At 66.6% G+C, this 57671-nt stretch carries 47 protein-coding genes, 1 tRNA gene and 1 pseudogene (2 of these 49 cut by a window edge); 27 read left to right on the top strand and 22 right to left on the bottom strand.

Annotated elements, in window-relative coordinates; all coding sequences use genetic code 11:
* Nucleotides 1-2540 carry the 5' portion of a TonB-dependent receptor domain-containing protein gene (locus tag SJY20_RS04940; protein WP_380785479.1) on the bottom strand. It extends 370 nt beyond the left edge of the window, so the window shows 2540 of its 2910 coding nt (coding positions 1-2540); the start codon lies at nucleotides 2538-2540; its stop codon lies off the left edge, out of view.
* Nucleotides 2541-3058: 518 nt separating this feature from the next.
* On the opposite strand from SJY20_RS04940, the pseudogene SJY20_RS04935 reads away from it, so the two are divergent.
* Nucleotides 3059-3816 (top strand): annotated as a pseudogene (locus SJY20_RS04935) (IS3 family transposase); the annotation flags it as partial.
* A gap of 39 nt (nucleotides 3817-3855) precedes the next feature.
* Nucleotides 3856-4128 (top strand): DUF3768 domain-containing protein, encoded by a 273-nt coding sequence (locus SJY20_RS04930; RefSeq protein WP_380788570.1) that lies wholly within the window; start codon nucleotides 3856-3858, stop codon nucleotides 4126-4128.
* Nucleotides 4129-4267: 139 nt separating this feature from the next.
* Here SJY20_RS04930 and SJY20_RS04925 read toward each other — a convergent pair.
* Nucleotides 4268-4344, bottom strand: a tRNA-Pro gene (locus SJY20_RS04925).
* A 185-nt stretch (nucleotides 4345-4529) separates the two neighbouring features.
* Here SJY20_RS04925 and yajC point away from each other — a divergent pair.
* The 4 genes from yajC to SJY20_RS04905 are packed head-to-tail and all read left to right on the top strand — an operon-like array spanning nucleotide 4530 to nucleotide 7846.
* Nucleotides 4530-4871, top strand: coding sequence for a preprotein translocase subunit YajC (gene yajC / locus SJY20_RS04920; protein ID WP_380785478.1), 342 nt, complete (start codon nucleotides 4530-4532; stop codon nucleotides 4869-4871).
* Nucleotides 4871-6475, top strand: coding sequence for a protein translocase subunit SecD (secD, locus tag SJY20_RS04915; protein WP_380785477.1), 1605 nt, complete (start codon nucleotides 4871-4873; stop codon nucleotides 6473-6475). Before yajC ends, secD begins: the two co-directional genes overlap by 1 nt.
* A gap of 14 nt (nucleotides 6476-6489) precedes the next feature.
* Entirely contained in the window at nucleotides 6490-7458 is a 969-nt protein-coding gene (secF, locus tag SJY20_RS04910; RefSeq protein ID WP_380785476.1) for a protein translocase subunit SecF, read from the top strand.
* 19 nt (nucleotides 7459-7477) lie between these two features.
* Nucleotides 7478-7846 carry an Mth938-like domain-containing protein gene (locus SJY20_RS04905; RefSeq protein WP_380788568.1) on the top strand — a complete coding sequence of 123 codons (369 nt, stop codon included), beginning with the start codon at nucleotides 7478-7480 and terminating at the stop codon, nucleotides 7844-7846.
* On the opposite strand, the gene SJY20_RS04900 is transcribed toward SJY20_RS04905, so the two are convergent.
* Entirely contained in the window at nucleotides 7793-8998 is a 1206-nt protein-coding gene (locus SJY20_RS04900; protein WP_380785475.1) for a glycosyltransferase, read from the bottom strand. The two genes, SJY20_RS04905 and SJY20_RS04900, sit on opposite strands and share 54 nt — an antisense overlap.
* 274 nt (nucleotides 8999-9272) lie before the next feature.
* Entirely contained in the window at nucleotides 9273-10097 is an 825-nt protein-coding gene (locus SJY20_RS04895; RefSeq protein ID WP_380785474.1) for a class I mannose-6-phosphate isomerase, read from the bottom strand.
* A 152-nt stretch (nucleotides 10098-10249) separates the two neighbouring features.
* Between SJY20_RS04895 and SJY20_RS04890 the strand changes: the two genes are divergently transcribed.
* Nucleotides 10250-11194: an outer membrane protein assembly factor BamD gene (locus SJY20_RS04890; protein ID WP_380785473.1), complete on the top strand. Its 945-nt coding sequence runs from the start codon at nucleotides 10250-10252 to the stop codon at nucleotides 11192-11194.
* 109 nt (nucleotides 11195-11303) lie between these two features.
* Entirely contained in the window at nucleotides 11304-12962 is a 1659-nt protein-coding gene (gene recN / locus SJY20_RS04885) for a DNA repair protein RecN (protein WP_380785472.1), read from the top strand.
* 225 nt (nucleotides 12963-13187) lie between these two features.
* Here recN and SJY20_RS04880 read toward each other — a convergent pair whose 3' ends face one another.
* Both SJY20_RS04880 and SJY20_RS04875 read right to left on the bottom strand, forming a co-directional pair.
* Nucleotides 13188-13967 carry a class II aldolase/adducin family protein gene (locus SJY20_RS04880; RefSeq protein ID WP_380785471.1) on the bottom strand — a complete coding sequence of 260 codons (780 nt, stop codon included), beginning with the start codon at nucleotides 13965-13967 and terminating at the stop codon, nucleotides 13188-13190.
* A 188-nt stretch (nucleotides 13968-14155) separates the two neighbouring features.
* On the bottom strand, nucleotides 14156-15130 hold the full coding sequence (locus SJY20_RS04875; protein WP_380785470.1) for an SDR family oxidoreductase: 975 nt from the start codon (nucleotides 15128-15130) through the stop codon (nucleotides 14156-14158).
* Between the two features lie 102 nt (nucleotides 15131-15232).
* On the opposite strand from SJY20_RS04875, the gene ligA reads away from it, so the two are divergent.
* Both ligA and SJY20_RS04865 read left to right on the top strand, forming a co-directional pair.
* Nucleotides 15233-17386: an NAD-dependent DNA ligase LigA gene (gene ligA, locus SJY20_RS04870; protein WP_380785469.1), complete on the top strand. Its 2154-nt coding sequence runs from the start codon at nucleotides 15233-15235 to the stop codon at nucleotides 17384-17386.
* A gap of 174 nt (nucleotides 17387-17560) precedes the next feature.
* A complete protein-coding gene (locus SJY20_RS04865) occupies nucleotides 17561-21007 on the top strand; it encodes a carboxypeptidase regulatory-like domain-containing protein (RefSeq protein ID WP_380785468.1) in 3447 nt (1148 codons plus the stop codon).
* Nucleotides 21008-21070: 63 nt separating this feature from the next.
* On the opposite strand, the gene SJY20_RS04860 is transcribed toward SJY20_RS04865, so the two are convergent.
* The 3 genes from SJY20_RS04860 to SJY20_RS04850 form a co-directional block, all read right to left on the bottom strand.
* Nucleotides 21071-22357: a PepSY-associated TM helix domain-containing protein gene (locus tag SJY20_RS04860; RefSeq protein WP_380785467.1), complete on the bottom strand. Its 1287-nt coding sequence runs from the start codon at nucleotides 22355-22357 to the stop codon at nucleotides 21071-21073.
* On the bottom strand, nucleotides 22345-24600 hold the full coding sequence (locus SJY20_RS04855) for a TonB-dependent receptor (protein WP_380785466.1): 2256 nt from the start codon (nucleotides 24598-24600) through the stop codon (nucleotides 22345-22347). Before SJY20_RS04855 ends, SJY20_RS04860 begins: the two co-directional genes overlap by 13 nt.
* 61 nt (nucleotides 24601-24661) lie before the next feature.
* Entirely contained in the window at nucleotides 24662-25105 is a 444-nt protein-coding gene (locus tag SJY20_RS04850) for a hypothetical protein (RefSeq protein WP_380785465.1), read from the bottom strand.
* A 146-nt stretch (nucleotides 25106-25251) separates the two neighbouring features.
* Here SJY20_RS04850 and SJY20_RS04845 point away from each other — a divergent pair, with 146 nt between their 5' ends.
* The 4 genes from SJY20_RS04845 to SJY20_RS04830 all read left to right on the top strand — a co-directional run bounded on the left by SJY20_RS04845 (nucleotide 25252) and on the right by SJY20_RS04830 (nucleotide 30414).
* Nucleotides 25252-26397: a sensor histidine kinase gene (locus SJY20_RS04845; protein ID WP_380785464.1), complete on the top strand. Its 1146-nt coding sequence runs from the start codon at nucleotides 25252-25254 to the stop codon at nucleotides 26395-26397.
* Nucleotides 26394-27194 carry a LytR/AlgR family response regulator transcription factor gene (locus SJY20_RS04840; protein WP_380785463.1) on the top strand — a complete coding sequence of 267 codons (801 nt, stop codon included), beginning with the start codon at nucleotides 26394-26396 and terminating at the stop codon, nucleotides 27192-27194. Before SJY20_RS04845 ends, SJY20_RS04840 begins: the two co-directional genes overlap by 4 nt.
* 208 nt (nucleotides 27195-27402) lie before the next feature.
* Nucleotides 27403-28350, top strand: coding sequence for a cell wall hydrolase (locus SJY20_RS04835; protein ID WP_380785462.1), 948 nt, complete (start codon nucleotides 27403-27405; stop codon nucleotides 28348-28350).
* Nucleotides 28351-28545: 195 nt separating this feature from the next.
* Complete coding sequence (locus tag SJY20_RS04830; protein ID WP_380785461.1) at nucleotides 28546-30414, top strand: ABC-F family ATP-binding cassette domain-containing protein; 1869 nt, start codon at nucleotides 28546-28548, stop codon at nucleotides 30412-30414.
* Nucleotides 30415-30700: 286 nt separating this feature from the next.
* Here SJY20_RS04830 and SJY20_RS04825 read toward each other — a convergent pair whose 3' ends face one another.
* The gene (locus SJY20_RS04825) at nucleotides 30701-31015 is read right to left on the bottom strand and encodes a DUF3297 family protein (RefSeq protein WP_380785460.1); all 315 of its coding nucleotides are present in this window, start codon (nucleotides 31013-31015) and stop codon (nucleotides 30701-30703) included.
* Nucleotides 31016-31095: 80 nt separating this feature from the next.
* Nucleotides 31096-31461, bottom strand: coding sequence for a hypothetical protein (locus SJY20_RS04820; protein WP_380785459.1), 366 nt, complete (start codon nucleotides 31459-31461; stop codon nucleotides 31096-31098).
* A 250-nt stretch (nucleotides 31462-31711) separates the two neighbouring features.
* Between SJY20_RS04820 and SJY20_RS04815 the strand changes: the two genes are divergently transcribed.
* A complete protein-coding gene (locus SJY20_RS04815) occupies nucleotides 31712-32413 on the top strand; it encodes a L,D-transpeptidase family protein (RefSeq protein WP_380785458.1) in 702 nt (233 codons plus the stop codon).
* A gap of 37 nt (nucleotides 32414-32450) precedes the next feature.
* Here the strand turns inward: SJY20_RS04815 and SJY20_RS04810 are convergent, their stop codons facing one another.
* Entirely contained in the window at nucleotides 32451-34022 is a 1572-nt protein-coding gene (locus SJY20_RS04810; protein ID WP_380785457.1) for an amidase, read from the bottom strand.
* Nucleotides 34023-34141: 119 nt separating this feature from the next.
* Between SJY20_RS04810 and uvrB the strand changes: the two genes are divergently transcribed.
* From uvrB to SJY20_RS04795, 3 genes are all read left to right on the top strand, one after another.
* Nucleotides 34142-36340, top strand: a complete 2199-nt coding sequence (gene uvrB / locus SJY20_RS04805; protein ID WP_380785456.1) for an excinuclease ABC subunit UvrB — start codon at nucleotides 34142-34144, stop codon at nucleotides 36338-36340.
* Between the two features lie 86 nt (nucleotides 36341-36426).
* Entirely contained in the window at nucleotides 36427-36708 is a 282-nt protein-coding gene (locus SJY20_RS04800) for a type II toxin-antitoxin system RelE/ParE family toxin (RefSeq protein ID WP_380785455.1), read from the top strand.
* A gap of 34 nt (nucleotides 36709-36742) precedes the next feature.
* Nucleotides 36743-37000 (top strand): HigA family addiction module antitoxin, encoded by a 258-nt coding sequence (locus SJY20_RS04795; RefSeq protein WP_380785454.1) that lies wholly within the window; start codon nucleotides 36743-36745, stop codon nucleotides 36998-37000.
* Here SJY20_RS04795 and SJY20_RS04790 read toward each other — a convergent pair.
* Nucleotides 36997-37311, bottom strand: coding sequence for a PRC-barrel domain-containing protein (locus tag SJY20_RS04790; RefSeq protein WP_380788566.1), 315 nt, complete (start codon nucleotides 37309-37311; stop codon nucleotides 36997-36999). The two genes, SJY20_RS04795 and SJY20_RS04790, sit on opposite strands and share 4 nt — an antisense overlap.
* Nucleotides 37312-37482: 171 nt before the next feature.
* Between SJY20_RS04790 and SJY20_RS04785 the strand changes: the two genes are divergently transcribed.
* Together SJY20_RS04785 and SJY20_RS04780 are read left to right on the top strand one after the other, a co-directional pair.
* Entirely contained in the window at nucleotides 37483-38004 is a 522-nt protein-coding gene (locus SJY20_RS04785; protein WP_380785453.1) for a hypothetical protein, read from the top strand.
* Nucleotides 38005-38416: 412 nt separating this feature from the next.
* A complete protein-coding gene (locus SJY20_RS04780) occupies nucleotides 38417-39247 on the top strand; it encodes an oxygenase MpaB family protein (RefSeq protein ID WP_380785452.1) in 831 nt (276 codons plus the stop codon).
* 158 nt (nucleotides 39248-39405) lie between these two features.
* Here SJY20_RS04780 and SJY20_RS04775 read toward each other — a convergent pair whose 3' ends face one another.
* A complete protein-coding gene (locus SJY20_RS04775) occupies nucleotides 39406-40923 on the bottom strand; it encodes a fumarate hydratase (RefSeq protein WP_380785451.1) in 1518 nt (505 codons plus the stop codon).
* Between the two features lie 152 nt (nucleotides 40924-41075).
* On the bottom strand, nucleotides 41076-41852 hold the full coding sequence (locus tag SJY20_RS04770; RefSeq protein WP_380785450.1) for a hypothetical protein: 777 nt from the start codon (nucleotides 41850-41852) through the stop codon (nucleotides 41076-41078).
* A 260-nt stretch (nucleotides 41853-42112) separates the two neighbouring features.
* On the opposite strand from SJY20_RS04770, the gene SJY20_RS04765 reads away from it, so the two are divergent.
* Nucleotides 42113-42778, top strand: coding sequence for a helix-turn-helix domain-containing protein (locus tag SJY20_RS04765; protein WP_380785449.1), 666 nt, complete (start codon nucleotides 42113-42115; stop codon nucleotides 42776-42778).
* Here SJY20_RS04765 and SJY20_RS04760 read toward each other — a convergent pair.
* Nucleotides 42728-43402: a class I SAM-dependent methyltransferase gene (locus SJY20_RS04760; protein ID WP_380785448.1), complete on the bottom strand. Its 675-nt coding sequence runs from the start codon at nucleotides 43400-43402 to the stop codon at nucleotides 42728-42730. The two genes, SJY20_RS04765 and SJY20_RS04760, sit on opposite strands and share 51 nt — an antisense overlap.
* Before the next feature lie 138 nt (nucleotides 43403-43540).
* Between SJY20_RS04760 and SJY20_RS04755 the strand changes: the two genes are divergently transcribed.
* On the top strand, nucleotides 43541-44272 hold the full coding sequence (locus SJY20_RS04755; RefSeq protein ID WP_380785447.1) for an NAD-dependent deacylase: 732 nt from the start codon (nucleotides 43541-43543) through the stop codon (nucleotides 44270-44272).
* A gap of 83 nt (nucleotides 44273-44355) precedes the next feature.
* Here SJY20_RS04755 and era read toward each other — a convergent pair whose 3' ends face one another.
* The 3 genes from era to lepB are packed head-to-tail and all read right to left on the bottom strand — an operon-like array spanning nucleotide 44356 to nucleotide 46771.
* Nucleotides 44356-45291, bottom strand: a complete 936-nt coding sequence (era, locus tag SJY20_RS04750) for a GTPase Era (RefSeq protein ID WP_380785446.1) — start codon at nucleotides 45289-45291, stop codon at nucleotides 44356-44358.
* A gap of 17 nt (nucleotides 45292-45308) precedes the next feature.
* A complete protein-coding gene (gene rnc, locus SJY20_RS04745) occupies nucleotides 45309-45941 on the bottom strand; it encodes a ribonuclease III (protein ID WP_380788564.1) in 633 nt (210 codons plus the stop codon).
* A 26-nt stretch (nucleotides 45942-45967) separates the two neighbouring features.
* Nucleotides 45968-46771, bottom strand: a complete 804-nt coding sequence (lepB, locus tag SJY20_RS04740) for a signal peptidase I (RefSeq protein ID WP_380785445.1) — start codon at nucleotides 46769-46771, stop codon at nucleotides 45968-45970.
* Between the two features lie 105 nt (nucleotides 46772-46876).
* On the opposite strand from lepB, the gene pgi reads away from it, so the two are divergent.
* The 5 genes from pgi to SJY20_RS04715 all read left to right on the top strand — a co-directional run bounded on the left by pgi (nucleotide 46877) and on the right by SJY20_RS04715 (nucleotide 55107).
* Nucleotides 46877-48364 carry a glucose-6-phosphate isomerase gene (gene pgi, locus SJY20_RS04735; RefSeq protein WP_380785444.1) on the top strand — a complete coding sequence of 496 codons (1488 nt, stop codon included), beginning with the start codon at nucleotides 46877-46879 and terminating at the stop codon, nucleotides 48362-48364.
* A 193-nt stretch (nucleotides 48365-48557) separates the two neighbouring features.
* Entirely contained in the window at nucleotides 48558-48932 is a 375-nt protein-coding gene (locus SJY20_RS04730) for a DUF4174 domain-containing protein (RefSeq protein WP_380785443.1), read from the top strand.
* An 87-nt stretch (nucleotides 48933-49019) separates the two neighbouring features.
* Entirely contained in the window at nucleotides 49020-50375 is a 1356-nt protein-coding gene (gene gorA, locus SJY20_RS04725; RefSeq protein WP_380785442.1) for a glutathione-disulfide reductase, read from the top strand.
* Nucleotides 50376-50649: 274 nt separating this feature from the next.
* Nucleotides 50650-53631, top strand: a complete 2982-nt coding sequence (locus tag SJY20_RS04720; protein WP_380785441.1) for a TonB-dependent receptor domain-containing protein — start codon at nucleotides 50650-50652, stop codon at nucleotides 53629-53631.
* A gap of 51 nt (nucleotides 53632-53682) precedes the next feature.
* Nucleotides 53683-55107 carry a glucoamylase family protein gene (locus SJY20_RS04715; protein WP_380785440.1) on the top strand — a complete coding sequence of 475 codons (1425 nt, stop codon included), beginning with the start codon at nucleotides 53683-53685 and terminating at the stop codon, nucleotides 55105-55107.
* A 35-nt stretch (nucleotides 55108-55142) separates the two neighbouring features.
* On the opposite strand, the gene SJY20_RS04710 is transcribed toward SJY20_RS04715, so the two are convergent.
* The 3 genes in view from SJY20_RS04710 to SJY20_RS04700 are tightly spaced (at most 59 nt apart) and all read right to left on the bottom strand, a layout consistent with a single transcriptional unit that may run on beyond the window.
* The gene (locus tag SJY20_RS04710) at nucleotides 55143-56525 is read right to left on the bottom strand and encodes a dihydrolipoamide acetyltransferase family protein (RefSeq protein WP_380785439.1); all 1383 of its coding nucleotides are present in this window, start codon (nucleotides 56523-56525) and stop codon (nucleotides 55143-55145) included.
* Nucleotides 56525-57532 carry an alpha-ketoacid dehydrogenase subunit beta gene (locus SJY20_RS04705; protein ID WP_380788562.1) on the bottom strand — a complete coding sequence of 336 codons (1008 nt, stop codon included), beginning with the start codon at nucleotides 57530-57532 and terminating at the stop codon, nucleotides 56525-56527. Before SJY20_RS04705 ends, SJY20_RS04710 begins: the two co-directional genes overlap by 1 nt.
* A gap of 59 nt (nucleotides 57533-57591) precedes the next feature.
* Nucleotides 57592-57671, bottom strand: partial view of a 3-methyl-2-oxobutanoate dehydrogenase (2-methylpropanoyl-transferring) subunit alpha gene (locus tag SJY20_RS04700; RefSeq protein ID WP_380785438.1) — the 3' portion only. Its footprint extends 1201 nt past the window's final position; the window shows 80 of its 1281 coding nt (coding positions 1202-1281); the start codon falls outside the window, past its right edge; the stop codon is at nucleotides 57592-57594.

Here is a 57671-nt window from a genome sequence, read left to right as displayed (position 1 = left end):
TTCGACGCCGACAGCACGTACTTCAGCAGCCGTGTCGCATTGAGCGAAACGCCGAAGCTGCCGATGCCCGTCTCGGGCGTACGGTAGTTCGCGGTAAGATCGATGCCGCGGGTGTGAATGCTGTCGAGGTTCTGCAGCGTACCGGTGATCTGGTTGATGAAGCCGTTCGCGGTCCGCACCACCAGTGCGCAGCTTGCCGCATCGCCCCTCAGCGCGCAGTTGTTGAGCGTCACGTTGGGGTCGAATGCAGCGATCGCCTGACGGACGCGGATGTCGTAGTAATTGGCCTCGACGTTGAACAGGCTCGCGAAGCCGCCGTTGCGCGCCCATTGCGGCGCATAGACGATCCCCGCGGTGATATTACGCGACTTTTCGGGACTGAGATTGCGGTTGCCCTGCGTCAGCACGGGCAGCTGGCCCGGATCCTCGGCATAGCTGCCATTGGCGGGGACGCCGTCCGCGACGCAGTTGGCGCGGACCGTCGCGTTGGTCTGGAACTGGCCGGTCGATGCGCTCGAACACGGATCGGTGACTGGCAGATCGAAACGCGACCGGCCGCCGAACAGCTCGCCCAGGCTCGGTGCGCGGAAACCGGTGGTGTACGACCCGCGGATCAAGAGATCCGCGACCGGCTTCCACAGGCCGGTGCCGGTATAGGTCGTGCTGCTGCCGCTCAGCGAATAGTTCGCATGCCGCACCGCGCCGTCGACCTCGAGCGAGGCGAAGAACGGAACGTCCTTCAACAGCGGGACGCGGAGTTCGGCATAGACTTCGTCCGAGTTGTAGCGACCACCGGCTGGCTGCGCGGGGATGTCCGCGCCAAGACCGGCGGAAACGATCGGATCGGGCGTGAAGCTCGCGCTCTGGATGCGATGTTCGTAACCGATTGCGACCGCGACCGCGCCACCGGGCAGGTCGAACAGCTCGCCGCTGACGTTGAGGGTATAGTCCCAGAGGTGCTGGTCGCTCTTGTCGCGTTCGGTGAAGCCGATGTAGTTGAGCATCGCGGGCGTGATCGAACCGGCCCCGCCGAACAGGTTCAATGGCACGCACCCGCCGGTGCAATTGGCTACCGGCCCGATCGCCAGCGCGACCAGATCGGCGCGCACGTTGCCGGTAAAGCTCTGGTGCGCATCATTGAGGCCCAGCGCTGCATTGGCATCCCAGTAGAATTTGCGGGCGCCGACGTTGAACGAACCGTCGAGCGTGGCAGTCCCCGCGAAGGTATCGACCTGCTGGTTGAAGGTCCGCTGCCCCGCCTCGACCAGACGGCGGGCGATGAAGGAATAGTTGGCGGTCCGGCCGTTGAGGGTGCCGTCCGAATTGACCCCGGACTCGAGCGTCACGCCGTAGGGGTTGAACGGATTGGTCCGGTCGATGCTGAGCGTGTCGAACAGGCTGCCCGCACCGTTCCCTGCATCGGGGCCGATGAACAGCGGTTCGAACGCGGCCTGGTTCTGCGAATTGCGTCGGTTGTACGAGGTCTTCACGCGCAGGTTGGTGCCGCCGCCAAGCTCCTGCCGGAAGCTCATCCACGCGCCGTAACGCTCGGATGGCGTGAGCAGGTAGTTGAACGGCGCGAAATTGAACCGGTCCGCGGCAGTGAACGGCCGCAGTTCGGCACGCGTTGGGGTCGCATCGGGCGGCCCACTGATCGTCTGGTTGCCAAAGCTCGTCAGGAAGCGGCCATTGACCGCGGCGCTGCTGCACCCGCCGACCGGGTCGGTACAAGCGGTCTGCCCCGGGTTGGGGAATTGCGAGATCTTGCGATCGCCCGAGCGCACGGCCTTCTGGTTAACATAGCTGGCGCCGAACACCACGCTGGTGCCGCTGCCCCGGCTCTGGATGCCATAGCTCGCATCGAGGTTGTAGGTATGGCCATCGCCCGCGCGGAACGTACCGAACTGGCCCGACAGTCGAAGCCCCTCCTGCCGCTGCTTGGTGATGACGTTGACCACGCCCGCGATGGCGTCCGACCCGTATAGCGGCGACGCGCCGGCCTGGAGCACCTCGATCCGGTCGATCATGCTGGCGGGGATGGTGTTGAGATCGACCGTCGAAGGGATGCCGCTGCCGCTCGTGCCGTTGACGTAGCGCAGGCCGTCGACCAGCACGAGCGTCCGCTTGGCGCTCAGGTAGCGCAGGTCGATCTCTGCCGCACCCGCGCCGACGCCACCGCCGTCGGGCGGGTTGCCGAGATTGCCCGAGTTGTTGACTTTGGTGTTGAGCCCGCCCGATGCGCTCGGCAGGCGTTGCAGGACATCAGCGACCGAAGTCAGGCCGGTCCGCTGGATCGCCGCGTCGTCGAGGGTGATCACCGGCGAAGTCTGTTCGAGCGGGTCGCGACGGATGCGCGATCCGGTGACCACGATCTCCTCGCCCGGCTCTCCGGGCTGGGTCGCCTGGGTCAACACCGCGCCGGTTTCCTGAACGCCACCGCCCTGCCCATTCGCGTCCTGCGCAAAGGCAGGTGCGCTCACCAAGGCGATGCTCATCGCCGCAACGGCGATCCCCGAATAGAGAAGCTTGGTCTCGCGCATCATATGTCCCCCTGAACATTTGGCCGCAGACCTGCGGCACGCATCACGACGTGAGACAATCAGTCAATTGGACCGCAAACAAGCCGTTCCAGAGTTGCAACCCGGTTATGGACTTATTTTCGTGTCACACTGTTGCAACACAGCGACAGCTACAATTGCGATAGGCGCCTCGACGGGCTTAACGCTGTCGCCGCCGAACTCGACCGTCCCCCAGCGCAGACCGCCTTGGCATAGGTGATGGCCCGTCCGGGCATTACTTCCACGCTAATAGGCACTTCCACGCTAATAGGCGCGACGCGGCAAAACCAGCTGGAGAGCAATATTGCAGCAGTGGGGATTTCGTTAAGCGGTGATAAGATGCCCCGTCTCGGTGACGCCAGCAAGCCTACACCGAATTTCAGCGCATCGCAGATCACGCCCCTGATCCGCCGGATGATCTTCGGCGGTCGGGACGTCATGGCTGAATAGCCCCTAGATTTCTGGACGCCTTCAATCCTAATTTTGACGACAGGGTGACGATGAGGAAGTCCAATTTCAGCGATGAGTTCAAGCGTGCCGCAGTGGTGCAGATCACGAAGTGGGGTTACCCGGTAGCGGAGGTTTCGCAGCGCCTCGGCGTCAGCCCGCACTCGCTGTATGCGTGGAAGCAGCAGTTTGCGAAGGTGGCGTCGGGCGATGCCAATTAGGACGCCGAGGTTCGCCAGTTGAAGCGCGAGTTGGCTCGGGTGACCGAGGAGCGAGCGATCTAAAAAAGCCACCGCGTATTTCGCCAGGGATGCCAAGTGAGATACGTCTTTGTCGCTGAGCATCAGAACCAGTTTGGCGTCCGCGCGATGTGCCGGTGCCTGACGATCCAGCCCAGCGGTTTCTATGCCTGGCGCAAAGCGCCGCTGAGCCGGCGAGCGCAAGAAGATGCTCGGCAGATTGCATTGATCCGGCAGGCCTGGAGCGACAGCGGCAAGGTCTATGGGTATCGAAAGTTGCACGACGATCTGCTCGATCAGGGCGAGACCTGTTGACGCAATCGCGTTGCCCGCCTGACCAACCTAGCAGGCATCAAGGCGCAGATCGGCTACAAGCGGCGCCCAGGCGGAAGGCCTTCGGCCGTTGTTGCCAACGCGTTGGATCGCCAGTTCGACGTGCCGCAAGCTGATCGCGCCCGGGTGACGGACATCACTTATATCCGTACGATGGAAGGCTTCGCTACCTGGCGGTCGTGCTTGACCTCTACTCCCGTCGCGTGGTGGGATTGTCGTTGCTATTCAGACCGACGTCGACGGGTACGCGAACTGAAAGATGGACTGCGGCGCTATGCATGCGCAAGCATCATCTGCGTCACCGCCGGCGTGCGAGCGATTGGTCAAGCTGGTGTAGAGCAGCGCTAACTGCGGTTCGGGATTTCAACTGCTTCAGCCCCGACAACGATCCTTTGAAGAGCATAAATTTCGGCGTCCAGATGGTCGCCGGTGAGCGCCTAATCGGGAAGATCGACCACTATGGCCGCAACCGTCGTCATGGTTCACCCCACGCTGCCGATCCCGCGGTCAAGACGTGGGTTCTCACGATCATGATGGCCTACGAGTACTAACCCGTGGGATCGAAACCCGCCGATGCCGCCTGCAGGCCCTGAACACGTAACTCGTCGCTCGTGCTTGCTAGCGGATCGGTGACGGCGGGTTGCTGGTACAACACGCTGTCCGAGCCCATTGAAAAGCCCGAATAATAGTTGGTCGGGGCGACAGGATTCGAACCTGCGACCCCCACACCCCCAGTGTGATGCGCTACCAGGCTGCGCTACGCCCCGACCGAGCCGCGCGCCCTACGCGGGTGTTGGCGGAGATGCAAGCGCTGGATGCGGGATTGGGGGCGGTTTGGGCTGCACGGAGGCCCGCGCACCCCGCTCCGGTTGCACGCGGCGTCGCGCGGTGATAGCGGGCGGCCCATGCGGGTGCGGGTCACCTGGATCCTTCCTTTCAGATACGGAACGCCATGTTCATTGCACCAGCCTTTGCCCAAGCCGCCGACGGCGCGTCCGCAGCCGGGGGCGGGATCGCGTCGTTCCTGAGCCTCGCGCCGCTGTTCCTCGTCTTCGTGGTGTTCTATTTCCTGATGATCCGTCCGCAGCAAAAGCGGATGAAGACGCTGCAGGCGTCGGTCGCGGCAGTGAAGAAGAACGACAGCGTCGTCACCGCCGGCGGCATCCTGGGCAAGGTCACCAAGGTCGAGGATAACGTCGTCGAGGTCGAGATCGCGCCGAACATCCGCGTGCGGGTCGTCAAGGCGACGTTGACCGACATCACCAGCCCGAACACGAAGCCGGCCAACGACTGATGCTGGATTTTCCGCGCTGGAAGGTGGCGTCGATCATCGGCCTGCTGGCCGTGCTCTGCGCGCTTGCGATCCCGAGCTTCTTCCCCGAATCGAGCACCAGCAAATGGGGCGCGATCCCGCATCCGCGGATCAACCTGGGGCTCGACCTGGCGGGCGGCAGCTATCTGCTGCTCGAGGCGGACACCGCCGACCTTGCGAATTCGCGCCTGGAAGTGATGCGCGACAGCGTTGCCGGCACGATGCGCAACGGCACGCCGCGGATCGACATCGGCGATATCTCGTCGCGGAACGGCCAGCTGTCGTTCCTGCTGCGTGACCCCTCGCAGGTCGACGCGGCACGCGAGCGGTTGCTGGCGATCACCGGCGGCGGCGCCGGGATGAGCGGCCAGCGCGAATGGGATATCGCGGTCGTCGACACCAGCCGGTTCGTACTCAAGCCGACCGAAGCGGGCCTGACGCAGGCGATCGACACCGCGATGAAGGACGCGACCGAGGTCGTGCGCCGGCGTATCGACGAACTCGGCACCAAGGAGCCGACGATCGTCCGCCAGGGCGCGACGCGGATCGTCGTCCAGGTGCCGGGCCTGCAGAACCCGCAGGCGCTGAAGGACCTGCTCGGCAAGACCGCCAAGCTCGAATTCAAGCTGGTCGACGAGACCGCGAACCCCGCCGACCTCGCCAAGGGCATCGCCCCGATCGGCAGCCAGGTGCTGCCCTATCCGGGCAACCCGCGCGGCGTCCCGTTCATCGCGGTCAAGCGATCGGTGATCATCTCGGGCGACCAGCTGGCGGACGCGCGCCAGGAGTTCGAGCAGCAGTCGAACGCACCGCAGGTGGCGATCACCTTCGACGCGGTCGGGGGGCGTCGCTTCGCCAAGGTCACCACCGAGAACACCAACAAGCCGTTCGCGATCATCCTCGACAATTCGGTGATCTCGGCGCCCAACATCAACGAACCGATCCTCGGCGGGCGTGCGTCCATCTCGGGCAACTTCACCGTCCAGTCGGCGAACGAACTCGCGATCGCACTGCGCTCGGGCAAGCTGCCGGTCGCGCTGAAGGTGATCGCCGAGAGTACCGTCAGCCCCGACCTCGGCAAGGATTCGATCCGCGCCGGCGTGCTCGCCAGCGTGATCGCCGCGGTGCTGGTGATCGTGTTCATGTTCGTCACCTATGGCCGGTTCGGGGTCTATGCGAACCTGGCCGTGGTCATCAACATCTTGGTGATCGTCGCGGTCATGGCGATGCTCAACGCGACGCTGACGCTGCCCGGCATCGCCGGCTTCGTGCTGACGATCGGGACCGCGGTGGATGCCAACGTGCTGATCAACGAGCGTATCCGCGAGGAACGCAGGCGGGGTCGCAGCGTAATCCAGTCGGTCGAGCTCGGCTACAAGGAAGCATCGCGGACGATCTTCGAGGCGAACGTGACCCACGGGATCACCGGCGTGATCATGCTGTTGCTCGGCTCGGGCCCGGTCAAGGGCTTCGCGGTCGTGCTGCTGATCGGGATCTGCACCTCGGTGTTCACCGCCGTGCTGTTCACCCGGATGATGGTCGCGTTGTGGTTGCGCAAGACCCGCCCGACCACGATCAATATTTGAGGCGGGAGATAACCATGCGCCTGCTGAAACTCGTACCCGACAACACCAACCTCAAGTTCGTATCGCTGCGCAACTGGGCGTTCGGCTTGACCCTGGCATTGTCGATCCTCGCGGTCGGGCTGGTCTTTACCCGCGGGCTCAACATGGGCGTCGATTTCGTCGGCGGCGTGCTGATCGAGGAGAAGTTCGCGATTCCGCCGTCGATCGACCAGGTCCGTACCGAGGTCGACCGGCTGGGCGTCGGCGAAGCGTCGATCCAGTCGTTCAGCGACCCCAAGACACTGTCGATCCGCCTGCCGATCCCCAACAGCACCGACGAAGGCGCGACCAACCGCCTGGTGAAGAAGGTTTCGGACGACCTCGCCGTTAAATTTCCCGGCGCGACCTTCTCGAAATACGACACGATTTCCGGGAAAGTTTCGGACGAGCTGATCAGCAAGGGGCTGCTCGCGGTCGGGCTCGCGATCCTCGGCATCGCGCTGTTCGCAGTGGTGCGGTTCGAGTGGCAGTTCGGCGTGTCGACGGTCGTCGCGATCGTCCACGATCTGTTGATGACGCTCGGCTTCTTCGCGCTGACGCAGTTCGAGTTCGACCTCAACATCGTCGCCGCGGTGCTGACGATTATCTCGTATTCGATCAACGACAAGATCGTGATCGACGATCGTATCCGCGAGAACATGCGCCGGTACCGGAAAATGGACATGCGCGAGATCATCGACCTTTCGGTGAACGAAACGCTGCCACGCACCGTGATGACGTCGGTGACGATCCTGCTCGCGCTGCTGGCGATGCTGGTGCTCGGTGGCCACGTGCTCCGCGGCTTCACCGCGGCGATGATCCTGGGCATCGTCGTCGGCACCTATTCGTCGATCTATGTGTCGTCGTCGCTGCTGATCACGCTGGGGCTGCGCGCCGATCCGGCACCGGGCAAGGCGACCGCCGCCGACGGTGCCGAACGCGTCGGTCCGCGGACTCCGCGTTGATGCGATCTGCCCGGTGAGGATGGACCGCGAGAAGACCGACGGGCCGATCATCTCGGCGTTCGGGCATGGCGGGTTCAAGGTCGACGACGGCTATTATGCGGCGCTGCTGATGACGCCGGAGCGTGCGGACGGATGGGTGCCGCCGGCGCTTTCCGCGCTAACTGAAGCCGATGTGGCCGCGCTGTTCGTGCTGGATCCTGCGCCCGAGTTCGTGCTGCTCGGCACCGGGGCGACGCTTCGGCACCCCCCGCTGGCATTCCGCAAGGCGATGGAAGCGCGCGGGATCGGGATCGAGGCGATGGACAGCCGCGCCGCGGCGCGCGCGTGGAGCGTGCTACGCGGCGAAGGGCGCTGGATCGCCGGCGCGCTCTACCCGTTCGCGGACTAATCCCGACAGATGCGCATAGAGCGCGGCGGTGTTTGCCTCCCAGGTGAAGCGGGCCGCGGTCGCGCGGGTTGCAGCCGTTGACGGCGGGGCCTGCAACAGGTCGCTGATCGCGGCGGCAAACGCAGCGGGCGTACGCGCGGCGATGCGGCCGGCATCCGGAGACGTTACCACTTCGCGCGCACCACCAGCATCAGTGATCACGATCGGCGTGCCGCTGGCGAGCGCCTCGACCCAGGCATTGGCGAGCCCCTCCGACGACGACGCCAGCGCCATCACGTCGGCGGCCGCGATCAGATCGGGGATGTCGGCGTGCGGGACGCTGCCGAGCAGGCGGATGCGGTCCGCGGCACCGGTATGCGCGACCAGCGCCTCGAGCCGGGCGAGATCGGGTCCGGCACCGGCGATCCGCAGCGACACGCCGGGCAGCGCCGCGACCGCCTCGATCACCACGTCATGCCCCTTGCGCGGGATCAGTGCTCCGACCGACACGATGAGGGGACCGCTGATCCCCAGCAGCGTCTTGGCGCGGTTGCGGTCGACGGGGGCGAAGCGGTCCTGGTCGACCCCGGTCGCGTGGACGCGGATGCGATCGGCGGGCATGCCGAGCGCGATCATGTCGTCGGCCATCGCGTCGCTGACCGCGAGGAGCCCATCGGCCCCCTGCCCTGCCGCGCGGACCTGTGCTGCGGTGGCGGGGTTGCGACCCCAATGGTGGATATCTGCACCGCGCGCCTTGATCGAGACCGGGACGCCGTAGCGCCGGCCGAGTGCGATAGCGGCGGGGCCGTCGGGGAAGAAGAACGAGGCGTCGATGACGTCGAACGCGAAGTCGGCGCGGATCGCGTCGAGAACGGGGATGAGCGCGCGTTCGAGGGCGCGGGCGTGGTGGCGGCCGGCGGTCATCGGCCAGGCGGTAAAGCGCGGGCGGTGGACCGGGATGCCTTTCCAGACTTCCTGGGCAGGGAGCGTGGTCAGGGCACTGCGGCCGGGGAGATAGCGTAGGGGTCCTGGAAGCAGTCCGATCGGGGCGACGGCCCGGAGGTCAACATCCGGGTGCGCGGCGAGGCCAAGGGTCTGGCGCTCGACGAAGACGCCGAAATTGCGGCGGGTGGCGTCGGGGAACAACGTGGACAAGGTCAGGACGCGGAGCATGCTGGGGATGTAGCTGGGAATGGTTAAGCTGGCGTGGTTTTCACCGCCCCCTTCACCACCCCGGCGAAGGCCGGGGCCCAATTGGGCGACCGCGGCAACCGGCGCTGCGCGTCGCCACTGGGACCTTCCCAATTGGGCCTCGGCCTTCGCCGGGGTGGTGCGGAACCCAAGCATATTGTTCCCCCGCGAAAGCGGGGGCCCAGGGTCGCGGGCGCCGTCGTTCGGAACCCTGGGCTCCCGCTTTCGCGGGAGAACGGGATAGGCGCGGCTGCCCTCAGATCCGCGCGGTCCCCGGATACGCGAACAGCACGTCCGCGTCCGCGCTCGTCTCCACCGATTCGCTGCCCGTCACGGTGACGCACTCGCCCGCCTTGAACGCGACGTCGGCGACCGAGCCCGAGCCGGTGATCGGGATCACCCAGCCGGTCTTGCCCTCGGGCAGGTTGACGACGTGCTCGCCGCCCTTCCAGCGTTCGAGGACGAATTTGGGGCCTTCGACCATGATCGTGCGGCCGGTCTCGACCTCGACCGGGGGGGCGACGGGGACGTACGGGGTCGGGTCGGCGACCGCGATGCCGTCGTCCAGATGCAGTTCGCGGTCGCTGCCGTAATCGTACAGCCGATAGGTGGTCTCGGAGTTCTGCTGGACCTCGATCACCGTCAGCCCGCCGCCGATCGCGTGGATGGTGTCGGAGGCGCAGTACATGAAGTCGCCCGGCTTTACCGGCTTCCAGTCGAGCTTGTCCTCGATCGTACCGTCGATCGCCGAGGCGCGCAGCTCGTCCTTCGAGATCGGCGCCTTGGTCCCGACCGCGATCGTCGAGGTCGGTTCGGCGGCGAGCACCGTCCAGCATTCGTCCTTGCCGCGCGGCAGGCCGCGGGCGTGCGCCTGGTTGTCGTCGGGATGGACCTGCACCGACAGCTTCTCGCTGGTGAACAGATATTTGATCAGCAGGTCGGGCTTGGTGTCGCCGGGAGCCTGGAACCAGACCTCGCCGATCGGCGGCGAACCGGGCGCGGGATCGTCGAAGCCGGGCCACAAGGTGCTGCGCCCCCAAGGCTTTTCGACGCGGTGCGTGTGGAGCAGGGTGGCGGGCATGGGAGTCCTTTTCGAAGCCTGACGTGACGCCGTCAACGCACCAGCTTTGCCGTGCGATCCGCCGCCTGTGAAGGCCCGCGAAAGGGATTGTTCGCGCGAGCCTGCATACGCTATGGACAGCTTCGATGCGTATCCCCCAGTCTCGTGCAAAGTTGCCTCGTGCGCTTGTCGTCACGCTCCTCGCCGCGCTTGCGCTCCCCGTTGCTGGTTGCGCGAGTTCGCGTACGAAGGGCGACCTTCCCTATGTCGCACGCGACGTCGGCACGCTGTATTCGACCGCGAAGAACCGGCTCGACCAGGGCCGCTACAAGGAAGCGGCGCAGCTGTTCGACGAGGTCGAGCGCCAGCATCCCTATTCGATCTGGGCACGCCGCGCGCAGATCATGAGCGCGTTCAGCTATTATCTGGGTCGCGATTATACCGCGTCGATCGCCTCGGCGCAGCGCTTCCTGGCGGTGCACCCGGGCAACCACGACGCTCCCTATGCCTATTACCTGATCGCGCTCGGCTATTACGAACAGATCACCGACGTGACGCGCGACCAGAAGATCACGCGCCAGGCGCTCGATTCGCTCGGCGAGTTGATGCGGCGCTACCCGAACACGCGCTATGCATCGGACGCGCGGCTGAAGGTCGACCTGGTCAACGACCATCTCGCGGGCAAGGAGATGGAGATCGGCCGCTTCTACGAGACGCGTCGCCAGTGGCTGGCGGCGTCGGGCCGGTATCGCACGGTGATCGACCAGTATCAGCAGACCACGCACACCCCCGAAGCGCTGATGCGCCTGACCGAGGCGTATCTGGCGCTCGGCGTGCCGGTCGAGGCCGAGAAGTCGGCCGCGGTGCTCGGCCGCAACTATCCGGGTACCGACTGGTACAAGCATGCCTACGATCTGCTGCAGAAGCATCCGATGACGCCGGTCGCGCCGCTGAAGCCGGGCGAGCAGCCGGTTCCGGTCGGCACCAAGGGGACGCCGTCGGTGTCGGTCGAGGTCGACCAACAACCGACATCGTCGTCTGCACCCGCGGGTCGCGAAGCACGGCCGAACCCGGTCGGGTCGGGCGGCCAGCCGTCGAACACGGGTCCGGGGATCTGATCTGGCGTTCTCCCGCGAAAGCGGGAGTGCGGCTTTCACCGGCGGCACCTTGTATGTTGGAACATAGGGGGATCACTTCCCCGATCGGTTCGTCTATGGCGGCATCACGATGCTGACCGAACTTTCCATTCGCGACGTGGTGTTGATCGAGGCGCTGGACCTGGGGTTCGGCGACGGGCTCGGCGTGCTGACCGGCGAGACCGGGGCGGGCAAGTCGATCCTGCTCGATGCGCTGGGGCTGGCCCTGGGCGGGCGTGGTGATTCGGGGCTGGTCCGGCACGGTGCGGCACAAGCGGTGGTGACCGCGACGTTCGATCCGCCCAGCGCCGACGCGCCTCTGACCGCGCTGCTCGACGACAACGGGATGGAGATCGAGCCCGGCGAACCGCTGATCATCCGCCGCATCGTCAAGGCCGATGGCGGCAGCCGCGGCTTCGTCAACAACCAGCCGGCCTCGGCGGGGCTGCTGCGCGAGATGGCGCCGCATCTGGTCGAGATCCACGGCCAGCATGACGAGCGCGGGCTGCTCAACCCGCGGGGCCACCGCGCGCTGCTCGATATCTTTGGACGGACCGAACCCGCGGCGGTTGCGCGAGCCTGGAGTGTCCTGCGTGCTGCCGAAGCCGAGCTGGCGACGGCGCGCGCGGAAATCGAGGCGGCAGCGCGGGATCGGGAATGGCTGGAGCATACCGTCGGCGAACTGACGACGCTCAGCCCGCAACCCGGCGAGGAGGAGACCCTCGCGGAGACGCGGCGGTCGATGCAGCGGTCGGAGAAGATCGCCGACGACCTGGCCGCTATCGACGAGTATCTTGAAGGATCGGATGGCGGGCTGGCCAAGCTGCGCCAGGCGGCGCGCGTGCTGGAGCGGATCGCGGGCGATCATGCCGCGCTCGGCGAGGCACTGGCGGCAGTCGACCGCGCGGTGATCGAGGGTGCGCTGGCGGAGGAGCATCTGCGCGATGCCCGCGCGCGGCTGTCGTTCGATCCGCGCGCGCTGGAGGACGACGAGGCGCGGCTGTTCGAACTGCGGGCGATGGCGCGCAAGCACCACGTGCAGCCCGACGACCTCGCGGCACTGGCCGACGAGATGCGCGCCAAGCTCGAGCGGCTCGATGCCGGCGAGGGCGGCGTGCTGGTGCTGGCGGCGGCGGTGAAGGCGGCGCAGGGCGAGTATGATGCGGCGACGGCGGCACTGACCACGCGGCGTCAGGCGGCGGCGGCGAAGCTGGATGTCGCGGTGGCGGGCGAGTTGGCGCCGCTGAAGCTGGATGCGGCGCGGTTCCGCACCGTGGTGGCGGAGACCGACGAATGGTCGGCGGCGGGCAAGGACCGCGTCGAGTTCGAGATCTCGACCAACCCCGGCGCGCCGTTCGCGGGGCTGACCAAGATCGCTAGCGGCGGCGAATTGTCGCGATTTATCCTGGCGCTGAAGGTGGCGCTGGCGGAGGAAGGCGGCGCGTCGACGATGGTGTTCGACGAAATCGATCGCGGCGTCGGCGGCGCGGTGGCGAGCGCGATCGGCGAACGCCTCGCGCGGCTGGCGCAGACCACGCAGCTGCTGGTGGTGACGCACAGCCCGCAGGTCGCCGCACGTGGCGCGAAGCACCTGCTGATCGCGAAGAGCAACGACGGGACCGTGACGCGGACCGGTGTGCGGGCGCTGAGCGAGGCGGAACGACGCGAGGAGATTGCGCGGATGCTGTCCGGCGCGTCGATCACTGACGAAGCGCGCGCGCAGGCGGAACGGTTGCTGGAGACGGCTTGAGGGATACGAGGGGGTTTGAAGGGGGGCGGCGCATTCGGCCGTGACCTCAGGACTGTCCCGCCGCTACTGAACTCCCCGTTATCCCACGCCCCCCGCCCGTCATCCCAGCGAAGGCTGGGATCTCCCTGGGGCGGGGCCGCGGCCCGAACGGGGAGACCCCAGCCTACGCTGGGGTGACGGTGTGAGGGGACGCGGACCTCAGCCTCCGCTGGGGTGACGACTGCGTCAGTCCCTATAGCCCGGGTTCACGCGGTCAAGTTTCCGCAACAGTGCCGGCCAGGCGAGACCTTCGGCGAGCATCCGGATTCCCGGGCCGCTCGACTGGCCCTCGACCTTTTCCGCAACGCCCTGGTTGGGATTGTTCAGCCCTGCCCGCCCGGCGCTGAGCATCAGCACCTGCGCCTCGCAGGCGCGTTCGAGGAAATACATCCGCAGGAACGCCTGCGGGACCGATTCGCCGACGGTCAGCGTGCCGTGGTTGCGCAGGATCATGCTGTTCCGGGTGCCGAGATCGGCGACCAGTCGCTCGCGTTCGTCGAGCTCGGTCGCGATGCCCTCGAAGTCGTGATACGCGACGTCGTGCCCGGCGATCATCGCGGTCTGGGTGTGCGGCAGCAACCCCTCCGCCATCGCCGACACCGCCTGGCCGTGCGGGGTGTGGAGGTGCAGCACCGCGACCGCGTCGTCGCGCCCGGCGTGGATCGCCGAATGGATCACGAACCCGGCGCGGTTGACCGGTGCCGGGGTGTCGGTGACCTTGTTGCCGTCGATGTCGATCTTGATCAGCGACGATGCGGTGATCTCCTCGAACATGTGGGTGTACGGGTTGATCAGGAAATGATGCTCGGGCCCCGCCACGCGTGCCGAAATGTGCGTGAAGATGAGGTCGTCCCAGCCGTACATCGCGACGAGGCGGTAGGCGGCGGCGAGATCGACGCGGAGCGCCCATTCCTCCGGCGATACCTGATCGCGGACGGTCGGGGTCGGCTTGAGCGCGGTTGCCATCATCCATCTCCTTATGTTTTTTGGAGACATAGCACGGCGCGGTTGGGCGTTGAAGCGGGAGCCGCGTGCCCTTCCCGCTTCGTCATCCTGGGCTTGACCCAGGACCCAGGGTTACAAGCGTTGGCGTTTGTAACCCTGGGTCCTGACTTTCGTCAGGATGACGGTAGGGCGAGTTTACGGGCGCGGCGTCAAAGTGCGCCGGTGCCGCCATTCGCGCCGAACGCGCTGCCGGTGGTGAAGCTCGACCCCGGATCGGCCAGCGTGACGTAGAGCGAGGCGAGTTCGGCGGGCTGGCCGGCGCGGCCGAGCGGGGTGTCCTGCCCGAACTCGGCCATCTTGCCCGGCAGCTGCCCGCCCGCGACCTGGAGCGGGGTCCAGATCGGGCCCGGCGCGACCATGTTGACGCGGATACCCTGCTTGCCGAGCTGTTTCGCCAGCGCCTTGGTGAAGATCAGGATCGCTCCCTTGGTCGAGGCGTAGTCGAGCAGCTCCTCCTCGGGCGCGACCGAATTGACCGACCCGGTGTTGATGATCGCGGCGCCGGGCTTGAGCAGCGGGATCGCGGTCTGGCAGATGTGGAACATCGCATAGACGTTGGTCCTCATCGTCCGATCGAACTGCTCGGGCGTGATCTCCGCGATCGACATCTTCGACTGCTGATACGCGGCGTTGTTGACGACGATGTCGAGCCCACCGAGCTCGCGGTGCGCACGCGGCGCGAGTTCGCGGCAGAATTTGGCGTCGGTCAGGTCGCCGGGGATCAGCACGATCTTCCGCCCCTCGGCGCGGAGCAGCTTGGCGACGTCCTGCGCGTCGGGTTCTTCGCTGGGGTAATAGTTGATCGCCACGTCGGCGCCCTCGCGCGCGAAGCCGATCACGGTGGCGCGGCCGATCCCCGAATCGCCGCCGGTGACGAGCGCCTTGCGCCCGGCGAGCCGGCCCGAACCGCGATAGCTGGTCTCGCCGCAATCGGGGACCGGGTGCATCTCGCGCTGGAGCGCGGGCCATTTCTGGCGCTGTTCGGGGAACGGCGTTTTCGTGAATTTGGTCTGCGGATCGACCAATGGCGCCGCGCCCTGCGCGAACGCGGGGGCGGCGGCAGCAGCGAGCCCCGCGACGGCGGCGCCCTTGAACAGATCGCGGCGGCTGGTGTCTTCGGTCATGGCAGGGCTCCGGGACAAAATACGATTATCCGCTAAACACTTAAGTCGCCCGGATGTTCAGTGCCCTTGTGGTTTGCCCTCGCTGTCCCCTACCCCGCCAGAATGACCGCGCTACCCGACCACGAGTCCCCCGAAACCGAGGCCCAGGCCGCCGCCGAACTGGCGACGCTCGCGGAACAGATCGCGTATCACAACGCCCGCTATCACACCGACGACGCACCCGAGATTTCGGATGCGGCCTATGATGCTCTGGTCCGCCGCAACGCCGCGATCGAAGCCGCCTTCCCGGCGCTGGTCCGTGCCGATTCGCCGAGCCGCACAGTCGGCGCGGCGCCCGCGGGGCATCTGGCCAAGGTCGCGCATGCCAAGGCGATGATGAGCCTCGACAACGCGTTTGCGGACGAGGAGGTCGAGGAATTCGTCGCGCGAGTGCGCCGGTTCCTGAAGCTGGCGGACGACGAGCCGGTGGCGCTGACCGCGGAACCGAAGATCGACGGGCTGTCCTGTTCGCTGCGCTACGAGGATGGGCGGCTGGTGCAGGCGCTAACCCGCGGCGACGGGCAGGTCGGCGAGGATGTGACCGCGAATGTACGGACCATCGGCGATATCCCGCAAACCCTGCTCACCCGCCAAGGCCAAGCGCCCGCGGTGTTCGAGGTTCGCGGCGAAGTCTATATGGCCAAGGCCGACTTCGCTGCCCTCAACGCCCGGCTGCTCGCGGAGGCCGAGGATACCGGCAAGGACGCTCGCCAGTTCGCCAATCCGCGCAATGCCGCGGCGGGATCGCTGCGGCAAAAGGATCCCGAGGTCACCGCGAGCCGGCCGCTGCGGTTCCTGGCGCATGGCTGGGGCGAGACGAGCGCGATGCCCGCCGATACGCAGGCCGGCGTCGTCGCGGCGCTCAAGGCATGGGGTTTCCCGATCGCCGATGCCTTTGCCCGGATCGAGGGGACCGCCGAGGCGCTCGTTACCTACCGCGCGATCGAGGCGGCGCGCGCCGACCTGCCGTTCGACATCGACGGCGTGGTCTACAAGGTCGACCGGCTCGACTGGCAGACGCGGCTGGGCCAGGTGGCGAAGGCACCGCGCTGGGCGATCGCGCACAAATTCCCCGCCGAGCGCGCCCAAACCATCCTCCGCGCGATCGATATCCAGGTCGGGCGGACCGGCGCGATGACCCCGGTCGCGCGGCTCGAGCCGGTGACGGTCGGCGGCGTCGTCGTCACCAACGCGACGCTGCACAATGCCGACGAGATCGAGCGGCTGGGCGTCGCGCCGGGCGACCGCGTGTTGGTCCAGCGTGCCGGCGACGTGATCCCGCAGATCGTCGAGAACCTGACCCCCGATCCGGACCGCGCGCCCTGGGTCTTCCCGCATACCTGCCCCGAATGCGGATCGGCCGCCGACCGCGAGGAGGGCGAGGTCGTGTATCGCTGCACCGGCGGGCTGATCTGCCCGGCGCAACGGGTCGAGCGGCTGATCCATTTCGCCTCGCGCCACGCCTTCGATATCGGCGGGCTGGGGCAGACGCTGATCGAGGCGTTCTTCCGCGACGGGCTGATCGAATCGCCGGCCGACATCTTTCGCCTGACCGAGGAGCAGCTGGCGGCGCGGAAAAAGGACGGGCGGGTGTGGGCGGCCAAGGTTATCGCGGCGATCGCGGACAAGCGCCGCATCCCGCTCGACCGCTTCCTGTTCTCGCTCGGCATCCGCCATGTCGGCGAGATTACAGCGCGGGATCTGGCGCGCCGTTATGTCTCGGCAAGGGCATTGGGCGCGATGCTGCGGCATGCGGTGTTCCTGCGATCGCAGGTCGTGCCGGCGATCGGAGAGGCTGACCGCAAGTTCGTGCTTCGCCGCGACAAGGTGCTGGTGGCGGCGATCGAGACCGCAGGGATCGGGCCGGAAGTCGCCGGCGCGCTGGTCGGCTTCTGCGCCGAACCGCACAACCGCCGCGTGGTTTTCGAGCTGTTGCGCGAGGTCGCGCCACAGGACGTCGTCCATGAAACGCGCGAGTCGGAGGTCAGCGGCTGGACCCTGGTGTTCACCGGCAGCCTCGAAACGCTCAGCCGCGACGAAGCCAAGGCGCAGGCCGAAGCATTGGGCGCGCGCGTTGCTGCGTCGGTGTCGGCGAAGACCAACATGGTGATCGCCGGACCCGGTGCGGGGTCGAAGCTGAAAAAGGCCGCAGACCTGGGAATCCGGGTGATCGATGAAGCGCAGTGGGCGCAGATCGTTGCGGACGCAGCGGGATAGGTCTCGCTAGTCGCAGATAAACCCGTGGTTTTTTTGCAACGCACCACGGCCAAACTCGGTTCCGCGGAATTGCGACTCGCGTATGTCACAGACGTGAAATATTCCCCGTGCAGGGGCGCGGTTGACGGCAAAGGGAAGCCGACATCGAGCATATGCTCAAAGGGGACTATTCAGATGCGTAACAACCTATTTCTGGGCGTGGCAGCGGTTGCGCTGATCGCGCCGATGGCCGCGAGCGCGCAGGAGACGACCTCGTCGATCCGCGGCACGGTTACGTCGAACGGCGCACCGGTCGCTGGCGCCACCGTCGTGGTGACGACGCCCGACACGGGTACCCGCTCGACCGCGACGACCAACGAATCGGGCACGTTCAACCTGAACGGCCTGCGCGCCGGCGGCCCCTACACCGTCTCGGTCAGCGCGCCCGGTTTCGGCAGCACGCAGATCACCGACATCAACACCACCGTCGCGCAGGCGTTCGACCTGCCGGTCGAGCTGGCCGCCGACACCACGGGCAGCGCCGACGAGGTCGTCGTGACCGCATCGCGTCTCCCCAACGCCCGGTCGATCTCGCAGGGTCCGACGACCGTGCTCAACGCCCGCCAGATCGCCAACATCGCGACCGTGAACCGCGACATCCGCGACCTCGAGCGCCGCGATCCGTTCGCCCGCCTCGACGACAGCCCCTCGGGCGGCCGCTCGGTTTCGTTCGCCGGCCAGAACGCACGCTATAACCGCTTCACCGTCGACGGCGTGTCGGTCAGCGACAATTTCGGCCTGAACAGCGATGGCCTTCCCAGCCGTCGTTCGCCGATCCCGCTCGATGCGATCGGCCAGTTCCAAGCCCAGGTCGCTCCGTACGATGTCCGCCAGGGCAATTTCCAGGGCGGCGCGATCAACATCGTGCTGAAGTCGGGCACCAACGACTTCCACGGCACCGGTTTCTATTCGCAGTCGCGCGACGAGTGGGTCGGCAAGCGGACCAAGGACCTTCGCGTCAGCGTCCCCAACTTCAAGACCGAGAACTATGGCGCCGAGCTGTCCGGCCCGATCATCAAGGACAAGCTGTTCTTCATGGTCGCCGGTGAGCGCCTGCGCGGCGGCCGTCCGATCGCGGAAGGCCCGACCGACAACAATGCCGGCACCAGCATCCCCGGGATCACCCAGGCGCAGGTCGACCAGATCAGCGCGATCGCCAAGTCGGTGTACAACTATGACACCGGCGGCGTGCTCCGCGACCTCGGCGACAAGGACGACCGCGTCGTCGCCAAGATCGACGCCAACCTGTCGGATACGCAGCGCCTGTCGCTGACCTACACCTACGCCAACGACGCCATCAACCTGCTGCAGAACACGTTCCCGACCGCGCCGACCGGCCTTGGCCTGGCGTCGAACGCGTACATCCAGGGCAACCGCCTGCACACCGGCGTGGCACAGCTGAACTCGCAGTGGTCGGACAACTTCTCGACCGAAGTCCGCGGGTTCTACAAGAACTACACGCGTATCCAGGACCCGTTGATGGGCCGTGGCTTCGCGCAGTTCCGCGTCTGCACCAACCCGACCTCGACGGTCGCAGCCCCCGGGGCCGCCGCCAACACCGTGTCGCCGTCGGCTTGCGAGAACAATGCCGGTACCGTCTCGTTCGGTCCCGACAGCTCGCGCCAGACCAACCAGCTGAAGACCGAGACCTGGGGTGGCCTGGTCCAGGCGCGCCTGACCATGAACGATCATGACGTCCGCGTGTTCGGCGAAGTGTCGAGCGTCTCGATCTTCAACTCGTTCCTGCAGAACAGCTCGGGCAGCTATTACTTCGACTCGATCGCCGACCTCCAGAACCGCTTCGCGGGCTCGCTGGCCTATGGCAATGCGATCATCCCGAACAACGGCCTGCCGGCACTCGATCCGAATGCGGCGGCTGCCAGCTTCGGCTACCAGAGCTACACGTTCGGCGTGATGGACTCGTGGAAGGTGACCCCGACGCTGAACCTCAGCTACGGCGCCCGCTACGACCTGTACGCAATGGACGACAATCCGGCGCTCAGCACCGCGTTCGAGTCGCGCTACGCGAACGGCGCCATCGTCAATGGCCAGCGCGTCAACATCAACAACAACACTGCCAACATCTCCGGGTTCGGCCTGTTCCAGCCGCGCGCCGGTTTCGACTGGAAGCCTGCGCAGCGGGTGAGTATCCGCGGCGGCGGCGGCATCTTCGGCGGCGGCACCCCCGACGTCTATGTGTCGAACAGCTTCTCCAACACCGGCGTGCTGACCAACTCGTTCAGCGTCAGCCGTACGGTCACCGGGTTCAACGGCTTCCCGACCGGTACGGCCGCCGGCGTCCAGGCGTCGACCGCTGCGGCGCTCCTGACCGGCGTGACCGGCACGGCAGTTCCTGCCGCCGCCAACACGTTCCTGACGGGCGGTTCGGTTCCGGCGAACTCGACGGTCAACGCACTCGACCCGAACTTCAAGATCCCGTCGCAGTGGCGCGCCACGCTGACCGGTGAGTACACCGCGAACCTCGGGTTCCTCGGTGACGACTGGGTGTTCGGTGCCGACCTGCTCTACTCGAAGGTCCGCAACCAGGTGTATTTCACCGACATCCGTTCGGTGCCGATCGCCGGTTCGCTGACCCCCGATGGTCGTCAGCGTTACCAGAACCTGATCGATGGTGGTGCCGCCAGCACCAACACCAGCAGCGACATCCTGCTGACCAACACCGACAAGGGCCGCGCCTATATCGGGGTCGCGCGTCTCGAAAAGGCGTGGGATTCGGGGCTGAGCATCAACGCCAGCTTCACCTACCAGGACGTCAAGGACGCCGCACCGGCAACCTCGTCGACCGCGGGTTCGAACTATTCGAACGGTGCGTTCGCCGATCCGAACAACGTTGCCTACGGCATCTCGAACGATCAGGTTAAGTACTTCTTCAAGTACGGCGTGAACTACGACCACGCGTTCTTCGGGGACTACAAGACCACTTTCGCGCTGTTCGGTGAATCGCGTGTCGGCCATCCGTTCAGCTACACGTTCCAGGATTTCGGCAACAACGGCGGCGGTCGTGCATCGATCTTCGGCACGACGGGTGTCAGCTCGAACTCCAGCACCGGTGGCAACCGCTACCTGCTGTACGTACCGACGGTCGACGATGCGAAGGTCTCGTACAGCAGCGCGGCCGTCCGCAACGCGGTGAACCAGTTCATCGATGCGACCAGCCTGAAGAAGTATCGTGGCCAGATCGCGCCGCGTAACGCCTTCCACTCGAAGTGGTTCACGCGTCTCGACCTTCACGTCGCGCAGGAAATCCCGACCTTCCTCGGCGGTTCGCGCGTGACGGTGTTCGCGGACATCGAGAACTTCACCAACTTCATCAACAAGAACTGGGGCCAGCAGCGCGAGTACGTGTTCCCGTACAACACGGCGCTGATCCGCGCGCAGTGCCTGACCACCCCCGGCAATGCCGATGGTGCCGGCACGATCGCGACCACCGTCGGTCAGGCGTGCGCGCAGTATCGCTACTCGCCGGTCGGCGGCGGCGCGACCTTCACGCCGCAGGCCGATCAGGTCTACGTGAACCAGTCGCTCTACTCGATCCGTATCGGCGCGCGCTTCACCTTCTAAGGCCAGCGTGACATCGATCGGCTGAAGGGGCCGCCGTTCCATCCGGGACGGCGGCCCTTTTCGTTATCGGCGGCGGAGCGTCGCGAGCCGGTCGACCGCGAGCACGCCGATCAGGGTGGCGCCAAACAGTGGCATCGCCACGCCGAGCGCCGCGATCGTGCCGGCCAGGCTCCAGCCGTAGCGCGGACGGCCGAGCCGCGGCGGCTGGCCCAGCGTGCCGGGGCGGCGGCGACGCCACCACATCACCGCGCCCGACACCGACAGCGTCGCCAGCAACGCGGTCACCAGCGTGCCGAGGATCTGGTTGGCGAGGCCGAAGAACGCGCCTTCGTGGATGGCGACGCCGTAGCCGACCGCGCGGTCGATCCACTGGCGCTGGGCGAAATCGCGGCGGTCGAGGATCCGGCCGGTAGCGGCGTCGACGGTGACCCGGCTGCGCTCTGGCCGGTTGGCGGAGTCCGAGCTGATCGTCCAGCGATCGGCTCCGGACGGCGCGATCAGCACCGGCGGGGCGAGCGCGAGGCGAGCGCCCGTGGCCACGACGGCGTCGAGATTGCCGGGTTCGGCCGCAGGCATTGCCGTGCCCCGGTGCTCGGCATGCGCGTCCGGCTTGCCCGCGACCTTCCAGTCGACCGGGCCATCGGTGGTGCCGGTCGCGGTGCGGACCGCGCCGAGATAGCCGCCCCAGGCGTTGGCCCAGGGCAGGCCGGTGGCGATCAGGAAAATCGCCGCGACGCTGACCCAGATCCCAGCGACCGCATGGGTATCGCGCCAGAACAACCGCCGTCCGCTGCGCCAGCGCGGGTAAAGGATACCGCCCAGCCCCTTTCGCCCGCGTGGCCACCAGAGATAGAGGCCGGTGAGCAGCATCGTGATGGTCCAGCACGCCGCGATCTCGACCAGCCAACTGCCGGGGGCGCCCGCGAGCAACGTGCCGTGGAGCGCCGAGATCGTCTTCATCAGCCGCCCATCCTCGCGGACGCTGTTCAGGACGCGGAGACGGTAGGGATCGACATAGACCCGGGTCTCGACGCCGTCCTTCGCGACCAGCACGCGGACCGCCTGGTTCGGGGACACCGGCAGCTGGTACTTCGACAGGTGTGCGCCGGGAACCGCGGTGAGCGCGGTGGCGACGATGCGGTCCGGGGCGGCGCGCGGCGCCTGCACTGGAAGGGTATCGTAGGCGCGGTCCTGCCACACTTCGATCTGCGGCTTCCAGAGATAGATCGTGCCGGTGACCGACAGCCACAGCACGAACGGCATGCAGAACAGCCCGGCATAGAAATGCCAGCGCCAGACCGCATTGTACCACGACGCACCGGCGCCGTTCGCGCGCGTCACAGTTTCCATGTCAGGTCCGCCTGGAAGCTACGCTGCGGGAACGGGTGGAACAGGAAATACCGGTCGTTGCCGACGTTATCGACGCCCAGCCCCAGCGTGTAATGCTCGCCGACCTTGAACTGCGCGCGGAGGTCGACGACCAGGTATTTGTAGAAGCCCTGATAGGTGTTCCCGACCACGTCGCTGTTGTCGAGCGTGCCGTAGAAGCGGCTGGCATAGCGCCCCGCCGCGGTCAGCGAGACGCCGTCGACCGGGCGCCAGGTGCCGACCAGCGTCGCCTTCCATTTCGGGACCTGCGGCAGGCGTTTCCCGACCGCGGCGGGGAAGGCTGCGTTTTCTCGCGTGGTGGCGTCGGCATAGGTGACGCTGCCGGTCAGGTCGAACCGCGGCACGATGTCGACGCGCTGCACTGCCGCCTCGACGCCGCGGGCGCGGGTCCGGCCGACGTTCTGGACGAAGGTGGCGAGCGTCGGGGTGCCGTTGAGCGGCCCGGTCTGCGAGATCAGTGCGTCGCGGATGCTTTCGTTGAACAGCGACACGCGCAGCGTGCCATGATCGTCATGATGCTCCGCACTCAGTTCCTCCGACAGCGCGCGTTCGGGCTTCAGGTTCGGGTTGGGGACGGCGGCGACCGGGGTCGTGACGATCTGATAGAGTTCGCCGACGGTCGGAAAGCGCCACGCGGTGCCGAACGATGCGCGCAGCGTGACGACCGGGGATGCGTCCCAGGCCAAGGACGCCTTTGGCGAGAAGCGCGCGGCGGTGAGGACGGGCTGGGTCGCCGCGATCGCCGGGGCGAGCGAGAAGTTGCTGCCGTCATAGGCGCGCCACCATTCGTAGCGCCCGCCAAGCGTCAGCGTGACCGCCGGCGTCATGCGCCAAGCATCCTGCGCCCACAGCGCCGCGGTCCGGGTCCGACCGCGCGAGGCGAGGTTCAGCTGCCCTGGCTGGCCGGATATCCAGTCGTCGGTCACGTAGCGGTTGCTGTGCAGTTCGAACCGATCGAAATGCGCGCCGATGTCGATCCGGTGCGCCGCGGTGGCGTTCCAGCCGGCCTTCGCGTCGAGCGTCGTCCAGCCGGTACCGCCGAGCCGGGTGATCGTCCCCGCCCCGCCGGTCCGCGCCGCGGGCAGCGCGGTGGTCGGGCTGCGCTGATCGTCCTGCGCATAATCGTACAGCGTGCCGATCACCTGCCAGTCGACCGCGCCGCTGCCGGTCGCGGACAGCGCATGGCTCCAGTGGCGCTCGTCGAACGCATAGGTGCCGCCGGAGAACGCGGCGGGCGCCAGCGTGTAGGTGCGGCTGCCGCTGTTGACGGTGCCCGCGAACACCGGCGTGCCGGCCGCGTCGCGCAGATAGGTCTGCGCGACCGCGTCGGTATCGTTGAGGAACAGCGCGCCGACATAGCTGAGGCGGATCGACGGCGTGACGTCGAGCGCGGCCTTCAGCTTGAAGCGGTCCTGCTGCTGATGCTCGATCGCGCTGGCGCCGAGCACGCGGATGGGCACGTTAGTGCGATTGACGTCGTCATAGCCGCCGGTGACCGGCGTGCCCGCGCCGCTGGCCGGCGCCGGCCGGGTGGCGGTGACGAACAGGAGCGGCTGGCTGTTGCTGGTGACGTGGTCGTAGCTGCCGAACAGCGCGAGCGGTCCGAACCGGTCGCCCAGCGTCGCGCCGAACTGATAGGCCGGCAGTGTCTGGTGCGTGCCATACTGGTCATAGGTCTGGAGATTGGTGCCGCCGGTCACCGTCGCCTCCAGCCGGTCGGGCAGCCGCGTGGTGATGTTGACGACCGCGCCGATCGCGTTGCCGGGATAGGCCGCCGAATAAGGTCCGTAGAGCACGTCGATCCGCGCGATCTCCTGCGGGCTGACCAGGCCCCAGCGCGGCGACGCATTGGTGTTGTTGTTGCCGATCAGCGCCGACAGCAGCGCGCCATCGGCATAGACCAGGCTGCGGGCGCTGGCCCCGACGCCGTTGGTGCGGGTCGCGAGCGGGGCCTGGGTGTCGCCGATATGGCGTTTGCGGACCAGCAGGCTGGGCAGGTATTTCAGCGTATCCTCGACGTTCACCGCGTTGACGGTCGCGGCGATGGTCGCGGCGTCGACGCTCGCCTGGGTAGCGGGCTGCTCCTGGGGGACGGGTTTGCGGGCGGTGACGATGATATCGGTCTTGCGCTCGTCCTCCGCCGCGGCGGGTGCCGCGACGAGGACGAGCATCGGCGCGCCGATCAGCGCGAAATGCGTGTACATGGAATTTCCTTCGAACCTGGACGTGGCGCTCCACCGTCAAAAGGCGGCTGCGCTGCAAAACTCAGGCGAAGGGCGGCGGTCCGGTCTGCGGCGGCGGGGGTGCGGCCAGTCCGTGACCGACGGACACGAGCGTGCGGACCGGTGCGGGCGTGGTGCGTACGAATAGTGGCGGCGGGGCAACGGCCAGCGCCGGTGCATCGACGACCGGCGTGACGCCGGCAAAGGCGCAGGGGTGATCGACGCCGGACGCCCCGTGATCGGCATCCTTGTGCACCATGCCCGCCATGGCATCCCTGTGCGCCATCCCGGGCATGGCGTGATCCATCGGCGCCGCGGCCTGCGGGAGCAGCGGTCCGGTGCCCGAACACGGCACGATCCGGACCCCGTCCGCGGTCGCGACGGGCATCCACCCGCTCGGCACCAGCGCACGCGCCAGCATCGCGCAGGCGAACAGCGCCAGGAGCAGCCGCGCTTGCAGCGGCGTGAGGTGACGCAAAAGGCTCACCCAAACCGTGTGGCGCGTGGCTCGGTATCGGACAAGTGGACGTTTGGTCCGATGCCGCTTGGTTTGCCCAGAGACGGAACCAGCGAAATGCCCTGCGCACCTATTTTTGCACCCGCCCCCGCCCGCGTGTAAGACCGCGCGCAACGATGGCCATGCTCCCCACCCCTACCGCATCCGGCACGCCCGGCGTGACCACCCGCCGCCTGCCGTTCACCGCGCGGCCGTTCTTCGAGAACAAGAGCCGCGCGTTCTGGACGCTGCAGGCGGTGGGGTGGAGCGGCTACCTCGTGCTGCGCGGGGTGTCGTCGGTCTCGAACGGCCTCACGCTGGACGTGATCATCCCGGTGATCATCGAATCGATCATCGGCTACTGCATCACGCTGCTGCTCTCGACGCTGTACGGATCGTACCGCCGCATCCCGCGCGTGCTGGGGCTGTTCCTGACGGTCGCGACGCTGGCGGCGGCGACGTTCCTGTACGTCATTCTCGACGCGTTCGCCTTCTCGTTCATCAAGACCAGCAATCCGGGAATCACGATCACGCTGCTGCTGGGGTTCGTGTTCCTCAACTTCGTGACGCTGGCGGGCTGGTCCGCGCTGTATTTCGGGATCAACTTCTACCTGATCGTCGAGGACCAGATCGACCAGATGCAGCATCTGGAATCGCAGGCGTCGTCGGCACAGCTGGCGATGCTGCGCTATCAGCTGAACCCGCATTTCCTGTTCAACACGCTCAATTCGATCTCGACGCTGGTGCTGCTCAAGCAGACCGAGCGCGCCAATGCGATGCTGAGCCGGCTGTCGTCGTTCCTGCGTTATACGCTGGCCAACGAACCGACCGCGCACGTCACGGTGGCGCAGGAGATCGACCAGCTGAAACTGTATCTCGAGATCGAGAAGATGCGGTTCGAGGACCGGATGCGTCCCGAATTCGACATCGACCCCCGCGCCGAACGCGCCCGACTGCCGTCGCTGCTGCTGCAGCCGCTGGTCGAGAACGCGATCAAATATGCGGTCACGCCGCAGGAGGAAGGCGCCGAAATCCGCGTCCGCGTGCGGCTCGCCGGGGAACGCGTGCAGATCGCCGTATCCGACACCGGACCGGGGTTGATCGAGGGCAGGATCAGTTCAAGCCTTTCAACCGGCGTGGGGCTCGCCAATATAAGGGACAGGTTGGTGCAGTCCTTCGGGGCCGACCACCGTTTCGAAACGCGCTCCACGCCTGCTGGCGGCTTCTCGGTCGAGATCGAGATTCCGTACCAGCTCGAAGACGTGAACAGAGAGGCCGCATGACCATCCGTACCATTCTCGTCGACGACGAGCCGCTGGCGATCCAGGGCCTGGAGCTCCGGCTGCAAGCCCATGAAGACGTCGAGATCATCGAAAAATGCTCGAACGGCCGCGAGGCGATCCGCGCGATCAAGACCCACAAGCCCGACCTGGTCTTCCTGGACATCCAGATGCCCGGGTTCGACGGCTTCTCCGTCGTCCAGGGGTTGATGGAGGTCGAACCCCCGCTGTTCGTGTTCGTCACCGCCTATAGCGATCATGCGCTCCGCGCGTTCGAGGCGCAGGCGGTCGATTACCTGATGAAGCCGGTCGAGGAATCACGGCTAGCCGATACGATCGAGCGGGTCCGCCAGCGTCTGAACGAGAAGCGCGGCGTCGAGGAGGTCGACCGGTTGCGCGAAGTGCTCGCCGATGTCGCACCCGATGCGGCCGCGGACATGTCCGACAACGCTGATGCGGTGCAGGCGAACCGCTTCGAAAAGCTCATCAACATCAAGGATCGCGGCCAGATCTTCCGCGTCGATGTGGATACGATCGAGCGGATCGATGCCGCCGGCGACTATATGTGCATCTATACCGGCGACAACACGCTGATCCTGCGTGAGACGATGAAGGACCTCGAGAAGCGGCTCGATCCGCGGCGGTTCCAGCGGGTGCATCGCTCGACGATCGTCAACCTCGACCTGGTCAAGCAGGTCAAGCCGCATACCAATGGCGAATGCTTCCTGGTGCTGAATTCCGGGGCGAGCGTGAAGGTCAGCCGGTCGTACCGCGATGTCGTCGCGCGGTTCGTGCACTGATCTGATTCGTCGTCAAACCGACATCCTGACGCCATCCCAGCACCCCACCGTCATCCCAGCGAAGGCTGGGATCTCCCGGGTCGGGCCACAGCGTCCGCCCAAAGAGAGACCCCAGCCTACGCTGGGGTGACGGATTGGCGGCGAGGTACGTGCTTCGCAGTAGGCGCATTAACCACTCCACAACCCCTGCCCGCTACGCCCCGCGAGCATGGCGAAGCGCGGCTCTCTCTATGTTCACGGCCTGATCGGGCTGCCCGCACTGGTACTCGCGACCAGTTGCGTGCCCGACGATCATCCGAAACCGGTGTCGCGCGTCCAGGCGGTGCCCGATGCGCGCGCGCTGTTGCAGCGCATGGCGCTGAGCCTACCCGACGACATCTCCGCCAAGGCGCTGACGCCCGAGGACGGCCGCACCGCGTTCGCCTCGGTAGCGGCGCCGCCGTTCATGGCGCCGCGCACCACCGACGATGCCGCGCGCGCCGCGGATTGCCTGACCGCCGCGGTCTATTACGAAGCGCGATCGCAATCGGTCGACGGGCAGCGGGCGGTCGCGCAGGTCGTGCTCAACCGCGTCCGCGACCGCGCCTTTCCCGACACCGTGTGCGGCGTGGTCTATCAGGGATCGCAGCGCCGCACCGGGTGCCAGTTCAGCTTCACCTGCGACGGATCGATGATGCGCCCGCGCGAGCCCGGCCCCTGGGACCGCGCGCGCGCCGTCGCCGACGCGGCGCTGTCGGGTAGCGTCTATGCCGCGGTCGGTGCGGCGACGTCGTTCCATACCACCAGCATCCTGCCGTGGTGGGCGTCGAGCCTGGCGCGGATCACGACGGTCGGGGCGCACGTGTTCTATCGCTGGCAGGGCGCACTGGAACGCGCGCTGACGTTCCGCCAGGCTTATGCGGGTGTCGAACCCGGCGTGCCGTCCCTCGCGGTCGCCGCGACGTCGATGACGGTCGAGGGCGTCACCGTGCACCGCGGCAACGAGACCGTCGCCGGGGTCACGGTGCACCGGGGCAAGATCGCGCCCGTCGCCGCGCCGCAACTGGTCCGCGTCAATTATGCAGGCGTGCGGGTGCATGTCGGCGGACACCAGCCGGGTGCGCTGGATACCGGCACCGAAGCCGCCACCGTCGGCGAGGAAAGCGCGCCGATCTGACGCGGCTTATCTCCCCTCCCTGGAAGGGAGGGGTCGGGGGTGGGTCGGCTTGGGGCAGACACCGCGATCCCTCGTGAGCCAACCCACCCCCAGCCCCTCCCTTCCAGGGAGGGGAGCAGATATCGCGACTCGTCGGTATGACGGAGACGACACCCGCCCTCGCAAATCCGTGCTGCATCTGCTAACGGCGCGCGCATGCTGAACCTGAACAATATCACGGTGCGCCTTGGCAGCCGCGTCATCCTCGACGGCGCCAGTGCGTCGCTGCCACCGGGCAGCCGCGTCGGCCTGATCGGGCGCAACGGCGCCGGCAAGTCGACGATGGTGCGCGTGATCGCGGGCCAGCTCGAACCCGACGACGGTTCCGCCGACATGCCGCGCGGCGCCCGCATCGGCTATCTCGCGCAGGAGGCACCGCACGGCGTCAAGACGCCGTTCGAGACCGTGCTCGAAGCCGATTCCGAACGCGCCGCGCTGATGATCGAGAGCGAGACCAGCGAGGATCCCGACCGGCTCGGCGACGTGTACGAGCGGCTGATCGCGATCGACGCCTATACCGCGCCGGCCCGCGCCGCGCAGATCCTGCTTGGCCTCGGCTTCGACGAGGAGATGCAGGCGCGCACGCTCGACAGCTTCTCGGGTGGCTGGAAGATGCGCGTCGCGCTCGCCGCTCTGCTGTTCTCGCAGCCCGACCTGCTGCTGCTCGACGAGCCCTCGAACCATCTCGATCTCGAGGCGGTGATGTGGCTGGAGGACTTCCTCAAGGGCTACAAGGCAACGATCGTGGTGGTCAGCCACGAGCGCGACTTCCTCAATAACGTGGTCGATCACATCCTGCATCTGCAGGGTGGCAAGATCACGCTCTACCCCGGCGGCTATGATTCGTTCGAACGCCAGCGTGCCGAGCGGCTTGCGCAGATCGAGGCGGCGCGCGCCAACCAGGCGGTGCAGCGCGAGAAGCTGCAGGAATATATCGCTAAGAATTCCGCCCGTGCGTCGACCGCGAAGCAGGCCCAGTCCCGCCAGAAGATGCTCGCGAAGATGCAGCCGATCGCGGAGAGCTTCAACGATCCGACGCTGTCGTTCGGCTTCCCCAACCCGACCGAACTGCGCCCGCCGCTGATCACCCTCGACATGGCGAGCGTCGGTTATGCCGATGTGCCGATCCTGAAGCGACTGAACATGCGGCTAGACCCCGACGACCGGGTCGCGCTGCTGGGGCGCAACGGCAACGGCAAGACCACGCTCGCGCGCCTGCTGGCGGCGCAGCTCGCGCCGATGGACGGCGCGATGGCGTCGTCGAACAAGATGAAGGTGGGGTATTTCACCCAGTATCAGGTCGAGGAACTCGATCCGCACGATACCCCGATCGAGCATATGACGCACCTGATGAAGGGGGCCACCCCTGCTGCGGTGCGCGGTCAGCTGGGCCGGTTCGGGTTCTCGGGCGACAAGGCGACGACCAAGGTCGGCAAGCTGTCGGGCGGCGAGCGTGCGCGCCTCGCTCTGGCGCTGATCACGCGCGATGCGCCGCACATGCTGATCCTCGACGAGCCGACCAACCATCTGGACGTCGATGCGCGCGAGGCGCTGGTCCAGGCGCTCAACGCCTATACCGGCGCGGTGGTGCTGGTCAGCCATGATCGCCACATGCTGGAGCTGACCGCCGACCGGCTGGTGCTGGTCGACGACGGCACCGCGAAGGAATTCGACGGCAGCCTCGACGACTATATCGCGCTGGTGCTGAAGGGCGACGGCGGCAAGGGCGATGCCGCGTCGAAGGCCGACAAGAAGGCAGGCAAGAAGGCCGCCGCGGATGCCAAGAGCAACGACGCGGCGATGCGCAAGACGTTGCGCGAGCTGGAGGAACAGACCGCCAAGTTCACCAAGGAAGTCGCCGCGCTCGACCTGGCGATGACCGATCCGGCCAAGGCCGAGCCGCGGTTTTCGCGGATGTCGATGGGGGATCTGAACAAGCGCCGCGCCGAGGTCCAGGTGAAGCTGGATGCTAGCGAGGCGAAGTGGCTTGAGGCTAGCGAGGCGTTGGAGGGGGTGGCGGCTTAGGGCGCGACGTACACGCTCCGTCCTCCCTGCCCGCCTCTGTCATCCCAGCTCTTCCAATCCGTTATCCCAGCGAAGGCTGGGATCTCCCGGTTCGGGGCACAGCGTCCGCCAACGGGTAGACCGCAGCCTGCGCTGTGGTGACGGGTGTGGGGCGCTGCGACGTATTTCGACCCCGTCATCCTGCTTCTACCTCGTCATCCTGACGAAAGTCAGGACCCAGGGTTACGGGCGCTGGCGCTTGGGGCTCTGGGTCCTGACTTTCGTCAGGATGACGGGGGTTTGGCGTTCAGTCCGCAGCCTTGTCCGCCGCCGGCCGCTCGAACCACGCCTCGATATCGCCCGACAGCTTCAGCGTCAGCGGATTGCCATGCCGATCGACCTTCTTGCCGAGCGCGACGCGGATCCAGCCTTCGGAGATGCAATATTCCTCGACGTCGTGGCGCACCGCACCCTTGAAGCGGATGCCGATGCCGCGTTCCAGCAGGTCCTGCTTGAAGAACGGGCTGCGGTAATTGGTCGACAGGCGATCGGGCGGGGTGTCGCCCTGAACGGCGTCGGAGTTCGGGGCTTCGGCCTGCGGCGCGTCTGGAGTCTCGGTCATGCCTGCGCGTTAGCGGCAACCGCCCCGCGCGCGCCACAAAAAAACGGCGCCGGGAGCGATCCCGACGCCTTGTTGCACGATCAGCTGCAGACCTGGACCCGCACTGGATCGCCATAATAGGGATCCCGACGCCATTCGCTCCAGCACCGCGGGCGATAATCCTCGCGGTAATAGGTGCGAACCGGCGGTCCCTGATAATAGCCGTCGTTGTAGTAGCCGCGGTCATAATAGCGCCCGCGGTTGTTGTTGCTGGCGATCACCGCGCCAACGCCGAGACCCAGGATACCGCCCAGCACCGCCGCACCGGCCACGTCGCCGCCGCGGTGACCGCGATAGCCACCATAACCACCCCGCCCCCAGCGCTGCGCGTCGGCTGGTGCCGCCGCCGTCAGTGCCGTCGCCGCCAGCGCGATTCCAAGACCTGCCTTCTTTATCAATCCGTTCATCGCGAACCTCCATTACTCGTTACGCCCGGTCCACATGGGACAACGCATAGGTGTCCGACCGTGTTTCAGTCTTTGCGCGAGTCGGGCTGAATGATGGCGGAACGGCGCGTTAACCCTACGTATAGGCGGGCGGCGCCCCAGCGTGGACAATATAGACGCCGTTCGTATCGCGGCGGGACAGCGCGCAATCGCTGCTGGCGTCGTCGCCGCATCCCCGGCATGCCGTCCACTCAACGCAAGGGTCGGTTGGATGGCGAAGATCAGGGCGATGCAGATGGTGGCGGTCGCGGTACTGGCCGGGACCGCGGGGCTGGCCGGCGCGGTCGCGATGCTCGGCGCACCGGGCCGGCCTGCCGTGGCGCAGGCAGCGACGCCGGTTCGCGCGCCCGCGCCGATCGCAAGGCCGGTCGCGCTCGCGGCTAAACCCGCACCAACGCGCGCGCCTGCGGCTAAACCCGCACCAACGCGCGCGCCTGCGCCCGACGCCGGCTATGTCGTGAAGCGCATCCTGGCGGTGAAATCGCCGTTTGTGCACGGCGATTATTACTGGGACGAGGCCGGCGTCCCTGCCGGGCCGATCGTCGTCACGGTCGACCTGGAGGCGCAGACGCTGTCGGTATTCCGCGGCGGCTACGAGATCGGCACCGCAGTCGTGGTCTATGGCGCCGACGAGAAGCCGACCCCGCTCGGCGTGTTCGCGATCAGTCAGAAGGACGCGAAACACGTCTCCAACCTGTACGACGCACCGATGCCGTACATGCTGCGGCTGACCAACGACGGCATCTCTATCCATGGCAGCGCGGTCGGATCGAACCTTGCCACCCATGGCTGCGTCGGCGTGCCGAAGCCGTTCGCCAAGCTGCTGTTCGGCGCGGTCAAGCTGGGCGACCGCGTGATCGTCAGCCGGGGCGAGCGGCTGTCGCTGGGCGAGCAGGTCAAGGCCGCGTCCTGACCGACCCCATCGCATAGCCGCGCGGCCTGCGAAGATATTACGGCGTTCCCGCCAATCCCGGACCGACATCCGCACTGGGCAGATACCGCGGCGCGACGCGCGCCTTCGCACGCTGTTCATACGCGTAGCCGGCGCCGAGCACCGCTGCCTCGCCGAACTTCGTCGCGATGAACGACAGGCCGACCGGCAGGCCGCGGACCAGGCCCATCGGCACGGTCAGGTTCGGATAGCCGGCGATCGCGGGCAGTTCGCTCGAACTGGGGCCGCCATATTGGTCGCCGTACACCGGTTCGCTGAGCCACGCGGGGCCGTAGGTCGGCTCGACCAGAACGGTCGCACCTGCGGTCCGAAGCATCGCGTCGATCCCCTCGACGCCCGCCAGCCGCAGCGACTTCGCACGCGCCGCCAGATAGGCGGGATCGGCCAGCCCCTTGGTCTTGGCCGCCGCCTCGAACGTCTCCTGCGCGAAGAACGGCATTTCGGTCGGCGCGTTGGCGGTGTTGAACGCGATCACCTGATCCAGCGACCGGGTCGCGATCGGCGCCGGACTAGTACCGAGATAGATGTCGAGATCGGCTTTCAATTCGGTCTGCAGCACCAGCAACTCGGCCTCGCCGATGCCCTCGAGCTTGGGCTGCTTGACCTCGACCAGTACCGCACCCGCGGCCTTCAGCACGTCGAGCGCGGCCTGATACCGGGCAGCGACATCGGCGGTCATCTCGGGCCGGACGACGCCGATGCGCAGACCCGACAGCGCGCTGGCCGACAGCCCGGCAGTATAGTCGCGCTTCACCGCGCCTGCGGTTGCCGCATCCGCCGGGTCCGCCCCGACCATCGCCGACAACAGTGTGGCGACGTCGCGGACGCTGCGCGCCATCGGTCCAGGCGTGTCCTGGCTATGGCTGATCGGCACGACATGGGTGCGACTGACGAGGCCGATCGAGGGTTTCAGTCCGACCAGTCCGTTGATCGACGACGGACAGACCACCGAACCGTCGGTCTCGGTCCCCACCGCCGCCGCCGCGAAGCTCGCCGCGATCGCAGCGCCCGACCCGCTCGACGATCCGCAGGCGGTGCGATCGAGCGCATAGGGGTTGCGGACCAGGCCGCCCGTGGCGCTCCAGCCGCTCATCGACCGGGTCGACCGGATGTTCGCCCATTCGCTGAGGTTGGTTTTCCCCAGGATCACCGCACCCGCCGCGCGCAGCTGCGCGACCACCGGGGCGTCGCGGCGCGTAAGGTTGGCCTTCAGCGCCAGGCTGCCCGCGGTCGTCGGCATCGCATCGGCGGTCTCGATATTGTCCTTGATCAGCACCGGCACGCCGTGAAGCGGCCCCCTCACCCGCCCCGCCTTTCGCTCTTCGTCCAGCCCCTTCGCCTGCGCCAGCGCGTCGGGGTTGAGCGCGATGATGCTGCGCATTGTCGGCCCCTTGCGATCCATCGCCGCGATCCGCGCCAGATAGGCGCGGGTCAGGTCGACGCTCGATGCCTTCCCCGCGGCCATATCCGCCTGGAGCTGGTCGATCGAGCGCTCCTCGACTGCGACCGTCCTTGCCCCGACAGGCGCTCCGGTGGTGGCGAGCAGCAACGCGAACATCAGACGGCGCATGGTATCCCCTTTGTTTTATCGACGTCAGGCTATCGGCGATTGCGACGCCCGCCAAGCGCACATCTAGATCGTTCGGGGCGCGTTGCGCGGCCGCGTGCGCGAACCCATATTCGGGCGCTATGGCCATTCAGATTCGCACCAGCCTTGCCGAGCCCGAGACCGGCGAGACCTTCGTACCCCACCGCCCTTCGGCACGTCCCGACAAGGTCGAGGGCGGCAAGCGGTTCGAACTTGTCAGCGAATACACGCCGAGCGGCGATCAGCCCGGCGCGATCGCCGAACTCGTCGCCGGGGTGAACGATGCCGAGAAGGACCAGGTGCTGCTGGGCGTCACCGGGTCGGGCAAGACCTTCACCGTCGCCAAGGTGATCGAGGCGGTCCAGCGCCCGGCGCTGATCCTGGCGCCGAACAAGATCCTCGCGGCGCAGCTGTACGGCGAGATGAAGTCGTTCTTCCCGAACAACGCGGTCGAATATTTCGTCTCGTATTACGACTATTACCAGCCCGAAGCCTACGTCGCGCGGTCGGATACGTACATCGAGAAGGAATCCTCGACCAACGAGTCGATCGACCGGATGCGCCATTCGGCGACGCGCGCGCTGCTCGAACGCGACGACGTGATCATCGTCGCGTCGGTGTCGTGCCTATACGGCATCGGATCGGTCGAGACCTATTCGGCGATGATCTTCGACCTGAAAAAGGGCACGACCGTCGACCAGCGCGAGATCGTGCGGAAGCTGGTCGCGCTACAGTACAAGCGCAACGACGCGGCGTTCCAGCGCGGCAATTTCCGAGTGAAGGGCGATACGCTCGAGATCTTTCCGTCGCACTATGAGGACAGCGCGTGGCGGGTGTCGTTCTTCGGCGACGATATCGAGGAGATCACCGAGTTCGATCCGCTGACCGGCAGCAAGATCGCCAGCCTCAACTCGATCCGCATCTATGCGAACAGCCATTACGTCACGCCCGGCCCGACGCTGAAACAGGCGGGCGAGGCGATCAAGCACGAGCTCGCCGAGCGGCTGAAGGAACTGGTGATCGAGGGCAAGCTGCTCGAAGCGCAGCGGCTGGAGCAGCGTACCAATTTCGATCTCGAGATGATTGCGGCGACCGGCAGTTGCGCGGGGATCGAGAATTATTCCCGCTTCCTGACCGGGCGGATGCCGGGCGAACCACCCCCCACGCTGTTCGAATATTTGCCAGACAACGCGCTGCTGTTCGTCGACGAGAGCCATGTCACGATTGGCCAGATCAACGGCATGTCGCGCGGCGATCACCGACGGAAACTGACGCTGGCGGAATACGGCTTCCGCCTGCCGTCGGCGATCGACAACCGCCCGCTGCGCTTCAACGAATGGGACGCGATGCGGCCGCAGACGACTTATGTCTCGGCGACGCCGGGGTCGTGGGAGATGGAACAGACCGGCGGCGTCTTTGCCGAACAGGTCATCCGCCCGACCGGGCTGATCGATCCGCCGGTCGAGATCAAGCCGGTCGAGGAACAGGTCCAGGACCTGATCGTCGAGGCGCGGAAGACTACCGAGGCTGGCTACCGCACGCTGGTGACCACGCTGACCAAGCGGATGGCGGAGGACCTGACCGAGTACATGCACGAGGCCGGGATCAAGGTCCGCTACATGCATTCGGACGTCGAGACGCTGGAACGCATCGAGCTGATCCGCGACCTGCGGCTTGGCGTGTACGACGTGCTGATCGGCATCAACCTGCTGCGCGAGGGGCTCGATATCCCCGAATGCGGGCTGGTCGCGATCCTCGATGCGGACAAGGAGGGCTTCCTGCGCTCCGAGACGTCGCTGATCCAGACCATCGGCCGCGCCGCGCGCAACGTCGACGGGCGCGTCATCCTCTATGCCGATCGCATCACGGGCTCGATGGAGCGCGCGATGAACGAGACCGGGCGCCGTCGTGAGAAGCAGGTCGCCTACAACACCGAACACGGCATTACGCCGACCACGATCAAGCGCAACATCGGCGACATCATCGCGCACGTCGCGAGCGGCGACCAGGTCACGATCCCGATCGACGAGGATCGCCCGCACATGGTCGGGCACAACCTGCGCGCGTATATCGAGGATCTCGAGAAGCAGATGCGCAAGGCGGCGAGCGATCTGGAGTTCGAGACCGCCGGGCGCCTGCGCGACGAGATCCGCCAGCTCGAGAACGACGAACTCGGGTTGCCGGTCGACCAGCAAAAGGCGCCGATGATGGGGCGTTCGAACGAGGGCAAGCCGGGCACGCGCAAGACGCGCTATGGGAAGAGCCAGAAGATGCGGATGGGGGGGAGCCGGTCGCGGTAGATCGGATACCGGTCCTTCCTCTCTGACGGCGGTAACGACGTAGGGTTCTGCGAAGCATAGAGCATGGGTTCATCGCGGAGAGCCCCATGATCCGAAGCTTCGCAGACCCGGAAACCGAACGTATCTGGAACGGTGATCGTAGCCGTAGATTGCCCGCCGACGTCCAACAGCGCTCGATGCGTCGGATGAAGCTGCTGGACGCCGCGCGATCATTGGAGGAACTGGGGGAACTGCCCGGCAACCGCCTTCATGCGCTGAAGGACGACCGCCTGGGCCAACATTCCATTTCCATTAATATGCAGTGGCGCATATGTTTCGCCTGGAAGGACGGAGACGCATATGACGTCGGGATTATCGACTATCACTGACTCCGATTGGCTCGAGAACGAGCACGCGGGGAAGATGCTGGTCAGCGAATTTCTTGAGCCCGAAGAACTGAGCGTCGAACGGCTTGCTCGGGATATCGGCGTTGCGCCGGATCAGGTCGCGTCCGTCATCAGCGGTGCCCGCCCAGTGGATGGCGAACTCGACCTGCGTCTCACGCGGTATTTCCGACTGTCCGAAGGGTTCTTCCTGCGGCTGCAGAACCAGTACGAACTTCTCGAAGCCAAGCGCGCGTTGAACGGCGCGCTCGATCGCATCGTCCCGCGCGCCGCCTAGCCTACCGTCAGATTCTCGGCGCCCGATCCGTAATAGCTGGCAACCCGGTCGGCATAGGCCTGGTCGAATACCGGTGCGTTGTTCGACCAGCTGGGGCCACCTTCGAGGACACGTTTGTCGATCGTCACCATGTACAGGTCGCGGACGGCGTCGAACTGCAGCAGCGCGAAGGGGAGCGGGTAGAAGCTCTTGCCCATCCCCAGGAAGCCGCCGAGGCTCAGCACCGCGTGGGTGACGCGACCGGTGCCCTTGTGGACCATGAAGGCGTGGACCGATCCGACCGCGTCGCCGTCACGGCTCTCGACCTTCATCGTCCCGGAGATGTTCGCCTGGACGAGCAGCTGGGTCGGGGTAGCGGGGGTATCGGACACGGTGTTTCTCCAGGACGTTCGCGACGTTGAACCGGTAGGAGGGCGCGGCGGTTCCCACACGTCGGACCGGCGACGGGTTGAGCGGCTCCCGCGCATCCGCCATAGCGAGGCATGCGCGCCCTTGCCCCCCTCGCTCTGCTGGCCGTGATCGGCGGCTGCGTCGCCGCTCCGACCAGCGCACCGCCACCGCCGCGACCGATCGCACAGCCGCGACCGGTACCACCGCCACCCCCCATGCCTGCTGCGGACTGGCGCGATCTGCCGTATAGTCCCGGCACCTGGACCTATCGCCGCGACCCGCGTGGATCGATCGCGCTGTTCGGACCGGTGGGATCGGATGCGTCGCTGACGCTGCGCTGCGACCTGACCACGCGGCAGATATTCCTGTCGCGGGCGGGCACTGCGGTGACGCCGCTGACGATCCGGACGTCGAGCACGACGCGCGGCCTGGCGGTGCAGCCGGTCGGCGGCGCCCTGCCCTATGTCGCCGCCGCGTTGGTGCCGGGCGACCCGATCCTGGAGGCGATGGGCTTCAGCCGTGGCCGTTTCGTGGTCGCGCAGGCCGGGATGCCGACGCTGGTGGTCCCCGCCTGGGCCGAGATCGAGCGCGTGACCGAGGATTGCCGGGGCTAGTCGGCCGCCGAAAACGCCCCGAAAACGGACTGTCGAAAACACGTAAATCAGCGCTTGTATCGCGACCGCCTGCAAGCCACATTGCGGTTGCGGCCAGGCTTGGCCGCGTTGTTTCAACAAGCGAAAGGAGGTGATCCGATGTCTCATGGTTCAGCAGTGAGTTCGGTTCGGTTCGTTCGGGGGACGCGCCGCTAAACGCCGAGATGTCGCGCCGGGAGGTATCCTCCTCCAGTCAACGGCGTGATTCACAGGCAAGGCGGTTCGCATGGTCCTCCGGGCTGGAGCTCTCCGGCCGCTGACCATGTCTGGAGGTTGTCGGGTCGCAGGGATGCGCCCCGGCAACCTCTTTTCATTTCTGGCTTATTTTCCTTCGCAGGGTGGTGCAGCGGTCGCCACACCCCAGATCAGCGCGATGCTGCGCGACGCCATTCGAGACCAGATCCGGACGCTGATGGGATCCGACGAGGCGTCGGCTGTCGACCTGACTCGTCCGCCCGGCGACGACGGACTGTTCGGTCCGGACTCCGCGAGCTGGCAGGTCCACGGCGACTTCACCGCGATGATGATCGGCGGCGTCTCGGCACTGTTGCTGCAGATGCTGCATCCCGCCGTGCTCGCCGGGGTATGGGACCATTCGGGGTTCCGCGACGACATGCCAGGCCGGCTGAAGCGCACCGCACGGTTCATCGCCGCCACCACTTATGGGTCGACCGCGAGCGCGGAGGCGATGATCGCGCGCGTGCGGCACGTCCACCGCAATATTCGCGGCACACTGCCCGACGGCACGCCGTACGAGGCGGACGATCCCGCGTTGCTGACCTGGGTGCATGTCGCCGAGGCGCGCAGCTTCCTCGCCGCGCATATCCGCTACCGCGATCCGGCTTTTCCCGGCGCCCGGCAGGACCGCTATTATGCCGAGATGGCGGCGCTCGCGCGGCGGCTGGGGGCTACCGAGGTGCCGGAGACGCGGGCGGCGGTCGAAACCTATTTGCGGGGGATGCGCCGGAAGCTGCTAGTCGATGCGCGAACCCGCGACGTCGCGCAGGTGCTGCTGGGGCAGCCCGCGCCGAACCCGGCGTCGCGCCCGCTGCAGCAGATCCTGCTGCAGTCGGGGGTCGACCTGTTGCCGCCTTGGGCGCGCGCGATGCACGGCCTGCGGGTGCCGTTGCGCGAGAAGCTCGCATTGCGGGCGGGCGCGATCGGCGCGGGCAACGTCCTCCGTTGGGCGATGGCGCCGCGGTGAGTCGATCGTGGCTTCTCCCTTCCCAACCCCCGTCATCCCAGCGCAGGCTGGGATCTCCTGAGGCTGGCGCGGGACAGAAGCCTCGGGAGCCCCCAGCCTTCGCTGGGGTGACGGAATTAGAGGCCCCCGTGCCTGCACTGGGGACGGGGCGGGAGGCCTCAGGCCCCGACCAGCAACCCCTCCCGTGCGATCTTCTCGCGCCAGACCAGCGGCGCTAGCTGGTGGACGTTCTGGCCCGCGGAATCGACTGCGACAGTGACCGGGAAGTCGCTGACCTCGAATTCGTAGATCGCCTCCATCCCGAGGTCCGCGAAGCCGACCACCTTGCTGCCCTTGATCGCACGCGCGACCAGATAGGCCGCACCGCCGACCGCCATCAGATAGGCAGACTTCCGCTCGGCGATTGCCTTGGTCGCATCGGCGCCGCGCTCCGCCTTGCCGACCATCGCGAGCAGGCCCTGGTCGAGCATCATCCGGGTGAACTTGTCCATCCGCGTGGCGGTGGTGGGGCCAGCGGGGCCCACGACTTCATCACCGACCGGATCGACCGGACCGACATAATAGATCACGCGGCCCTTGAAATCGACCGGCAGCGGCTCGCCCTTGGCCAGCATGTCGGCGATCCGCTTGTGCGCGGCATCGCGGCCGGTGAGCATCTTGCCGTTGAGCAACAGCCGGTCGCCATGCTTCCAGCCCTGCACCACCTCGGGCGTCAGCGTATCGAGGTCGACGCGGATCGCAGCCTTGTCCGGCGTCCAGTTGACGTCGGGCCACTCGTCGAGCTTCGGCGCCTCCAGATACACCGGACCCGAGCCGTCGAGCGTGAAATGCGCGTGGCGCGTCGCGGCGCAATTGGGGATCATCGCGACCGGCTTCGACGCGGCATGCGTCGGCCAGTCGAAGATTTTCACGTCGAGGATGGTCGACAGCCCGCCAAGCCCCTGCGCACCGATACCGAGCGCGTTGACCTTGTCGAATATCTCGATCCGGAGCGCCTCGATGTCGTTGCGCGGCCCGCGCTGCTTCAACTGCGCCATGTCGATCGCCCCCATCAGCGATTCCTTGGCGAGCAGCATCGACTTTTCCGCGGTACCGCCAATGCCGATGCCGAGCATCCCCGGCGGGCACCAGCCGGCGCCCATCTGCGGGATCATCTCGAGCACCCAGTCGACGATCGAGTCGCTCGGGTTCATCATCTTGAACTTCGACTTGTTCTCGGACCCGCCGCCCTTGGCCGCGACGTCGATCGAGACGGTGTTGCCGGGCACCATCTCGACATGCATCACGCTCGGCGTGTTGTCCTTGGTGTTGCGGCGCGTGAAGGCGGGGTCGGCGAGGATCGACGCGCGCAGCTTGTTCTCGGGGTTGAGATACGCTTTCCGCACGCCGTCATCGATGACTTCCTGCAGCGAGCGCGTCGACTCCAGGCGGCAATCCTGGCCCCATTTCACGAAGATCGTGACGATCCCGGTATCCTGGCAGATCGGCCGATGCCCCTCCGCGCACATCCGCGAATTGGTCAGGATCTGGGCGATCGCGTCCTTGGCCGCGGGAGACTGCTCGGCCTCGTACGCGACACCCAGCGCGCGGATGTAATCCATCGGGTGGTAGTAGCTGATGAACTGGAGCGCGTCGGCGACGCTTTCAATCAGGTCGGCTTCGGTGATGACGGTCATGCGGCGCCTTCGAAGGGGAGGATGCGGCCGCCATACCCCCGTTCGCGCGATTTATGAAGACGGGCGCGAGCACGCCCCTGTTCGCTTTCGTAGCAAGGACCGGACCGGGGCGCCGCTTGTGGCTGCCCCGGTCCGCTCTTGGACGAACCGCCTTACATCGGCGGGGTGAGACCATCCTTGCCGACCGCGACCGATTTCGCGCCCGCGGCGCCGGGCGAAACGACCGCGAACACCTTCTGGCCCTTTGCCAGCACCGCGCGCTCGGCCGGCTCGAACCGGACGATCGGCGTCCCGACCGGGACCGCGACCTGGGCCTTGCCGCCCTTGTACGAGATCGTCAGCTTGGTCCCGCCGGGCTTGCCGGCTCCCCCGGTCACTGTGCCGTTGGTCATCCCGCTCTGCTGGTCGACGGTGCCGTTGGTCATCGCGCTCTGCCCGTCGACGGTGCCGTTGGTCATCGCACTCTGCCCGTCGACGGTCCCGTTGGTCATCCCGCTCGACGCGTTGGCGCCGCCACCCGCGGACGCGACCGCGCCGGGGACGTCCCAGGGATAATGGCCCTCGCCGGTGCCGCGCATCGCCTCGGGGAAGATCACCAGCTCGACCGCGCGCAGGGCATCGTCGGGACCGGTGGTCGCGGTGCCGATGAAATCGCCGTCCTTCAGCGTCGACAGGTTCGACGCGACCACCCAGGCGTATTTTGTGCTGGCGTCGAGCGGCACGTCGACCGACTTGCCGTCATAGGTCTGGACCGTCACCGCGTTGGCGCCGACCGCCGTGATCACACCGCGGACGCGGTTGACGGCGGGCGTTGCGCTTGCGGTTGCGCTGGTGTTCGCCGCGGTCGCGTTGCCGGCCGACTGCTTGTCGCCACAGCCGCCCAGGACCGCGATCACGCCGCTCAGCAGCACCAGTTTCTTCGTCAACATCGCATCGGATCCTTCAGATTTTCCCGGCTCGCGACGCCGAGGGTGGCACCGGCGATCGGCTCGCGGACGGCCACGGTGGCGTGGTCGATGCTCCTCAACGCCGGAGGGGGGCAACCGGGCGCATCCGTCCCATCGTATCAGCCGATTGCGGCGCGTCCGCGGGATGCCACGGACGGCGGCCTTGCGCCTCTAAGCCAACTAGGCAAAGCTCTTCGCCACCCAAGCCCGCATCGACGCACGGCGGGACCGAAAGACTAGCGATGTGGCGAGGGGATTTCGCGTTCGAACCGCACGCTGCGCAATATCGCGGCGCGGCTGGCGACAACGCCTTCCACGTTCATTTCGCCATTCAGGTCGTGCAGGGCATGGACCGGGCAGTGTTCGTCGAAACGGCGGAGGGCCTCGTCACCGGATCGAGCCTGACGATCGGATCGCTGGTTCCTCATCGCCTCCACCCGCAGGATGACGTGATCATCCGCTGGATCGAGCCGACGAGCGTGGAAGGTCGCATCCTGGTTGCACGACAGACGGCGCCGATCATGGTCGGAAGCGCTCCTTTCTCGCATCACTCTACCCCAGCGCTCGACGAGGCGGTGCGGCAGGCCATCGGACAGGTTACGGCCGGTCCCCGATCATTGGCGAGCGTCGCCAGCGACATCGGCATATCGCCGCATCGGTTGCGGCAGGCCGCGCGCGGGGCGCTTGCCGGGTCGCTCCGCCGCTGGACGCTGTGGCTCAAGCTTTGCCGTGCCGCACGCTCAATCGCCGGGGGCGCAACGCTGGCACAAGCGGCGATCGATGGCGATTTCGCCGATCAGGCACATCTCAACCGCACGATGCGCGCGATGTTCGGCATCACACCGGGCATTTTCCGCTCAGCCGCGCACGGCGGAATAGATCGCCAGCCGTCCGGTCATGGTGGCTAAGGCAAAGTCTTCGGCAACGTCCGTAAAGCCGGCCTCGCCGATCAGCTGCGGCAGTATCCCCGCGGCATTCGGTCCCGTCGCGTCGAACCCGTCGATGCACTGGATCAACAGAAACGCGGTTCGCATCGCAATCATGGGCTGCACGCCGTAATCGCAGATCAGCAGGCGCCCGCCGGGACGCAACAACGCCCACGCGTCGGCGAGGATCGCGCGCTTCATCGCTAGCGGGCATTGGTGCAGGACAAGGCTCGAGACGACGATATCCGCCACGCCCGCGCCAATCGTCGCGACACTCCGGTCGCCCATCGTCCGGACCCATTGGACAGTCGCGTTGCTCGCCGCCGCTTTCGCCCGTGCAATCGCCAGCGCATCATCATCGGGATCGACTCCGATCACTAGGGCTTGGGGATGAGCGGTCTTGATAGCGATCGTGAGCGAGCCGGTGCCGCAGCCGATATCGACGACGGTGCCGGTGCCGACCCCCTGGAACCGGTCAACGAGCGCGCGGCGCCATACGGTCTCTCGCGTCATGAATGCCAGCGCCCGGTCATAATGTCGGGTCATGCCAAAACGGCCAAGAGCGGGTACGAAGGCTTGTGTCATAGCCGGTGTTAGGCCGACCATCGGCGTGGGGGATTGAACGTTTCGCGCCGCAGTAGATCAGCAGCCAATCAAATCGTGAAACGGGCACCTGCTTCCCGCGAGCGGACCGTCCGCATTCCACCACTTCCGGCCCTTCCACCGCCGGCGTATTCAATGGCCATGCGTGATATCCAGAACATCGTAATCCTGACGGGGGCGGGCGTTTCCGCCGAGTCCGGCGTCCCGACCTTCCGCTCTAAAGGCGGCATAACCTATTGGGATGTGTACGAAGACGAACTTGGTCCGAAGAGTTACAGGGTCGAGGATGTCTGCACGCCCGAGGCGCTCGCGGTGGATCCGGCGTTGGTGCATCGGTTTTATGATTTGCGGCGCGCGGCCTTAGCGGGGGTGAAGCCGAATGCCGCACATCGGGCGCTGGCGCGGTTGGATGCGGGTTGGGGCGGTGGGTTGCTGATCGTTACGCAGAATGTGGACGACCTGCATGAACGCGCGGGGGCGACGCGGATGCTGCATATGCATGGGGAGCTGTTGTCGGCCTTGTGCGCAGTGTGCGGTGCGCGGGAGCCCTGGACGGGGGCTTTGCCGGAGGGGTCGGTGTGCGGCGCTTGCGGGTCGGCGGCGCTGCGGCCCGACATCGTGTTCTTTGGCGAGATGCCGTACCAGATGGAGCGGATCGAGGCGGCGTTGGCGCAGGCCGATCTGTTCGTGTCGATCGGGACGTCGGGCGCGGTGTATCCGGCTGCCGGGTTCGTGCAGACGGCCGCGTACTACGGCGCTGCGACGCTGGAGCTGAACCTCGATCCTTCAATGGGGAGCGTGTTCTTCGAGGAGACCCGGATCGGCGCGGCGGGGGTGCTGGTGCCGGCTTGGGTGGACGAGGTGCTGGGCTAAGATTGTTCTCCCGCGAAGGCGGGAGCCCAGTCTGGGCCCCCGCCTTCGCGGGGGAACAAGTTGCTAAGGGAGCCGCCCGGTGGTCAGTCGACCCAGTCTAGGCCGATGTCGCGGTAGGTTTCGCGGTCCTCGTCCCAGCCGGGTTTGACTTTCACGTGCAGATACAGATGCACCGGCTTGCCCGTGATGCTGGCCAGCTCGATGCGCGCCCTCGCGCCGATTTCCTTGATCCGCTGGCCGCCCTTGCCGAGGACGATGGCGCGCTGGGTGGGGCGTTCGACGAGGATCTGCTGGTGGATCTCAAGGCTGCCGTCCTGGCGCTCGATATACTGCTCGGTCTCGATCGTGCTCGCATAGGGGAGTTCGGCGTGGAGCTGCAGATAGAGCTGTTCGCGGGTGACTTCGGACGCGAGCGAGCGTTCGGTGGCGTCGGAGACCTGGTCCTCCGGGTAATGCCACGGGCCTTCGGGCATCGCCTTAGCGAGTTCCGCCTTGAAGTGCGCGATGCCGTCGCCGGTGCCGGCGCTGATGAAGAAGGTCTCGGCGAACGGGAGCAGCGCGTTGAGCTTCTCGGCGTGGATCAGCAGCTTGGTCTTGTCGGCGAGGTCGACCTTGTTGAGGATCAGCCAGATCGGCTCGGTGCGGCCGATCAGCGATTCGACGATGTCGGTGACCTTGCCGCCGATCCCGCCCTTCGCGTCGACCACCAGCGCGATGATGTCGGAGCCCTCCGCTCCGCCCCAAGCGGCGGCGACCATCGCGCGGTCGAAGCGGCGCTTGGGTTCGAAGATGCCGGGGGTGTCGACGAGCAACACCTGGGTGTCGCCGAGGATCGCGACGCCCATCAGCTTGGCCCGGGTGGTCTGCGCCTTCGGGCTGACGATCGCGACCTTCTGGCCGACGAGCGCGTTGACCAGGGTGGATTTACCGGCGTTCGGCGCGCCGACGACGGCGACGAGGCCGCAATGGAGGTTGCGAGCCGGCTCTTGGGCCGGGTTGGTTTCGGATGTTTCGTTCACCGGAGCCGCATGACGGATTATGACAGTTTTTCCAAGAGCGCCTTAGCCGCTGCGGTCTCGGCCTCCTGCTTGCTGGTGCCTTCCGCGACCGCCTCGGCAAAGCTGCCGAGCGATACCGCGATGGTGAAGCGCGGCGCGTGGCCGGGGCCGGTGCGGTCGACGACGCGGTAGTCGGGGGCGCGACGGTTGTGCGCGGCGGCCCATTCTTGCAGCTGAGACTTGGGGTGCTGCGGAGCCTTCGCCCCGGCCTTGACGCGGTCGCCCCAGGTGCGGCGCACGAACGCGCGGACCGCATCCAGTCCGGCCTCGCGGTACCACGCGCCGATCAGCGCCTCCATCACGTCGCCCAGCACATTGTCGCTGTCCGATGCGCCGTCGTCGCGCGCCTGCTTGCCGAGCTTGAGGTGATCGCGCACGCCCAGTTCGCGGGCGACGTCGGCGCAGACCGCGCCGGTGACCAGCGCGTTGAGCCGCTTCGACAATTGCCCCTCGGCGTCGCCCTCGAAGGTCTCGTACAGCCATTCGGCCACGACCAGCCCGAGCACGCGGTCGCCGAGGAATTCGAGCCGTTCGTAGTTCGCCGCCGCTTGGCTGCCATGCGTCAGCGCACGCTCATAGGGCGCCAGATCGCTCGGGCGGCGACCGAACATCGCGGTCAACCATGTCGCGAGGTCGCTCAAAACCCCTGCCCGATCCGCGATCCACGCGCGGCGGTGAACCACGTCCACGGCGCGAACGAGGCGTTGCCGTCGGTCGAGAAGAAGGTCACGAGCGCCTTGCCCTCGACATTCTCGAGCGGGACGTAGCCCATGCCCTGCGGCGCGGGGAAGCGGCTGTCGCCGCTGTCGTCGCGGTTGTCGCCCATCACGAAGATATGGCCAGCGGGGACGGTATAGACGCCGGTATCGTCGCGGTCGGGCATCTGTCCCTGGTCGAGAACCTCGTAGCTCCGGCCACCGGGCAACGTTTCCCGGAACCGCGGATAGCGGCAGATCGGGATGCCCTTCGCATCGACGTCCTGGAAGTTCGCACCGCACTTTTCGGCGTTGAAATTGGCGGTCAGCGGCAGCGTGAAGTCGGCGATGCGGAGCTTCGGGATCGGCGTGCCGTTGAGGATCACCTGGCCGGCGCGCATCTGGATGGTTTCGCCGGGCAGGCCGATGACGCGCTTGATGACATCGTGATCGAGCACCTCGGGCGCGCGGAAGACGATGACGTCGCCGCGTGTCGGGGCGCTGCCGAGGATACGTCCGGGGATCAGCGGCGCGCCCCAGGGCAGCGACCAGCGCGAATAGCCGTAGTTCCATTTCGTCACGAACAGATAGTCGCCGATCAGCAGCCGCGGCAGCATCGATTCACTCGGGATGCTGAACGGCGCGAACAGGAAGCTGCGCACGATCAGGACCACCAGCGCGAGTTTCAGCAGGAAGCGGAGCGTCTCGCTGCTCTCGGACCGAGCGGGTTTGGGGGTTTTGGCCATGCCGCGCGGTTTGCGTGGGGTCGCGCGCGTCGTCAAGCTGGCGGTTTGGAGGATCGATTGGTAGGCACCACGCGTATCGTTCGCGATTCCTTACGGAGAGACATTATGGCCGACTGGTCCAAGATCGAAGCGCTGCCCGCCACCAAGCTGACCGAGCTGTTCGCAGGCGACCCAGACCGGCTGGCGACGCTGAGCCTGGACGTCTCGGGCATCCATTTCGACTGGTCGAAGACGCATCTGACCAAGGATGCGATCGCAGCCTTCGCCGATCTCGCCAAGGCGCAGGATCTGGCCGGCAAGCGCGAGGGATTGTTTTCGGGCAAGATCGTCAACGTCACCGAGAACCGCGCGGTCGAGCACACCGCCGAGCGCGGCGAGGGCAAGCCCGAGAGCGTCGCGATCGCGGCCGCTAGCCACGCTCGGATGCGCGCGTTGATCGACGCGATCGAGGCGGAGGCGCTGGGCCCGGTGCGCCACGTGCTGCACGTCGGGATCGGCGGATCGGCGCTGGGCCCGCACCTGCTGGTCGACGCGCTGGGTCGCGAGGACAAGCGCTACGACGTCGCGATCGTGTCGAACGTCGACGGCGTCGCGCTGGAGGACGTGTTCGAGCGGTTCGATCCGGCGGCGACGTTGCTGGTGGTCGCGTCGAAGACCTTCACCACCACCGAGACGATGATGAACGCCGAATCGGTGCTGCAGTGGATGACCGAGCATAATGTCGAGGATCCGTACGGCCGGGTGATCGCGCTGACCGCGGCGCCCGAAAAGGCGATGGAATGGGGCGTCGACGAGACCCGCATCCTGCCGTTCGCCGAAAGCGTCGGCGGGCGCTATTCGCTGTGGTCGACGATCGGGTTCCCGGCCGCGATCGCGCTCGGCTGGGACAAGTTCGAGGAGCTGCTGGAGGGTGCGGCCGAGATGGACCGGCATTTCCGCCTCGCCGCGCTGCACGAGAACGCGCCCGCACTCGCGGCGTTCGCCGACCTCTATTACACCCAGGTCCGGGGCGCCGAGACCCGCGCGCCGTTCGCCTATGACGAGCGGCTGCGGTTGCTGCCGAGCTATCTGCAACAGCTCGAGATGGAATCGAACGGCAAGGCCGTGACCGTCGACGGCCAGCCGGTCGGGCGTCCGACCGCGGCGATCACCTGGGGTGGGGTCGGCACCGACGCGCAGCATGCGGTGTTCCAGCTGCTCCACCAGGGTACGCATCTGGTCCCGGTCGAGTTCATCGCGGTGATCGAGCCAGGCGATACGCTGGCCGAGGATCATCACAAGGCGCTGTTGCTCAACGCGTTTGCGCAGGGCGCTGCGTTGATGGCGGGGAAGCAGGTCGAGGATCCGGCGCGCAGCTATTCGGGCGACCGGCCGTCGTCGACGCTGCTGCTCGACGATCTCGACGCGCGGACGCTGGGCGCGCTGATCGCGTTCTACGAACACCGGGTGTTCGTGAACGGCGTGCTGTTGGGGATCAATTCGTTCGACCAGTTCGGGGTGGAGCTTGGCAAGGAGATGGCGAAGGAAGCGGCCAAGGGCGGCGGGAGTTTCGATCCGTCCACGGACGATCTGATCAAGCGCGCGTTCGGGTAAGGCGGGCGCAGGGATAATACCGTTCCCCGGCGGAGGCCGGGGCCCAGTTGGTGAACGGCAGTGCCGCAAACGCAAGCCTTCCCAACTGGACCCCGGCCTTCGCCGGGGAACGGTGGTGACTGAGACCGTTCCCCCACGGAGGCGGGCGCCCGCTTTCGCGGGAGAACGGTGGGCGCTCGGGCGTTACCTATCCATGTCCATGCTGATCGCCGCCGCTCTCGCCCAAAGCACCATCGCGCAGATGAAATGGGAGCGGCGTATCCTCGTCGTCGCGGCGCCGAGCGCGACCGACCCGCAGCTTATCGAACAGCGCCGCATCCTCACCGCCTGGCGGAAGGAAAGCGAAGCGCGCGACCTTACCATCGTCGAGATCGTCGGGGACCGCGTCTCCGGCGCAGCCGACGCCGCCGCGGCCGTGCGCCGCAAATATCGCCTGCCCGCTGGCTTCACCGCGATCCTGATCGGCAAGGATGGTGGCGAGAAGCTGCGGAGCGCGCACCCCTTCCCCGCCGCAGCGCTGGCCGAGACGATCGACGCGATGCCGATGCGCAAGGCGGGTCAGCGATAGGCGTAGCGATCACAGTGATCGGGACGGCGGCCTTGTCCGCGCGCGCGTGCTGCCCCAAGTGGCAGGCATACCGTACGAGGAACGCCCGTGACCGACCCCCATTATGACTACGACCTCTTCGTCATCGGCGCAGGCTCCGGCGGCACGCGCGCGTCGCGCGTCGCAGCCGCACACGGCGCGCGGGTCGCGGTGGCCGAGGAATACCGGGTGGGCGGCACTTGCGTCATCCGCGGCTGCGTGCCGAAAAAGCTGCTCGTCTACGGCGCGCATTTCGCGGAGGATCTGAAGGACGCCAAGCGGTTCGGCTGGGACGTTCCGGAGCCGCTCGCGTTCAGTTGGCCGACGCTGCGCGACAATGTGCTGGAGGAGGTCGACCGGATCAACGGCGCCTATACCAACACGCTGAACAACAACGGGGTCGAGATTATCCTGTCGCGCGCCGTCGTCAGCGGGCCCAACGAAGTCACGCTGTCGGACGGCACGAAGAAGACCGCCGCGCGCATCCTGATCGCGGTCGGCGCGCATCCTCTGGTCCCCGACGTTCCCGGCGCCGAGCACGGCATCACCTCGAACGAGGCGTTCCACCTCGACGACGTGCCGAAGCGGATCCTGATCGCGGGGGGCGGATACATCGCCAACGAGTTCGCCGGGATCTTTCACCAGCTTGGCGCGCACGTCATCCTGGTCAACCGCACCGACCAGATCCTGCGCGGCTATGACCGCCAGATCGTCGACCGGCTGCTGCAGATCTCGATCACCAAGGGGATCGAATTCCGCTTCAACGCCGCGCTCGAAGGGATCGACAAGGACGAGGACGGCTGCCTCACCGTCCGCATGGGCGGGTACGAGCCCGCGGTGGTCGACGCGGTGATGTTCGCGACCGGACGGCTGCCCAACACCCGCGGACTGGGTCTCGACAGTGCCGGGGTCGAACTGGACGCGCTGGGCGCGATCGTGGTCGATGCCGACAATCGCTCGAGCTGCGACAGCATCTACGCGATCGGCGATGTCACCAACCGCATCCAGCTGACCCCGATCGCGATCCGCGAAGGCCAGGCGTTCGCGGACACCATCTATGGCGGCAAGCCGACCAAGGTCGACTACACCTGCGTGCCGAGCGCGGTGTTCAGCCACCCGCCGATGGCCGGCGTCGGCCTGACCGAGGCCGAGGCCAGGAACGCGCTCGGCTCGGTCCGGGTCTATTCTTCCGACTTCCGGCCGATGAAGAACGTGCTGGCGGGGCGCAACGAACGATCGCTGTACAAGATGGTGTGCGACGCCGAGACCGACCGGGTCGTCGGACTGCACATGATCGGCCCGGACTGCGCCGAGATCCTGCAGGCCGCCGCAGTCGCGGTGAAGGCCGGACTGACCAAGGCCGACTTCGACGCCACCGTCGCGCTGCATCCGAGTATGGCGGAAGAGCTCGTCCTAATGCGCTGAACTTCGTTACGCATGTTCAACGACTTGTGACCCGGAAGACACGCGTCGGCGCTATGATGCGTCGGCGCGTCTCTTGGGTATTGGCGGCCCCTGGCTTCGAGCGTACCGCTTTGTGACGGGTACCCGTGCGCGACAGACGCACGAGCCGGACAGGAGCAGGACGAGGGGCCATGAGGCCGCACCAGCCGTCACCGCATTCAGCGCATGCCGCCACCGGGCAGCAAGGACGACCGCGTGCCCATACACCCCCGTCGGCAGACAGGGACACGCGACAATGAAGACCATGACATCGGTAGCGCTCCGCGCTGCCCTGGCGACGACGACCATCCTCGGCGCAAGCCTGGCGCTGACCGCGCCCGCCGCCGCGCAGACCACCACCGCGTCGATCCGCGGGCAGGTTCGCGACGGCGCCGGCGCTGCGGTCGCGGGGGCGACCGTGGTGGCGGTCAACCGCGGCACCAACCAGACCCTTCGCGCGACGTCGTCGGCCAGCGGCAGCTATGTGCTGAACGGGCTGCGACCGGCGCAATACACCATCACCGTCACCGGTCCGACCGGCACGACTACCGAACAGACAGTGATCGTCGGGGTCGGCCAGGCGACAACGCTGAACATCACGCTGGCGCCCGCCACCGCTGCGGCGCCTGCCGCGCCAGGCGGTACCGACGCGACCCCCGCTGCGGGCGCCACGGCCGATGCGACGCCCACTGCCGAAACCCCGGGTGGCGACGTCGTGGTCACCGGCAACCGGCTGGTGGAGACCAAGACCAGCGAAGTCGCGACCAACGTCAGCCAGAACCAGATCCGCATCCTGCCGCAGGGCGATCGCAACTTCCTGACCTTCGCAGCGCTCGCACCAGGCGTGCGCTACAACGACAGCGAGACCAACAAGGGCATCGTCTCCGGCGCCTCGCCCGCCAGCCAGGTCAACGTCTTCATCGACGGCACCAGCCTGAAGAGCCAGACGCTGGGCGGCATCGCCGGCCAGACCGACAGCCGCGGCAACCCGTTTGGCCAGCTCGCGGTCGGCGAGTTCCGCGTGCTGACGCAGAACTACAAGGCCGAGTACGAACAGGCCGGCTCCGCGATCGTCACCGCGATCACCAAGTCGGGTACCAACGAATTCCACGGCGAGGTGTTCGGCCAGTATACCGACCGCAGCCTGACCGCCGCCAACATCATCGACGAGCGCGCCGGTCGCGACAAACCGAAGTTCGAGCGCAAGCAATACGGCATCGCGCTGGGCGGCCCGATCATCAAGGACAAGCTGTTCTTCTTCGGCGCGTACGAAGGCAACGACCAGGATCGCGCATCGAGCGTGAGCGTCGGCAACCGCACCCCCGCCAACGCCGCGGCGTTCGGCCAGTATGAGGGCACCTATGTCAGCCCGTATCGCGGCGATTTCTACTTCGGCAAGCTGACCTTCACCCCCGACGAGCGCCAGGTGTTCGACCTGTCGTTCAGCCGTCGGCAGGAGACCGACATCACTGGGTTCGGCGCCAATTTCGGGTCCGCCAACATTGCCTATTCGGCGGCGGTCAACAAGATCAACAAGACCGACACCTATACCTACAAATGGACCTATACCGGCGACAGCTTCGTCAACGAGGCGAACCTGACCTATCTCGATTCGGTCTATAATCCGTCGTCTCTGAACCCCGACGATCCGAGCTTCGAATATCAGGGCGTCATCACCTTCGGCGGCAAGGACTCGACGCAGAAGATCAGCCAGCAGAGCTATGTGCTGCGCGACGACCTGACGTACAACGGCCTGGCGGGTCACGTGATCAAGGGCGGCATCCGCTTCGCGTTCCAGGACTATGATTTCACCAAGAACCTGTTCGTCCAGCCGCACTATTTCTTCCAGACCGACGCCCTGCGCGGACTGGACTTCAGCTTTCCCGCGACCGCGCAGATCGGTGTCGGCAATCCGCGGATCATCGCGTCGAATTCGCAGCTCGGGCTGTATCTGCAGGACGATTGGGACGTGACCGACAAGCTCCAGATCAACGCGGGCATTCGTTGGGATTACGAAAGCAACCTGTTCAACAACAAATATCGCAGCCCCGCCTCGGCGATCGCCACCCTGAGCGCCCTGCCCAAGACCGATTATTTCGACCCCGCTGACTATATCACCGACGGCACCGACCGGCCGACGCGGAAAGACATGTTCCAGCCGCGGATCGGTTTCAGCTATGATGTCAACGACGACCAGCGCACGGTGTTCTTCGGCGGATACGGCAAATATTACGATCGCAACGTCTTCAACAACACGCTCGACGAGCAATTCCGCCTGCAATATTCGACCGGCGTGTTCTATTTCTCGCGCGACGGGAAGCCGCGCGACGGCAACCCGACGGTGGTGTGGGACCCAGCATACCAGACCCGCGATGGCCTGCTGGCGTTGCGCGCGACCGCGCAGACCGGGCTTCCCGAATTGTTCGCGGTCAAGAACGACGCCAAGGCGCCGTCTACCGACCAGTTCAGCTTCGGCCTGCGGCAGAGGTTCGGCATCTTCCGGACATCGTTCACCGGATCGTACGTGCGCGGCCAGAACGGCTACACGCACCTGTTCGCGACCCGCAACGCCGACGGATCGTGCTGCGACACGACGATCCCGCGCGCCAACGGCTATAGCAACGTGCTGATCGGCTATGACGGGCTGCGCACCCGCTACAAGGCGCTGCTGGTGACGATCGACAAGGATTACACCAAGGCGTCGGGTTGGGGCTTCAACATCGCCTATACGCTGTCCAAGGCCGAGCAGGACGGCGGCGACCTGTTCAGCCTGGATAAGGTCACGCCCGACAAATATGGCTGGCGCCCGATCGCCGACCAGGACGAGCGCCACCGCATCGTGTTCTCGGGGATCGGCGACCTGCCGCTGGGCTTCCAGCTGTCGACGCTGACCACGCTCGGCAGCGGCACCGCGTTCCAGGTGCTCGACCAGACCGCCGGCACCAGCGTCAACCAGCAGGTGATCCGATCGCTGTACCGGCCGAAGAACTGCATCAAGGGCGTGTTCGCGTTCTGCGAGGTCAACCTGACGCTGCAGAACAACATCAAGGTGTTCGATACGCACAACATCAACGTCGCGGTCGACCTGCTCAACGCCTTCAACAACAAGAACTACACCGGCTATTCGGGATTCATCGGCGTCGGCGAGAGCTATTCGTTCAACAGCACGACCAACGCTCCTACCGGCCTGCAGACGCTGCCGCGCAGGATCCAGTTCCGCGCGGGCTATCGGTTCTGACCTGAAAGGCCACGAACGGGCACCCACCGGGTGCTCGTTCGTTGTTTCGCCATGGATGACGTTGATTCCGCAGCCTTCGGGCTGAACCGCCGGCATTTTCTGGGCACCGGTGCGCTCGCCCTGGGCGGCTGCGCCACCACCCGGGTCGGCCCGCGCGACGCGCCCGATCTGGTCGCCGATCTGCAGGAACGCACGTTCCGCTATTTCTGGGACACCACCGACCCCAAGACCGGGCTGGCTCCCGATCGCTGGCCGACGCCGTCGTTCGCGTCGATCGCGGCGGTCGGCTTTGCGCTCACCGCCTATCCGATCGGCGTCGCGCATGGCTGGATCGACCGCGCACAGGCGCGGGCGCGGACGCTGGCGACACTGGAATTCTTCGCCGCCGCGCCGCAGGGCGACGCTGCGACGGGGATGACTGGGTATAAGGGCTTCTTCTACCACTTCCTCGGCACCACCAAGGGTCAGCGGTTCGCGCGGTCCGAGCTTTCGACGATCGACACCGCACTGCTGCTGGCCGGGGTACTGTTCGCGCAGGCGTGGTTCGACGACGACCATCCCGAAGAGATCCGCATCCGCGAGCTTGCCGACAAGCTGTATTTCGCGGTCGAATGGAACTGGATCACGCCGCGCCAGCGCTATCTGGCGATGGGCTGGCACCCCGAGAGCGGGTTCATCGCGGACGACTGGAACATCTATAACGAGAGCATGCTGCTCTACGTGCTGGCGCTAGGTTCGCCGACGCATCCGATCCCGGCGGAGCGCTGGGATATGTGGACCGAGACGTTCGAGGCGGCGTGGAGCGGCGAAGGCAACCAGGCGTACGCGCATTTCCCGCCGATGTTCGGGCATCAGTACAGCCATGTCTGGATCGACTTCCGCGGCATCCGCGACCGCTTCATCGGCGCCAAGAAGATCGATTATTTCGAGAACAGCATCCGCGCGACCCGGGCGCAGCGCGCCTACGCGATCGCCAACCCGGGCGGCTGGAAGGGGTATGACGCCGATGTCTGGGGGCTGACCGCGTGCGATGGCCCCGGCGATTTCACGCTCGACGTGGCCGGGCGGAAACGCGATTTCTACAGTTATTCCGCGCGCGGCCCCGGCGACCGCGACGACGGCACGATCGCACCGACTGCGGCGGCCGGATCGATCGCATTCGCCCCCGACATCTGCGTGCCTGCGATCGAGACGATGCACCGCCGCTACGGCCCCGACATCTACGGCAAATACGGCTTTCTCGACTCGTTCAACCCGACGCTGACGGTCGGAACGCCGCCGCTGAAGCACGGCAAGATCGTCCCCGGCACCGGGTGGGTCGATGACGATTATATCGGCATCGACCAGGGGCCGATCGTCGCGATGATCGAGAACCTGCGATCGGGGCTGATCTGGTCCAAGATGCGCCGCAACCAGCATATCCGCCGCGGGCTGGAACGCGCCGGGTTCCGCGGTGGCTGGATCGACCGGGGATAGGCTAATGCCTACCCCGGTCGATCCCGCACCGCGCGTCAGTCCGCGAACAGCAGGACCGGCGTCTCCAAATACTTCTTCAGACCCTGAACGAAGCTCGCCGCGTCCCAGCCGTCGACGACGCGGTGGTCGCAGCTGATCGACAGGTTCATCAGCTTTGCGCGGATGATGTCGTCACCCCCTCTTCCATTATCACGGAACACCGGGCGTTCGACGATCTTGTTGGGGCCGATGATCGCGACCTCGGGACGGTTGATCACTGGCGTGGTCGCGATCCCGCCGAGCGGACCGAGCGAGGTGACGGTGATGGTGCCGCCGCCCATCTCGTTCGGCACGAGCTTGCCGGCGCGCGCGGCTTCCGCAAGCCGCGTGATTTCGGTCGCGAGCTGCCAGACGTTGCGGTCCTGCGCGTCGCGGATCACGGGGACGGTAAGCCCGGCGTCGGTCTGCGCGGCCATGCCCATGTGGACCTGGCCGTGGCGGGTGACGATGCCGGCTTCGTCGTCGTAGCGCGCGTTCATCATCGGGAAGTCGGGGATGGTCTTGCAGATCGCAACCATCATCAGCGGCAGCATGGTCAGCTTCGGGCGGCCGCCGCGGTTGGCGTTGAGATCCGCGCGCATCGCCTCCAGCGCGGTGACGTCGATCTCGTCAACATAGGTGAAGTGCGGGATCGCGCGCTTCGATGCGGCCATGTTCTCGGCGATGCGGCGACGCATGCCGATGACCTTGACGGGCACGTCGGCGCGGGCGCGCGACGCGTTCGGGGCGTGATAGCCCTCGCCCGAGCCGTAGCGGAGATAGGCGTCGAGGTCGCTGTGACGGACGCGGTCGGCGTCGGTTTTGACCGAAGCGAGGTCGATGCCGAGATCGCGCGCGCGCGCGCGGACTGCGGGGGATGCGAGCGCGTGAGCCTTCTGCTCCGCACCAATTGCAGGAGTAGCGCTCGGCTTCTGCTCCTTCTCCCCTGCGGGGAGAGGGCTGGGGTGAGGGGTTGGGGCAGTTGCCGGCGTTTCCGCCTGGGGCTGCCCCTCACCCCGACCCTCTCCCCGCAGGGGAGAGGGAGTTGCCCCAACCACCTCTTCGACACCCGGGTTCTCGGCTTCGTACTGCTCCGCCGTTTCCACCTGCGCGGGCGTGAGCGGCGCGGCAACGACCTCGGCGTCGTCGGCAACCACCGCGTCCGTCTCGATCACCACCAGAGCGGCGCCGATCGAGACCTGGTCGCCGACTTCGCCCGCGAGTTCGATCACGACGCCCGACACCGGCGATTCCATCTCGACGGTCGCCTTGTCGGTCATCATGTCGGCGAGGCCTTGGTCCTCCTCGACCCGGTCGCCGATCGCCACGTGCCACGCGACGATCTCGGCCTCGGAGATGCCTTCGCCGATGTCCGGCAGCTTGAAGGTAAAGCGAGCCATTATGCGTCCTTCATGATTTTCTTGAGCGCCTCGCCGATGCGGACGGGGCCTGGGAAATACGCCCATTCGAGGCTGTGCGGGTACGGCGTGTCGAATCCGGTGACGCGCTCGATTGGGGCTTCGAGGTGATAGAAGCAGCGTTCCTGGACGATCGCCGACAGCTCTGCGCCGAACCCGCTGGTGCGCGTCGCCTCGTGCACGATCATGCAGCGGCCGGTTTTCTTCACCGACGCCTCGATCGTCTCGATGTCTAACGGCACCAGCGTGCGCAGGTCGACGATCTCGGCGTCGATCCCGGCTTCAGCGACCACGGCCGCGCAGACATGGACCATCGTGCCGTAAGCGAGGATGGTCAGCGCCTGGCCCTCGCGGACGATCTTCGCCTTGCCGAGCTCTATCTTGTAATAGCCGGTCGGGACTTCGCCGGCCGGATGCTTCGACCAGTTCTGCGAGGGACGGTCCCAATATCCGTCGAACGGGCCGTTGTAGATGCGCTTGGGTTCGAAGAAGAGCGTCGGATCATTGTCCTCGATCGCGGCGATCAGAAGGCCCTTGGCGTCGTAGGGCGTCGAGGGAATGACGGTCTTGATCCCCGACATGTGCGTGAACAGCCCCTCGGGGCTCTGGCTGTGCGTCTGGCCGCCGAAGATGCCACCCCCGAACGGCGACCGCACCGTGATCGGCGAGGTGAACTCGCCTGCCGAACGATAGCGCAGCCGCGCGGCCTCCGACACCAGCTGGTCGAGCGCGGGGTAGATGTAATCCGCGAACTGGATTTCGGGGACGGGACGCAGGCCATACGCGCCCATCCCGACCGCGACGCCGATGATGCCGCATTCGGTGATCGGCGTGTCGAACACGCGGGTCTTGCCGTGTTTGGCCTGGAGCCCGGCGGTCGCGCGGAAGACGCCGCCGAAATAGCCGACATCCTCGCCCATGACGATGACGTTGGGGTCGCGCTCCATCATGATATCCATCGCGGAATTGATGGCCTGGATCATGTTCATGCGCGTGGTCGCTTCGCCCGCGTCCTGCCCTGCAGAGGCGTCGGTCGTCGTGTCGGTCATCACTTCCTGTCCCATGGACGGCCGCTCGCCGTCTCTTCCGCGATCATCTGCGCCTGCTGTTCGCGCAGGTGCCAGGGCA

The sequence above is a fragment of the Sphingomonas sp. R86521 genome, assembly GCF_042466235.1.
Lineage (GTDB): Bacteria > Pseudomonadota > Alphaproteobacteria > Sphingomonadales > Sphingomonadaceae > Sphingomonas.
The sequence above is the reverse complement of the archived record's forward strand: the minus strand, read 5'-3'. Positions and strand labels throughout refer to the sequence as shown.

Excerpts from the sequence above, each read along its gene's own strand:
- SJY20_RS04720 (WP_380785441.1), top strand. The coding sequence starts at position 50,650 with ATGAAGACCATGACATCGGTAGCGCTCCGCGCTGCCCTGGCGACGACG.
- SJY20_RS04845 (WP_380785464.1), top strand. The coding sequence starts at position 25,252 with ATGGCCATGCTCCCCACCCCTACCGCATCCGGCACGCCCGGCGTGACC.
- secD (WP_380785477.1), top strand. The coding sequence starts at position 4,871 with ATGCTGGATTTTCCGCGCTGGAAGGTGGCGTCGATCATCGGCCTGCTG.
- SJY20_RS04840 (WP_380785463.1), top strand. The coding sequence starts at position 26,394 with ATGACCATCCGTACCATTCTCGTCGACGACGAGCCGCTGGCGATCCAG.
- SJY20_RS04800 (WP_380785455.1), top strand. The coding sequence starts at position 36,427 with ATGATCCGAAGCTTCGCAGACCCGGAAACCGAACGTATCTGGAACGGT.
- SJY20_RS04930 (WP_380788570.1), top strand. The coding sequence starts at position 3,856 with ATGCGCAAGCATCATCTGCGTCACCGCCGGCGTGCGAGCGATTGGTCA.
- SJY20_RS04785 (WP_380785453.1), top strand. The coding sequence starts at position 37,483 with ATGCGCGCCCTTGCCCCCCTCGCTCTGCTGGCCGTGATCGGCGGCTGC.
- SJY20_RS04705 (WP_380788562.1), bottom strand. The coding sequence starts at position 57,532 with ATGAACATGATCCAGGCCATCAATTCCGCGATGGATATCATGATGGAG.
- SJY20_RS04755 (WP_380785447.1), top strand. The coding sequence starts at position 43,541 with ATGCGTGATATCCAGAACATCGTAATCCTGACGGGGGCGGGCGTTTCC.
- recN (WP_380785472.1), top strand. The coding sequence starts at position 11,304 with ATGCTGACCGAACTTTCCATTCGCGACGTGGTGTTGATCGAGGCGCTG.
- SJY20_RS04780 (WP_380785452.1), top strand. The coding sequence starts at position 38,417 with ATGCTGCGCGACGCCATTCGAGACCAGATCCGGACGCTGATGGGATCC.
- rnc (WP_380788564.1), bottom strand. The coding sequence starts at position 45,941 with ATGTTCGGTCGCCGCCCGAGCGATCTGGCGCCCTATGAGCGTGCGCTG.
- SJY20_RS04820 (WP_380785459.1), bottom strand. The coding sequence starts at position 31,461 with ATGAACGGATTGATAAAGAAGGCAGGTCTTGGAATCGCGCTGGCGGCG.
- lepB (WP_380785445.1), bottom strand. The coding sequence starts at position 46,771 with ATGGCCAAAACCCCCAAACCCGCTCGGTCCGAGAGCAGCGAGACGCTC.
- SJY20_RS04900 (WP_380785475.1), bottom strand. The coding sequence starts at position 8,998 with ATGCTCCGCGTCCTGACCTTGTCCACGTTGTTCCCCGACGCCACCCGC.
- SJY20_RS04855 (WP_380785466.1), bottom strand. The coding sequence starts at position 24,600 with ATGTACACGCATTTCGCGCTGATCGGCGCGCCGATGCTCGTCCTCGTC.
- SJY20_RS04905 (WP_380788568.1), top strand. The coding sequence starts at position 7,478 with ATGGACCGCGAGAAGACCGACGGGCCGATCATCTCGGCGTTCGGGCAT.
- uvrB (WP_380785456.1), top strand. The coding sequence starts at position 34,142 with ATGGCCATTCAGATTCGCACCAGCCTTGCCGAGCCCGAGACCGGCGAG.
- ligA (WP_380785469.1), top strand. The coding sequence starts at position 15,233 with ATGACCGCGCTACCCGACCACGAGTCCCCCGAAACCGAGGCCCAGGCC.
- SJY20_RS04710 (WP_380785439.1), bottom strand. The coding sequence starts at position 56,525 with ATGGCTCGCTTTACCTTCAAGCTGCCGGACATCGGCGAAGGCATCTCC.
- SJY20_RS04875 (WP_380785470.1), bottom strand. The coding sequence starts at position 15,130 with ATGACCGAAGACACCAGCCGCCGCGATCTGTTCAAGGGCGCCGCCGTC.
- SJY20_RS04815 (WP_380785458.1), top strand. The coding sequence starts at position 31,712 with ATGGCGAAGATCAGGGCGATGCAGATGGTGGCGGTCGCGGTACTGGCC.
- SJY20_RS04895 (WP_380785474.1), bottom strand. The coding sequence starts at position 10,097 with ATGCCCGCCACCCTGCTCCACACGCACCGCGTCGAAAAGCCTTGGGGG.
- SJY20_RS04715 (WP_380785440.1), top strand. The coding sequence starts at position 53,683 with ATGGATGACGTTGATTCCGCAGCCTTCGGGCTGAACCGCCGGCATTTT.
- SJY20_RS04835 (WP_380785462.1), top strand. The coding sequence starts at position 27,403 with ATGGCGAAGCGCGGCTCTCTCTATGTTCACGGCCTGATCGGGCTGCCC.
- SJY20_RS04830 (WP_380785461.1), top strand. The coding sequence starts at position 28,546 with ATGCTGAACCTGAACAATATCACGGTGCGCCTTGGCAGCCGCGTCATC.
- SJY20_RS04810 (WP_380785457.1), bottom strand. The coding sequence starts at position 34,022 with ATGCGCCGTCTGATGTTCGCGTTGCTGCTCGCCACCACCGGAGCGCCT.
- SJY20_RS04795 (WP_380785454.1), top strand. The coding sequence starts at position 36,743 with ATGCTGGTCAGCGAATTTCTTGAGCCCGAAGAACTGAGCGTCGAACGG.
- secF (WP_380785476.1), top strand. The coding sequence starts at position 6,490 with ATGCGCCTGCTGAAACTCGTACCCGACAACACCAACCTCAAGTTCGTA.
- SJY20_RS04860 (WP_380785467.1), bottom strand. The coding sequence starts at position 22,357 with ATGGAAACTGTGACGCGCGCGAACGGCGCCGGTGCGTCGTGGTACAAT.
- yajC (WP_380785478.1), top strand. The coding sequence starts at position 4,530 with ATGTTCATTGCACCAGCCTTTGCCCAAGCCGCCGACGGCGCGTCCGCA.
- SJY20_RS04730 (WP_380785443.1), top strand. The coding sequence starts at position 48,558 with ATGTCCATGCTGATCGCCGCCGCTCTCGCCCAAAGCACCATCGCGCAG.
- SJY20_RS04880 (WP_380785471.1), bottom strand. The coding sequence starts at position 13,967 with ATGGCAACCGCGCTCAAGCCGACCCCGACCGTCCGCGATCAGGTATCG.
- SJY20_RS04775 (WP_380785451.1), bottom strand. The coding sequence starts at position 40,923 with ATGACCGTCATCACCGAAGCCGACCTGATTGAAAGCGTCGCCGACGCG.
- pgi (WP_380785444.1), top strand. The coding sequence starts at position 46,877 with ATGGCCGACTGGTCCAAGATCGAAGCGCTGCCCGCCACCAAGCTGACC.
- SJY20_RS04865 (WP_380785468.1), top strand. The coding sequence starts at position 17,561 with ATGCGTAACAACCTATTTCTGGGCGTGGCAGCGGTTGCGCTGATCGCG.
- SJY20_RS04825 (WP_380785460.1), bottom strand. The coding sequence starts at position 31,015 with ATGACCGAGACTCCAGACGCGCCGCAGGCCGAAGCCCCGAACTCCGAC.
- SJY20_RS04765 (WP_380785449.1), top strand. The coding sequence starts at position 42,113 with ATGTGGCGAGGGGATTTCGCGTTCGAACCGCACGCTGCGCAATATCGC.
- SJY20_RS04790 (WP_380788566.1), bottom strand. The coding sequence starts at position 37,311 with ATGAAGGTCGAGAGCCGTGACGGCGACGCGGTCGGATCGGTCCACGCC.
- SJY20_RS04770 (WP_380785450.1), bottom strand. The coding sequence starts at position 41,852 with ATGTTGACGAAGAAACTGGTGCTGCTGAGCGGCGTGATCGCGGTCCTG.
- SJY20_RS04760 (WP_380785448.1), bottom strand. The coding sequence starts at position 43,402 with ATGGTCGGCCTAACACCGGCTATGACACAAGCCTTCGTACCCGCTCTT.